The organism is Nevskia soli DSM 19509 (genome assembly GCF_000711955.1).
Lineage (GTDB): Bacteria > Pseudomonadota > Gammaproteobacteria > Nevskiales > Nevskiaceae > Nevskia > Nevskia soli.
Genome location: NZ_JONR01000016.1, coordinates 1 through 56,800, shown reverse-complemented (window position 1 = coordinate 56,800; position 56,800 = coordinate 1). Strand labels below are relative to the sequence as shown.

The window sequence follows — 56,800 nt, the reverse complement described above, 5'->3', positions numbered from 1 at the left end:
GGAGAACCGTCCGGTTCCATCCGCGTTTTCGCCCGATGTTCAAGGATTTTGCGCGTGCCGCATTGAAAGGCGCGCGCAAGGAATGAATGTCAGCGGCGGCGAAATTGCGCATGGACATGCCGGCAAGGCCGGTGGTGTTCCTAGAAAAAATACAAGGGGAGAAATGAAGTGTTCAGTCAAGTGATCACCAAGGTGGTAAACGCATCGGGATACGGCATGGGTATGACGGATCCGGCCCGCGTGAGGTACGGACAACGCCGGATGTCGATGATCATGGCGGCAGTGTTCGCGGCCATATCGTTGTCGGCCGGCGTCGCGCGCGCCAGCGAATCCGGTCAGAACCACTATCCGGTGGGCATCAACACGGTGCTGAATGGCGTACTCCCGGCACCGGGTACCTTGCAGTTCTACAGCTACTCCGAGTTCTACGCGGCAAACTCCTTCAAGGGGAGCGACGGCAACAACCTCATCCCGGGATTCAAGCTGGATGTCGCCGTGGAAGGGCCGCGCTTCGTCTATACCTATCCGATGAGTCTGGGGCCGTTCCATATTTCGTCGGGCATCGTTCCGGCGTTCGTGAACATCAGCCTGTCGGCCGAGGGTCACACCGGTCATGCCTTCGGGTTCGTGGATGTTGCCCTGGAGCCGCTCTACATCAGCTACAGCAGCCCGGCGCATACGTTTTTCGCCTACTTCGGACCGGAAATCTACCTGCCGAACGGCAGATACAAGTCCGACAAGATGGTCAACCTGGGTTTGAATTTCGTCACCGTCACACCCGGGCTGCATACCACTTGGTTCCCGTCCCCGCGCGTCGAAATTTCGACGTCCTTCGTTCCGGAATTCAACACGACCAATCCCGCCACTCACTACCATTCGGGCAGCGACATCACCGTGGATACCAGCGTTCATTACCGTCCATTCGCTTCACTGCCGAAGCTCCGCTTCGCGCTCCAGGGCTATTTTTACAAGCAATTCGAAGACGACACCGTTTCGGGTCAGCGGTATCTCGACGGGTTCCGCGGCCAGGCAGCCGCCCTTGGCCCCCAGATCGAATACGACATCGTTCCGCGAGGCGGTCTCCTGATCAAATACGACCAGGAGTTCGCCGTGGAAAACAGGCCCAAAGGAAAGCGCTTCTGGCTGGAGTTCGCGACTCCGCTTTTCTAAGAGCCTGTAACAGAATGAATCGCACCTGCGTTGCAGTCCAAAATCGCGTCAGGCAAGGCGGAGGCCCCAGCCATGGTGATTCCATGGCTGGGGCTGACAACGCAGTCTGGCGCGATTTTGGGCGCAACCCTTCGGGACGGGGCCATTTTTGCGCAGTGCTGCGCCGGCCAGAGCGCACCATGGAATCACCATGCCGCACTCTGTCCGACTTGCACTGCGCAAAAATGACCGCCGTCGCAGGCGCGATTCATTCTGTTACAGGCTCTAAGGCAGCTTCATCGCCGCCCCGCGTGATTGCGGCAAGGCGACAGCAGCAGTGAATGCAGTGGCGGGTCCACCCGGATCGCCGACCGGCAATCCCGATCTTTGCAAGACCAATGTGGCGAGGAATCATGTCTCAAACAATGTTCGATCCAGGCTCTGAAATTACCAGCCACGTCCGGGACCGGTTCTATATCAACGGCGAGTGGATCAGGGCACATTCAAGTGAGCGATCCGTCCTTGTCTCGCCGGATACGGAGCTGAAATTCATCGATGCGCCGCTGGCCGATCAAGTCGATGTCGATCGGGCAGTCGCGGCGGCGCGCAATGCATTCGACTCCGGCCCCTGGCCTGGCCTCGCCCCGGCTCAACGAGCAGTCCATCTTCGGGCCCTGGCGGTCGAGCTGAGGCGCAGGTTGCCGCTCTTTTCCAGGCTGTGGACCGCCCAGGTCGGTGCCCCCGTTTCCTTCGCCAACCTGTTCGTGGGCGTAGCTCCCGCGATGTTCGATTACTATGCGGACCTGCTGGAGACGTACGCTTTCGAAGACCGGCGCAAGACCGCTTATGGTCACGCGCAGGTCATCCGCGAGCCGGTCGGCGTCGCTGCCCTGATTGCGCCGTGGAACGCGACATTGCCCATCCTGTCCTACAAGCTGGCGGCGGCACTGGCGGCTGGATGCACCACCGTGGTGAAATCCTCGCCCGAGACTCCGCTTGATCTTCTGCTGCTGGCCGAATGCGCGGAGGCCGTAGGTATCCCTCCGGGCGTCGTCAACGTCATCACCGCCGATCGCGAGGCGGGTGCTTATCTCGTGGCGCAGCGCGGCATCGACAAGGTCAGCTTTACCGGAAGCACGGCGGCTGGCAAGCAGATCGCCAGGGTGTGTATCGACCGCATGGCCCGGTTCACGCTGGAACTCGGCGGGAAGTCGGCGGCGATCCTGCTGGACGATGTTGACCTGGCGACCATCCTGGGAGGGCTCGCCCCCTTCACCATGCCCTTTTCCGGCCAGATCTGCTTTGCGCAGACCCGCATCATTGCGCCGCGGAAGCGCCTGGATGAAATCGTGCAGGCCTACGCCGGCGCCATGAGCGGCCTGGTGGTGGGCGACCCGTGGAGCGAGGCAACCCATCTGGGACCGTTATCCAGCGCACGCCAGCTCGATCGAACTATCGGATATGTGGAAAGGGCAGTGGCGGAAGGCGCGCGCCTGGTTACCGGCGGCAAACGCAGTGGGCACCTGGATCGCGGTTATTACTTCCAGCCCACGGTATTCGCGGACGTCACGGCGGATATGACGATCGCACGGGAAGAGGTGTTCGGCCCGGTTGTCAGTGTCATCGCCTACGACGATGTCGAGGATGCCATCCGCTTGGCCAACGATTCGGATTTCGGTCTGAGCGGAACGGTGTTCTCCAGCGATCCCGAGCGCGGCTACCAGGTGGCACGACGCATCAAGACCGGAAATATCGGCGTGAATGGACTGGAGATGGCGCCCAATATTCCTTTCGGTGGATACAAGCAGTCCGGAGTCGGGCGCGAGGGCGGCCCCGAGGGTCTGGAGGCGTTCCTGGAGACCAAGGCGGTCTACCGGATCGGCGTTGCCTGAGCCCCTGGAGACTTCACATGACCACGTCTGCAAGTTACGACTTCATCATCGTCGGTGCCGGCAGCGCCGGTTGCGTCATCGCCAACCGCCTGATTCTGGACCATGGCGCCCGCGTGCTGCTGCTGGAGGCCGGTCCGCAGGACCGGAGCGCGCTGATCAAGATGCCGGCCGGCACGTTCAAGATGATTTCCGGCAAGAGCCCCTTCGTCAAGCACTACACCTCCACGCCGCAGGCTTTCCTGGGAGGACGCGCCATTTCCATTCCCCAGGGGAACGTCGTGGGTGGGGGCAGTTCCATCAATGTCATGGCCTACACGCGTGGATCGCGCAGCGACTATGCCAAGTGGAACGAGGCCTCCGGCCATGCCGGTTGGGGGTGGGATGATTTGGTCCCGTATTTCCGCAGGCAGGAAGGGAACCAGAGGCTCGAGAACGCCGCGCATGGCGGCGACGGCCCGCTCAAGGTCTCGGACCCGGGCTATATCGTCGATGCGGCAAATTTCTTCGTCCGCACCATGCAGAAGCTCGGCTTGCCGTTCACCTCGGATTTCACCGGGGGCGATCTTTCCGGGGTCGGCTATATGCAGTCGACCACCTTCAAGGGCCGCCGCTGCAGCGCGGCGGACGCATTCCTGACGCCGATCAGGAACGACACCAGGCTGACCTTCATTACGGGGGCCGCGGCCACGCGTGTCCTTTTCGAGGGCAGGCGCGCGGTCGGTGTGGAATACCGCATGAAGGGATCGACTCACCAGGCGCGGGCAACCAGGGAGGTGATCCTGGCCGCCGGAGCCTTCGTCTCGCCCAAGCTGCTCATGCTCTCCGGCATCGGTCCGGCTGCCCATTTGAAGAAGCATGGGATCGGCACCAGGGTGGATTTGCCCGGCGTGGGGCAGAACCTTCAGGATCACAACGTCGCGTTCCTGTCCGCGACCACCAATGGCGCTTTCGGCTATTTCGGGGAAGACAGCGGCTTGCGCATGCTGCGCAACGGCTTCCAGTATGTGGCGTTCAAAAGCGGGCCGGTTGCGTCAACAGGCGCGGAAAGCATGGCGTTCATCAATCTGGACGACCCCGGCACAGATCCCGACATCCAGCTGTATTGCCTGGGAGTGATGTGGCCGACCTTGTCCGCGGGAAAGCTCACCCACGGCATCACCCTGATGGCCAATCTGTTGAAGCCGAAATCCCGTGGGAGCGTCAGCTTGCGATCCGCCAACCCGGACGACGATGTCGACGTCGATCCCAACTGGATGAGCGATCCGGAAGACGGCCGCCGGCTGCTGCAGGCACTGAAGTATCTCCGCACGATCGCCGCGGAGGCGCCGCTGGCCACCGCCATCCGAGAGGAGATTGCCCCTGGTCGCGACGCGCAGTCCGACGAGGCGTTGTTGCGATACATCCAGCGGACGACCGAGAGCAACTATCACCCGGTCGGGACCTGCCGCATGGGCGTGGCTGAAGATCCGGCTGCAGTCCTGACTCCCGATCTGAAAGTCAAAGGTGTAGATGGCTTGCGTGTGTTCGACGCATCGATGATGCCATCAATCATCAGCGCCAACACGAATGCGACGGTGATGGCGGTTGCCGATCGAGGCGTTGACCTGATGATGCGCACGTGAAGTACGGTGAATACCTGGGGCAGGGATCGAATCGCCGTACCGACGTCCATCAGCTAGGCCGCACAAAACGTTGACGATCCCGGTTGCCAGGCATCGGTACTGTGGGATGCGTGTTCGTTCGGACGTGCGCGCTGAATGAATATTTCCCGTGCTGCGAGCACATTTTCATGATTGCCCTCGTAAGCAGGGTGCCTGGCCGATACAGTCACTACCTTTTTGGCGCAATCCAATCGGGACTCACGTGCTTTGTTGCGTCGGGCATTTCCAGCGCATCGCTCGTCGCCGAGGGGCACTTTCTTGGCCACTGGTTGCGATCATGGCTCCTTGCCTGGGGAACGATGTTGCCGATCGTAATCGTTGCGGCCCCTGCCATACGAAAAATTGTCGTATGGCTTTCAGCCGAAGAATGAAGGGGTTGGACTGGCCCGCTTCATATGTGGCGGGACGTCTGCTGAGGCATCCGCGTTGTGGCGTCCGCGATCATCGAGGTGGCTCCTCCCTTCGGGCGGCCGGACGCTGGTTTTATGGAATGAAGACCGCCCGCTCTCTCTTTGCGTGAGTGACGGGAAGCATTGAATGTGCGACATCGTCGGGTTGAATGCACCCGAACGAGAGGACTGTTCAATGCTCTGAAGTGGCGCCGATTCAGAGCGTGAGATGAAGAAACTGATTGAACGCGCTTTTGGTGTAATCGCCGAAAGCGCCGCCATCGACGAATCCGCGCCTGCGATAAAGCGCGAGCGCAGGATCGAACGCCGGCCCGCTGCCGGTTTCCAGGCTGAGGCGCCTCAACTTGCGGCTGCGCGCCTCGGCGATGATGTAGTCGAGCAGGGCGTTTGCGACGCCCCGGCGGAGGAAATCCGGATGCGTCCGCATCGACTTCACCTCGCCGACGGTGCCGTCGAGTTGCTTCAACGCACCCACCCCGGCCACGCTGCCATCTTCCCAGGCGGTCCAGACCGTCACTTCGGGAACTTGTAGCCCCGAGAGATCGAGCGCGAAGACGCTGCCGGGCGGCGAATTGGCGTGCATTCCGGAAAGGTGCAGCGCCAGCAGCGAGCGGGTCGGCGCGCCGGAGAGATCGTCCTTTCGTATTTCGAACATGCGCAGGCCGTCGGGAGAACAACAGGGCAGGTCAGACCTCAATCCTCTGACCGGTAATTTACTCCGTCCCCCTACCTCGCCAAAGCGAAATCGATCGCCGCACGCACCGCCGCAACCTGCGCCGCGTTGCACTGCTCGGCGCTCGCCCGGGGGCTGTCGGGATAGACCTCGGTGGTGGTCGTGTACGGGGCATTGGTGATGCCGGCGCAGAGCCCGAGCCGCTTGAACGCGTAACGGATGACGCCCGGCGCCATGACGGGCGAACCGATGATCTCGCCGTTGCGATCCGCCGGGGCGATGTGGGTGACTTGCGCCACCGCCGCGATCACCGCCTGCTGGAACTCGGGCTGCGGATTCTCGCTGTCGCCGACCACGTAGAAGCCATCGGGAATCTCGTCCGGCACATACGCCACGCCGTCGCGTGCGGCCAGGGCCGGGCGGAACTCGGACTCGTCGCTGTCGGTGGTTTCGTGCAGATCGATATGCACCAGCACGCGGTCGCGCAGCGGCGCCACCAGGCGCATGAGGGCGGCGGATTCCTGCGCCGGGCTGTTGTCGCGGAACGAGCGGTTCGGATCGATCGTCCGGGCGTTCCAGCGGTGGATTCTTTCGTAGGCCCAGGGGCTGACGCACGGCGCCACGAGCAGGTTGATCCGGCCCGCATAATCCGCCGCATGCCGCTCGACGAACTGCAGGGCGCCATGCACCCCGCTGGTCTCATACCCATGCACGCCCCCGGTCACCAGCGCACAGGGAAGCTCGTCCCGCCAGTCAAGGCTCCTGATCGCAAACAGGGGATAGCTGTCAGGGGAGTAATCCAGGCGCCCATACGGCACCACGTCGTACTGTGCGCGCAGACGCTCGATCGCACTCAGTACATCCGTCTCGTAGCTACGCTGGCGAATCTGTCGCGACAACCAGAGGGCGACTTCCCCGGCCCCCCAGGGCTGCCCCGGCGTGCCGATCGGATAGGGTGCAGGAGGCGTCGCCATGCCGCTCGCGCCGGGCTCTCAGGCCGGCTTCAGGAAGTACCCTTCGTCGCGCTCGCCACCGTCGTTGTGCGCTGGAGCTGCCTGGGCGGGCGCTGCTCGAGATGCTCACGCACCCGCTTGGCATCGGCGAACCGGGTCAGCGTGCCGACCGAATTCAGGAAGACCATCGACAGCGTGTGGTTCAGCGTGGTCGCCCGCATCACCAGGCAGCGCCCGGCTTCGTTGGTGAAGCCGGTCTTCTGCAACTCGATATCCCAGTCGCGGTTGTTGCGCACCATGCGGTTGGTATTGACGAAGGTCATCTGGTGGCGGCGCACCAGCACCGTCCCATCCGTCTGCGTCGAATCGTCCCGGATCACCGGCTGCGCGTCGGCGGCATTGACCAGGCGCATCAGGTCGCGGGCGGTGGAGGTCGTTTCGCTCGACAGCCCCGCGGGGTCGGCAAAGTGGCTCGAGTTCATGCCCAGCGCCCGCGCCTTCGCGTTCATTTTCGCGATGAAGGCCGTGCGTCCACCCGGATAGGACCGGCTCAGCGCCATCGCCGCCCGGTTCTCCGAGGACATCAGGGCGAGCAGCAACATGTCCGAACGGCTCAGGCGGGTTCCGACCACCAGGCGCGAGCGGGTGTGCTTCTCCCGGTCGACATCGTCGTTGCCGATTTCGAGGATCTCGTCCATCGGCTGGTGCGCATCGAGCACCACCAGCGCCGTCATCAGCTTGGTCAGCGAGGCAATCGGCACCACCACGTCCGCGTTCTTGGAGATCAGGGCCTCGCCGGTATCCTGGTCCACCACCAGCACGGCGAAGGACTTGAGGGACAGGTCGGCGGCGCGGGCCTCGGCCGGCGTCGGCGCCATCACCAGCAGCATCGAGAGCGCCAGGATCAGGCCGTACAGGTACGGCATGCGTGATTGCAGTGAACGCGGCGGGAATGTCACGTCGGTCATCGGCTGGTCGCCCGGAAGAATCTGGATGAAGAAGGAACTGTAACATCCTGAATACCCGCTTGTCCCGGGTGCGACAAGGCGGATGCGCCGGCCCGGAATTCCAGAAACCCACGCCCGGCTTCCCCAGCCCCCAAGCCACGGTCAATCGGCCACGGGCCCCCCGGGCCGGTTCCCATCCACGCCCGCGGATGGTTCCAGGTCGGCCGATCTGGCCCGTCGATCCCGGGGACGTCAAGGCGATGAGGCGATATGCAGCGAAGTCGATGGAATTTGCCTGCGGACATAGGCGCCCGCTAAGCTCCTTCCAAGGAGATGGCATGCCTCCTTGAACCGCCGGCTTCGCCGGCTGATGATGCCTACAGACCGCGCAACAGCGCGGCGGCATCGTCGTGTTGGTCCACAGTCGTGTTGGTCCACACCTGATCCGCCGCATCTGCGCGTACCATCGAAAGGTAAGGATCGACGCGCATGAAGATTTCCGCATTCGTCGCAGTAGGCGCCGGCTCGGTTCTGGGGGCCTGGCTGCGCTGGTGGCTGGGCCTGCGCCTCAATGCCCTGTTTCCCACGCTGCCGCTGGGCACGCTCGCCGCCAACCTGATCGGCGGCTACATCATCGGCGTGGCCCTGGGCCTGCTCACGCAGAATCTCGGCCTCTCGCCGCAGGCGCGCCTGTTCATCATGACCGGCTTTTGCGGCGGCCTCACCACTTTTTCCACCTTCTCCGCCGAAACCTATACGCTGCTGGCGCGCGGCCAGCTTGCCTGGGGACTTGGCGAAGTCGCCATCCACGTTTGCGGTTCGCTGGTGGCGACGGCTTTGGGTGTTCTCACCGTACAGGCCGGCAAGGCCTGGATTGGAGGTGCCGCATGACGCAACCCGGGCGGGACTGGAAGGCACACAGCATCGAAGGCGTATTCCTGCGCTTCATCGTCCACGAGAACCGCTGCTTCAAGGGGCAGGCCATCCATGACTGGCTGCTGGCCCAAGCGCGGCGCCTGGAAATACCCGGCGGCTGCGCGTTTCGCGGCATTGCCGGCTATGGCCGCCACGGCGTCTTGCTGGAAGAGCATTTCTTCGAGTTGGCCAGCGACCTGCCGCTGGAAGTGCGCTTCGTTTGCAGCGAGGAACAGGCCGGCCGCCTGCTCGACGCCGTGGAGTCAGCGGAGCTATCGTTGTTCTATGTGATTTCGCCGACGCGCTACGGCGTCGCCGGCGTCGAAAGGAGCGAGTGGTCGAAGGCGCTGCCGCCGATCTTCTGAGATGCGCGGTCCGGGCCGAAGCCGAACGCCGGAGGAGACTACATGATCAACAAGATACTCGTCGCCCACGACGGCTCGGAAACCGCCGACAAGGCCTTTCGCATGGCCCTGGATCTGGCCGGCAAATACGGCGCCGAACTGCACGCCGTCTCGGTGGTGCGCCTGCCCGAGTTCGGCGAAAGCGTGGAAACCGCCGCCATGATCGAAGCCGGCCGCGAACACTACGAAAAGCTCGGCCAGCGCCTGCGCGACGAGGCCCGCGGCCAACAGGCCGCGTTGCACTTCCGCACCCTGGTCGGCCACCCGGCCGAACAGGTGGTGGGCGAGGCCCAGAAACTAGGCGCCGACCTCATCGTCCTCGGCCACCGCGGCAAATCCCTGATCGAGCGCTGGCTGACCGGCTCCACCACCAAGCAGGTGATGGGTTACGCCCATTGCGCGGTGCTGGTGGTGCGCTGACCCGATTTTCCCCTCTCCCCATGAACATGGGGAGGGTCGGGGTGAGGGGCGTTTTCCTCCCGACCCAACACCAACCTCCGTTCGCCCCGAGTGCCCGCGAAGCGGGTGTGCTTTTCCGAATGTCCCGAGTGAATCGCGAAGCGATTTGTATCGAGGGAGGGGCCAGCACGGACCCATCCCCCAGTGTCATTCCCGCGAAGGCGGGAATCCAGTTTTAGCGACCTTTGCTCTCGGGTAAGGCCGTGGGTCGGATCAAGCGAAGCGGATCCGACAGCGCCCGGCCATCCCTGGCGAGACCTCGGCAGATTTCCCACCCCCGGCCCGGCCATCCGTGGCCGGGCGTTCAGGGCTGCGCGAATGACATTGAGTCATTCGCGCAGCCCTTCACCCGCATGCGTGCCAACAAAAACCCTTGGCACGCATGGCACGCATGATGTTTTTCACCCCCAAAACCGAAAGTACCCACCCCGAAAAGCAGGAAGGGCAGAGCCTTGGCACGCATGGCCTTTTGCCTCAAACCCGGCGCGGTTGGCGGCCCCCAAGCCCCCCTCGCTACAATGCGCCCCCGGACCGCCCGAAAAAGCCTCCCCCATGCTTGACCCCAAACTCCTGCGCACCCAGCCCGAAGCCGTCGCCGCCCAGCTGGCGCGCCGCGGCTTCACCTTCGACCTGGCCCGCTTCCAGGACCTGGAAGCGCGGCGCAAATCGCTGCAGACCGAAACCGAGGGCCTGCAGGCGGAGCGCAACGCCGGCTCCAAGCGCATCGGCCAGGCCAAGAGCAAAGGCGAGGACGTTTCCCCGATCCTGGCCGACATGGACCGGGTCAAGGCCCAGCTCGCCGCCAACGAGCAGGCCCTGGGCGCCTTGCAGGTCGAATTCGAGGACTTCAGCCTGGGCCTGCCCAACATCCCGCACGCCAGCGTGCCGCAGGGCAGGGACGAGCACGACAACGTCGAAATCCGCCGCTGGGGTACGCCGCGTCCCGCCGCCGGCGCCAAGGACCACGCCGACCTCGGCGAAGCCCTGGGCCAGATGGACTTCGCCGCCGCCGCCAAGCTCACCGGCGCCCGCTTCGTGGTGCTGCGCGGCCAACTGGCGCGGCTGCAGCGCGCCCTGACCCAGTTCATGCTCGACGTGCATACCCAGCAGCACGGCTACGAAGAGCTGTACGTACCGTTCATCGTCAACGCCGCCAGCCTGCGCGGCACCGGCCAGCTGCCCAAGTTCGGCGACGACCTGTTCGCCCTCAAGGCCGAACAGGACTGGCGCCTGATCCCCACCGCCGAAGTGCCGGTGACCAACCTCCTGCGCGACGAGATCCTGGCCCCGGAAAACCTGCCGCGCAAATGGGTGGCCCACACCCCCTGCTTCCGCGCCGAGGCCGGCGCCGCCGGCCGCGACACCAAGGGCATGATCCGCCAGCACCAGTTCGAGAAGGTCGAACTGGTCCAGGCCACCCTGCCGGAGAAGTCCTACGAGGCCCACGAGGAGCTGACCTCCCACGCCGAGGCCATCCTGAAGAAACTGGAGCTGCCGTACCGCGTGCTGACCCTGTGCACCGGCGACATGGGCGGCGCCTCGGCCAAGACCTATGACCTGGAAGTGTGGCTGCCCTCGCAGGACCGCTATCGCGAGATCAGCTCCTGCTCCAACTTCGAGGACTACCAGGCGCGGCGCATGATGGCCCGCTACCGCCACCCGGAAACCAAGAAGACCGAGCTGCTGCACACCCTCAACGGCTCCGGCCTCGCCGTCGGCCGCACCCTGGTGGCGATCCTGGAAAACTACCAGGACGAGGGCGGCTCGATCGCCATTCCGGACGCCCTGCAGCCCTACCTGCCGGGCCTCAAGCGCATCGAAAAAGCCTGAGAAAACGGCAAACCGTAGCCCGGGAAGCGCGCAGCGCTACCCGGGAACGAGGCGCCGCATCAATGCCGTTCCGCCGCCATCCCGGTGAATCAGCGCCGAAACGGGTAAAATGCGCGCGATATCTCGTCGCCGCGGTTCGTTGGCGTTCAGAGCCACCCGTTCCCTGCTGAGATCCCGATGTCCATTCCCCAGTCTACTGACGTAGCCGATGTTGCCGTTGTTGCCGGTCCGAGTTTCAGCGACCTGGCCCTGAGCCCCGAAGTCCTGCGCGCGCTCACCGACGTCGGCTACGAGTCGCCTTCACCGATCCAGGCGGCCACCATCCCGCATCTGCTCGCCGGCAGCGACGTGCTCGGCCAGGCCCAGACCGGCACCGGCAAGACCGCCGCCTTCGCCCTGCCGATCCTGTCCAAGATCGACCTCAACCGCAAGACGCCGCAGCCGCAGGCCCTGGTGCTGGCGCCGACGCGCGAACTGGCGATCCAGGTGGCCGAGGCCTTCCAGCGTTACGCCAAGCACCTGCCCGGCTTCCACGTCCTGCCGATTTACGGCGGCCAGGCCTACGGCCCGCAACTGTCCGCGCTGAAGCGCGGCGTGCACGTCGTCGTCGGTACTCCCGGCCGCGTCATGGACCACATGCAGCGCGGCACCCTCAAGCTCGACCGCATCGACTGCCTGGTGCTGGACGAAGCCGACGAAATGCTGCGCATGGGCTTCATCGACGACGTCGAAACCATCCTGCAGCAGACCCCGCCGACCCGCCAGGTGGCGCTGTTCTCGGCCACCATGCCCTCGGCCATCCGGCGCATCGCCCAGACGCACCTGAAGACGCCGGCCGAAGTCACCATCAAGAGCAAGACCAGCACGGCGACCAATATCCGCCAGCGCTACTGGCTGGTCAGCGGCACCAACAAGCTCGACGCCCTGACCCGCATCCTCGAGGCCGAGCAGTTCGACGGCATGCTGATCTTCGCCCGCACCAAGGCCGGCACGGTGGAGCTGGCCGAGCGCCTGGAAGCGCGCGGCTACAACGTCGCGGCGCTGAACGGCGACATGGAGCAGAAGCAGCGCGAGCGCACCGTGGCCCGTCTCAAGGACGGCCAGCTCGACATCGTCGTCGCCACCGACATCGCCGCGCGCGGCCTCGACGTCGAGCGCATCAGCCACGTCTTCAACTACGACGTGCCGACCGACACCGAGTCTTACGTCCACCGCATCGGCCGCACCGGCCGCGCCGGCCGCAGCGGCGAGGCGATCCTGTTCATCTCGCCGCGCGAGCGCCACCTGCTGCGCGCCATCGAGCGCGCCACGCGCCAGCCCATCACGCCGATGGAGCTGCCCAGCGCCGACGCCGTCAACGACCAGCGCGTGGTCCGCTTCAAGCAGAAGATCACCAGCGCCCTGGAAGCCAGCGACATCGGCCCATTCCGCGAGCTGATCGAGCAGTACGAGAAAGAACACAACGTCCCCGCCATCGAGATCGCCGCCGCCCTGGCGCGCCTGGTCCAGGGCGACCGCCCGCTGCTGCTCAAGACCAATGCCGGCGGCGGCGTGCCGGTGACCGAGAAGGCGCGGCAGGCCTTCAGCGAATCCGTCGCCGCCGCGCCGCGTTCGCCCTCTCCGCGCCACGCACCCGCCGCGCCGAGCAGGTCGGCCTACGAGCCCGCGCCGCGAACGGAAGAGGGCGCGGCCCCGTCATTCCGCCCCGCCGACGACAGCGAAGCGGAGCGTCCCCGTCCCAAGCGCAGCAAGTCCTCAGACGAGGAAGTGCCGAAGGAAACCTTCCGCATCGAAGTCGGCAGCACCCACGGTGTGAAACCGGGCAACATCGTCGGCGCCATCGCCAACGAAGCCGGCATCGACAGCGAATACATCGGCCGCATCGACATCCGCGAAGACCACAGCTTCATCGACCTGCCCACCGGCATGCCGAAAAAGATCTTCAAGGACCTGCAGAAGGTATGGGTCAGCGGCCGCCAGCTGCGCATCACGCGCAAGGACCAGTCGACTCCCTACAGCGAACCGCCGCCGAAGCACGGCAAGCCGAAGCACAAGCCGCGCTCCTGACGGAGTGCTTCGGCAAAAGCCAGCCGTCCGACTATTTCAATGCGCTGACTTTCGCCGCATCGCTACCAGGCGCGGCATCGGCATCCCGGGTATCTGAATCCGTGCCCTGGATGGCCGCCAGCTTGCGTGCCGGCGCCAGATCAAGTGCGGCGATGAAGGTTTGCAGCTGACGCATCAGATCGGCTTCCAACGCCGGATCGCGTTGATCCGCTGGCACGGTGAGCACGATTGAAACCGGGACTACGTCGCCGGTTGGATGGTCGAACAATTGAGGGATCAGTTTTTTGAAATCCGCGAATTGCCGCCACATTGGCAACGGTACTTCGCTGCAGCCGTGGGCGCGGCATTCCGATGCGGCGACCAGGCGCAGGGTTCCCTTGGTCTGCGCCAGGCCGAGGTCGAATTCGGCATTTCCGTTCAGCGTTGGCAGGTGCTGTATGCGCTCCCACAGCAGCGTCTCGCCGCTTCCCAGATAGCAGCCGAGACCGTTATGCGGCCCATGATTGTGGCGGAAAAAATCGAGCTGCACCGGAACTCCCGCTCCGTTGGAGTACACGGCCCCTTCTTCGATCGTTCCTCCGCGCATGGCGTTGTGCCAGGATTTCTCCGTTTGCCGGTATTCGCCGACTTGCGGTTGAAGCAGCTGGATTTCGCTTCCCGTATCCAGGACCGGCCCATGTCGCACCAGACCCAGGGCATTGAAACCGATTCCGGCCAATGCCAGCGCAGCGACGGCACCGAGACGGGCGTTCACGAGCCGACCTGCGGTTGCAGCAGGCGTGGTATGCCGAACAGGAACAATGCCGCGCAGAAAAACAGGACGCCGCCGATGGCGTAATCGACTTCAGCGCCAGAACCGCTGATGACCGGTACCCGCAGCGCCAGCCAGTAGTAGAGGATTACCCCGCACAGCCGCAGCAGGTTGAATACGTAAGCCAGCAACACGGCGCCCACCACAAACAACGTCCACGGCGCGGGTCTCATGCGTTTCAGATGGCCCACGATCAGCGCCAGGTAACCCAGGGCCACTGCGCCGCGCAAGCCGTCGCAGCCGGGAGCAACGAACATCCCCAGTTGAGGTGAAAACATCAGTTTGAGCTCGTCGCCATTCACCGGCACCGCCAGCCATTGGGCGAAGGCGCGGGCGGTTTGCGCGCCGATGGCCTGTAGCGGCAGGTCCGCCAGTGTGGTGAAGGCATGTGGCACAGGGTTGACGAACAACAGCAGGATCAGCGGAAAACGGTGCCTGTGCAACGCCGGGCGGCCGCCGAACAAAAGCACTGCACCGGCGAAATAAAGCCAAAGCAGTGCGCCCGCTGGGAGCAGGTGCAAGGGCAACAGGTGCCCGCCGAACAGGAAATTGAAGTGTGGCGTATGGATGGCGCTGTTTATTGCGAGTGCCACCGCCACCGCCATCGCGGCGAAACCCCACCAGCTGCCTTGGCCATTCCAGTCCCCGGACTTGAATTGCGTCGCGCCAAGGGAAATTGCGGCAAGCGGTAATAACAAGCCAAAAGACCGCAACGCATCGTTCGTCCACAGCGCCCAGAGGTCCACCAGTTGTTGCGCCAGTCCTCCCAAACCCAGCAATACGAGGATGACCGCAAGAACCGCCTTGCTTCGCGTACCCTTGAGTGTCGCGACGGCCTCAGCGGGTCTCTCGCTCTCGGCGGCCGTGACCGTGAATTGTGCGTTCAATCAAAATACCCCTATCGCCCTGCGGCTGAATCGCCTTTGCACTGCGCGGATCTTTGAGTCCGACCGGCAGATGGATTGGCTGCGCCGTGCAGCTCTGCCGCGCGCAACAATTCTTCTTGAGCGTGGCTGGATGACTCTAGGGGCGGCCCAAATGCAATGTCAATCGGCCATTCGTCTAGTCGCTCAAGGCTACGGCCTCTTCCGCTGGAAGTCCGACTTCCCACCTGTTTTCTTCAGCAGCAGTATCTCGCGAATCACCAGATCGGTTCCGGCATGCGGCTTGAGCATGTCGTACAAGGTCAGTGCGCAGATGCTGGCTGCGGTCAGCGCTTCCATCTCCACGCCGGTGCGCGCGTGGGTCGCCACTTCCACCTTCACGGTGACGCTGCTCTCGCCGAACTCGTAGCTCAGGTCGTGCCGCTCCACCGGCAGCGGATGGCATAGCGGCAGCAGCTCCCAGGTGCGCTTGGCGCCGAGGATGGCGGCGGCGCGGGCGATTTCCAGGGCATCGCCCTTGTCCAGGGTGCGGGCCTTGAGGCGCTCCAACACCGCCGGGGGTACTTCGACGATGGCCTGGGCCACGGCCACGCGCAGGGTGATGGCTTTCTCGCTGACGTCTCTCATGATTCCTTCACGGTTTTTATGGGGGTGCCTTCGAGGAAGCGCGCGGCCCCGTCGGCGTAGCGCTCTTCCTTCCAGATCGGCACGGTCTGTTTCAATGTATCGATGGCCCAGCGGCAGGCGGCGAAGGCCTCGGCGCGGTGGCCGGCGCGGACCACGATGACCACGCTGGCTTCGCCCACCTTCAGCTCGCCCACCGCATGCGCCACGCTGACCTCGGCGCCGAAGCGTTGCGCCGCTTCGGCTTCGATTTCAGCCAGGCGCCGCTCGGCCAAAGCGGTGTGCGCATGGTAATTGATGCCGGTGACGGCGCGGCCTTCATGGATATCGCGCACGGTACCGGCGAATACCGCCAGTCCCCCGCAATGGGAAGGCATCGGCCGGGTCAACCACTCGGCCACGTTCAGCGCACCCTGGCGCAAGCGGGAAGAAGCGCTCATGGAATGCCTAGCCGCCGCTGACCGGAGGGATCAGGGCGATCCGCTCATCCTCGGCCAGGGTCCGGCCGGATGCGACGATCTCGTCGCCGATGGCCACGGCCACGGTATCCCGGCGCAGGGCCAGTTCCGGATAGCGCTCGGCCAACCGGCCCAGGGCATCGGCGACCGTGGCGGTCTCGCCCAGGTCGAGACTCACCAGTTCGGCGCCGCACCAGCGCTGCGAGGCGCCGTAGCATTCGACGGTAATTCTCATAGTTCCTATGTAGCTCATTTTTGCCATCCTTGGCGAGATTTTAACTTTCTCGACAACCCCCGGCCCGGCCATCCGTGGCCGGGCGTTCGAGGGCACAGGCGATGACATTTAGTCATCGCCTAAGCGCGCCCTCTCACCCGCCCAGCGAGTTCATGGCGATCGGCCGCTCGGCATAGCCCGGCTGCGCGACGTAACCGGCATCCTTGTGCCACACCGTGTTGCGGATGATGTTGCCGAGTTTTTCGTCGTCGTCGCCGGCGCGCATCGGGTCGCGCAGCGAGGTGCCCTTGGGTGAGAACAGGCAGGGATAGAGCTTGCCGTCGGATGTCAGGCGCAGGCGGTCGCAGCTGGCGCAGAACGGGTTGGAGACGGTGGCGATGACTCCGATCTCCGCCGCAGCAGCGGCGCCCGCCTGGCCGGGACCGTGCAGGGAGTAATAGGCGGCCGGATCGTTGCCGCGCGGCAGGGCCGAAACCTCGAACTCCTCGCGCAGGCGCTGCAGGATCTCGGCTTCGCTGACCACCCGCTGGCGGGACCACTCGCCGCGGCCGTCCAGCGGCATGAATTCGATGAAGCGTAGCGGCAGCTTCTGCTGCGTCGCCCAGCGCGCCAGCGGCAGGATTTCATTCTCGTTGATGCCGCGCACGATCACCGTATTGAGCTTCAGCGGCAGCCCGGCGTCGCGCGCCGCGACGATGCCGTCCAGCACCGGCTGCACATCGCGGTTGCCGGACAGCTTGGCGAAGGTGGCCGGGGTCAGCGCATCGAGGCTGATATTGAGATCGTCGAGGCCGGCGGCCTTGAGTCCGGCCGCGCGCCGCGCCAGCAGGGCGGCGTTGGTCGACAGGGAGATGCGTTCCAGCCCCAGTGGGCGCAACTCGCCGCATTCGGCGATCACCGCTTCGAGGTCGCGCCGCAGCAGCGGCTCGCCACCGGTCAGGCGCAGGCGGCTGACGCCGAGTTCGCCGACGAACAGACGCAGCAGGCGTTGCAATTCCGGGCGGCTCAGCCGGTCCGCCCGGTCGAGGAATTCCGGGCTGTCCGGCATGCAGTACGGACAGCGGAAATTGCAGCGGTCGGTCAGCGACACCCGCAGCTTGCGCTTGACCCGGTCGAAACGGTCCCGCAGCGGGCCGGTGAGCAGCTCGGCCAGCGGGATCGACGTGACAGGTGGGCGGGTCAGGAGGGTCATGGGGTGTCGGCCATCTGCCCCCATTGTACGGCGAATCGGTGGTGAACCGACTTGTCCGTGGTCAAGCCAGCCGCATCAGGCGGCCAGACGGCGGCGCCGCTGCAGCACGGTCTCGATGCCGTCGGCGGCCTGCTGGTAAGCCAGGTCGAAGTCGGCAAAGGCGCGCAGGCAGTCCTGTGCGTCCTGGTCGGCGCGAAGTTCGAAGGCGTTGATGCCGCAGCGCGCCATGTTGAACAGCAGGTCGTGCATCACATCGCCCTGGGCGCGGATTTCGCCGCGGTAGGCATAACGCTCGCGCAGCACCCGGGCCTGCGAATAGGCGCGGCCGTCGGCCATCTTGGGGATTTCCACCGCGATCAGCGGCTGCCCAGCGAGTTCCCGGGCCAGGGTGGCGACATCCTCGGTATTGGGAATGCGCACGCCCACGGCCAATCCCGAGCCATCCAGTACCGCGCGCTCGGCACGGAAGCGCTTGAGACTGACGATGACCTTGCCGGAAGCGGGCAGGGCGGCGTCATCGGCCAGGCTTAGCCATTCGTTTTCGACGATGCGGCCGTCCACGATCACCGTTGCGGGGGTAGGGGCGCTCATGCCGCCACCTCGTCTTCGGCTACGACTTCGGCGCCGCCATAGAGCTTCTGCTTGAACGGCGCCATGCCGATGCGGCGGTAGGCGTCGAGGAAGGTCTCCTCGGGGCCCTCGCGATGCTCCAGGTAAACCTGGATCAGCTTTTCCACCGCGCCGGCGATGTCGGCGCGGGAGATCGACGGGCCGGTGCGGTCGCCCAGCGTGGCGTCGTTTTCGGCGGAGCCGCCCAGGGTCACCTGGTACCACTCCTCGCCGTGCTTGTCGACGCCGAGGATGCCGATGTGGCCGACGCTGTGGTGGCCGCAGCCGTTCATGCAGCCGGACATCTTGATCTTCAGCTCGCCGATGTCGTGCTGGTAGTCGAGATCCTCGAACAGGTCGAAGATGTCCTGCGACACACCGATCGAGCCGGCGTTGGCCAGCGAGCAGAAATCCAGGCCGGGGCAGCAGATCAGGTCGGTGAGCAGGCCGATGTTCGGCGTCGCCAGGTTCAGCTCGGACAGGCGCTGCCATACCGCGTAGACATCCTTCTTCGCCACCTCCGCCAGCACCATGTTCTGGTCATGGGTGTTGCGGACTTCGCCGAAGCTGTAGCGGTCGGCGAGGTCGGCCAGGGCGTCGAACTGCGCGTCGGTGACGTCGCCGGGGGCGACGCCTGAGGCTTTCAGCGAGACGAAGACGGCCGCGTAGCCCTGCTGCCGGTGGGCGCGCAGGTTGCGCTTGGCCCAGGCGGCGAAGCGGCTGTCGGTGGCCAGGCGGGCGTCGTAGCTGCCGTCATCGGCGGCGTCCGGCGTCAGGTAGCTGTGCTGGTCGAAACGGGCGCGGATGCGCTCGATGTCGCCCGGCTGCAGCTTCAGGTAGGAATCCTTCAGCTCGGCCCATTCAGCCTCGACCTGTTCGGTGAACTTGGCCGGGCCCAGGGACTTCACCAGTACCTTGATGCGGGCGCGGTGGATGTTGTCGCGGCGGCCGTGGCGGTTGTAGACGCGCAGAATCGCTTCCAGATAGGAGAACAGGTCCAGTTCCGGCAGGAATTCGCGGATCTTGTGCGCGATCATCGGCATGCGGCCGAGGCCGCCGCCGACGTAGATGGTGTAGCCCAGTTCGCCGGCCGCATTGCGCAGGAGGTGCACGCCGATGTCGTGCACCTTGGTGGCGGCACGGTCCAGGGTCGAGGAGGAGAAGGCGATCTTGAACTTGCGCGGCAGCCAGTTGAACTCGGGGTGGAACGTCGCCCACTGACGGGTGATCTCGCAGTAGGGGCGCGGATCCAGCAGTTCGTCGGCGGCGACACCGGCCAGGTGGTCGGCGGTGATGTTGCGGATGCAGTTGCCGCTGGTCTGGATGGCGTGCATCTGCACCGTGGCCAGGTCGGCCAGGATGTCCGGCACCTGCTCCAGCTTGGGCCAGTTGAACTGGATGTTCTGCCGCGTGCTGACGTGGCCGTAGCCCTTGTCGTAGGTGCGGGCGATATGCCCCAGCATGCGCAGTTGCTTGGAGGAGAGCAGGCCGTAGGGCACCGCGATGCGCAGCATGGGGGCAAAACGCTGGATGTAAAGCCCGTTGCGCAGGCGCAGGCTGCGGAATTCCTCGTCGGACAGCTTGCCGGCGAGGAAACGCCGCGTCTGGTCGCGGAACTGCGCGACACGTTCATCCACCAGGCGCTGATCCAGCTCGTCGTAACGGTACACGATTGATTCCCGGGAAATTTCCGGCTGTCAGGCCACCACGGCTGACAACGGGAGTGGGCGGTTCTTCAGGCCGCGCACTTTACTCCTATAAATGGGCATAAGGTAATAACTATTCGATCCAATAAACCCGATCGTTTCTGTCAGACAATCAGGCATCGATAGTTATTTCAGCTATAAGAGCCTTCGACCCTCAAATCATATGCAGCTTGGCGATCAGATCGTGCACCCGCTGGCTGCGCGCGGCGGGGTCCTGGATTTCGGCGACCTCGTCGATCAGCTCGCGCGTCAGGTGCGGGGCGAACTCGCCGATGAAGTCGTACATGTAGGCGCGCAGGAACATGCCCTGGCGGAAGCCGATGTGGGTGGTGCTGGGTTCGAACAGGTGGTCGGCCGACAGCCGCACCAGGTCGGCGTCCTGCTTGGCGTCGTAGGACATGCTGGCAACGATGCCCACGCCCAGCCCCAGGCGCACATAGGTCTTGATGACGTCGGCATCGACCGCGGTCAGCACCACGTCCGGCTTGAGGCCATGGGCGTGGAAGGCCTGGTCCAGTTTGGAGCGGCCGGTGAAGCCGAAGGTGTAGGTGATGATGGGGTATTCGGCGATGTCGGCCAGGGTCAGCTTGGCCTTGCCCTGGATTTTTATCGCCAACGGATGCTTCGGCGGCACCAGCACACTGCGGTTCCAGTGGTAGCAGGGCAGCATCACCAGCTGTTCGAAGTGCTCGATGGCCTCGGTGGCGATGGCGAAGTCGACGGCGCCCTCGGCGGCTTGCTTGGCGATCTGCGGCGGCGAGCCCTGGTGCAGGTGCATGCGCACCAGCGGGTATTTCTGCCGGAATTTCTGGATCACCGGGGGCAGGGCGTAGCGCGCCTGGGTGTGGGTGGTGGCGAGGCTGAGATCGCCCTTGTCGGTGTCGCGGAATTCCTCGGCGACGTTGCGGATGTTTTCAGACTCGCGCAGCAGGCGCCGGGTGTAGTCGAGGATGCGCAGGCCGGCAGGGGTCACTTCGGACAGCTGCTTGCCGTTGCGCAGAAAGATGTCCACGCCCAGCTCCTCTTCCAGCAGGCGGATCTGCTTGCTGACGCCGGGCTGGGAAGTGAACAGCGCCTCCGCGGCGGCGGTGACGTTGAGGCCGCGGTTGGCCACTTCATGGATGTAATGCAGCTGCCGCAACTTCATCGCGAGACTCCCTGTTATTCGATCTGATGCTGGAAATAATACGGGATTATTACTTTTTTATCACATAAAAGACTAAAACAAGTCTTGTCTTAGCTCTCGGGGTTATATGAGTGTCGTCGGAGCGGGTTTGAGCGGCGGTATCGGCTTTTCAGCGGCGGGCCTGCTGGTTGGCGCGGCCGTGGGTGCCACCGGCGTGGGCGGCGGCTCGCTGATGACGCCGGTGCTGATCCTGTTCTATGGCATCTCGCCGACCCTGGCCGTGGGCACCGACCTGCTCTACGCCTCGCTGAGCAAATCCTTCGGCGTCATGCTCTACCGCAACCACGGTTCGGTGGACTGGCGCATCGTCGGCTGGCAGGCGTTGGGCAGCGTGCCGGCCGCGCTGGCCACCGTGGCCTGGTTGCAGCACCAGGGCGACGCCGCCGCGCTCGATCGCCTGATCAAGCTGGTCCTGTCGGTGGCGATCATGGTCACCGCCACCTTCACCCTGTTCCAGGGTGCCATCGCCGCGCGCCTGCGCCCGGCCTCACGCCTGGCGCAGGGCGGCCCGCATCCCGGCATCGACGTGCGCCTGCAACGGATGCTGACGCTGCTCGCCGGCGCCCTGATCGGCAGCGTGGTGACGGTGTCCTCGGTCGGCGCCGGTGCCATCGGTATGATGTTGCTGCTGCTGCTCTATCCCAAGCACCCGCCGGTGAAGATCGTCGGCAGCGATCTCGCGCACGCGGTACTGATCACCGCTATTGCCGGTCTCGGCCATGCGCGCCTCGGCTCGGTCGACTATCCCTTGCTGGGATGGCTGCTGCTGGGCGCTTTGCCCGGTATCTGGATCGGCAGCCGGGTCGGCTTCCGCCTGGACGGCCGGGCGCTCAAGCGCACCGTGGCTTGCCTGCTTCTGGTGGTCGGCGGCATGACCCTGTACAAAGCCGTCCAATCGCCGCCGGCACCACACCCGGTGAGCGCGGTGGCGCAATCACTTAAATAGAGTCGCCGTTTTTTGCCTGCACCGAGGTCTGGTCTCACAATGGCGCCGATGAGCGCACCCACAAACGACTCCGCCTCCAGTTATTTCCCGGTTTTCCTGCGCCTGCGCGGCAGCCGTGTGCTGGTGGTTGGCGGCGGCGAAGTGGCGGCGCGCAAGATCCGCCTGATGTTACGCGCCGCGCCACGCATCGAAGTGGTGGCTCAGCTGCTCAATGCCGAACTGGAAACGCTGGTCGATGCCAAGAGCATCAAGCACGTGGCCAAGGAATTCACTCCGCAGCGCGTGGCCGGCTGCCGCCTGGTGATCGCCGCCACCGACGACCGCCTGCTCAACCGCGCCGTGGCCGCGGCCGCCGATGCGGCGCAGGTGCCGGTCAACGTGGTCGACGACGGGGAGCACTCCTCTTTCATCACGCCCTCGATCATCGATCGCGCGCCGCTCCAGGTAGCGATCTCCTCCGGCGGCGCTGCGCCGGTGCTGGCGCGGCGCCTGCGCGAAAAGATCGAGGCCTGGCTGCCTGCCGGCTACGGCAGTCTCGCCGGCTTCATGCACAGCCACAGGCCAAGTGTTGCTGCGGGTGCCGACCTGCCGCAGCGCCGTTCGATCTGGGAGCGCTTTCTCGATGGGCCGGGCGCCGAGGCGGCCCTGCGCGGAGATGACCCGGCGGCCGAGGCCGAACTCGAGCGGTTGCTCTCCGGCGCGTCGCCGCGCGGCGAGGTTTACCTGGTCGGCGCCGGTCCCGGCGATCCGGACCTTTTGACCTTCCGCGCCCTGCGCCTGATGCAGCAGGCCGACGTGGTGTTGTACGACCGTCTCTTGCCCCAAGCGATCCTGGACCTGGTGCGCCGCGACGCCGAGCGCATCTTCGTCGGCAAGCGGCGCAACCAGCACACCGTGCCGCAGGACGAGATCAACGCCGAACTGGTGCGCCTGGCCAAGGAAGGCAAGCGGGTGCTGCGCCTCAAGGGCGGCGACCCCTTCGTCTTCGGCCGCGGCGGCGAGGAAATCGAAACCCTGGCCGCCGCCGGCATCCCATTCCAGGTAGTGCCCGGCATCACCGCCGCCAGCGGTTGTGCTGCCTACGCGGGCATCCCGCTGACGCATCGCGACTACGCCCAGTCCTGCGTCTTCGTCACCGGCCATGCCCGGCAGGACGGCCAGCTGCAACTGAACTGGGACCAGCTGGCACAGCGCGGCCAGACGGTGGTGATCTACATGGGGCTGCACACCCTGTCGCAGTTGTGCGAGCAGTTCATCGCCCATGGCTTGCCGGCTGACTGGCCGGCCGCGCTGGTGGAGGATGGCACTTCGCCGCAGCAGCGGGTGATCAGCGGTACACTTAGTGATCTGCCGCGACGGGTGGAAGCAGCCGGCGTCCACGGCGCCAGCTTGGTGATCGTGGGCGAGGTGGTGCGCCTACGGGAAAAGCTCGGGTGGTTTGGGGATGCCGGTTGAACTTCCCTGCAACCCTCGTCTACGGCGTAAATGACCTTTAGCCGTGCTTACGCAAACGACCGCCATCATCGAAATGGGTATGCCGACCGCCGCTCCCGACACCGGCGTGGAGGCCATTCAGCAAACTCGCGGTCCGCAACTTCTGGTCGCGGACATGGATGGCTCACTGCTGCTGACGGACGCCCTGCACGAATCCCTGGTTCTGCTGCTATTCCGTCAACCCTGGAAATTGCCTGGACTGCTGCTGCATCTGTTCCGTGGCAGGGCATTCTTCAAGCGGGCGCTGGCCAATGTGATTTCGCCGGACATTGACAGCCTGCCCGTCAACGAGCCGCTCCTGGCATGGCTGCGCGCGCGGCGCGCGGACGGCCATCGGATCCTGCTCTATTCCGCCTCTGATCAGTTGCTGGTGGACAAGGTGGGCAAGCGCTTCGGAATATTTGAAGAGGTCCTGGGCAGCGATGGATCAACCAATCTTTCCGGCGTGAACAAATATCATGCGATTGCCGGGAAGCATGGTGCCGAGTTTACTTACATCGGCGACAGTGTGGCGGATCTTGCCGTCTGGTCGCGCTGTGGCTCCGCGGTTCTTGTCGGCGGCGTGGCAGGGCTGCGTTCCCGTTTGGCGCCGGAAGTCGAAGTGCTTGCTGAGTTTGCGAGCAAGCCGACGAGCTTGGGCACTTGGCGGCGCGCATTGCGCTTGCACCAGTGGGCGAAGAACGCCCTGATCTTCGTGCCCCTGCTGCTGTCCGGGCTTTTGTTCGACCTGGGCAGCGTGCTGCATGCGTTGCAGGCTTTTGTCGCGTTCGGCTTGACTGCTTCGGCTACCTATCTTGCAAACGATCTCTACGATCTGCCAAGTGACCGTCGTCACCAGAACAAGCGGCGCCGGCCTTTGGCGTCGGGTGAGCTGGCATTGCGTGACGGGCTTGTCGCCATACCGGTGTTGCTGCTCGCTTCCCTTGCCGTGATGTCGACGCTGCCATGGCTGTTCGGTGAGGTGGTACTCCTTTACATGGCGGTGACGCTGGCTTATTCGATCGCTCTCAAACGCAAGCCGATCCTGGATGTTATCGTCCTTGCCGGTCTCTTCACGCTGCGCCTGGTGGCTGGCATCGTGCTCCTGGGAACGGCGCTGTCGCCATGGCTGCTGGCATTTTCCATGTTCTTTTTCGGGGCGCTGGCCACCATCAAGCGCTATACCGAATGCCAAGCCCTGCTCAAGGAGGGGCATAAAAACATTCACGGCCGCGGCTATCGCCCCGAGGATGCGAGTTGGTTGATGAGCATGGGCACCGCTTGTGGCTTCGCCTCGATTCTGGTGTTTTTCATCTACCTGGTGGACGCTTTGACGCAGAACGGCCAGTTCCCCCATCCTGGCTGGATGTGGGCGATCTGTCCGATCCTGGCTTATTGGATCGGGCGGATATGGCTGCTCGCGGTGCGCGGCGAGATGCGCGAGGACCCGATTGAATTCGCCATCAAGGATCGCCTGTCGCTGGCGCTCGGCTTGCTGATCGTGTGTCTCGTCGCGCTCGCGGTTTTTTGATCCGGACCCGGTCTCATGCAAGTGCCGAGCATGCTACGGGATGATCTCCTCACATGGGGGCGGAGCCATCGCTTCCGGCATCACCTGCGCAGCCTGCATTTCTCCGACGAGGCGGTGGCCGCAATGGGCTTGGCGGAATCCGGCCGGACCATGCTGGCCCGCGGCCTGGGACGTTCCTACGGCGACAGCGCCCTCAACGCCGACCAGATTCTGCTGGACGTGAACGGTCTCGACCGGTTCATCCATTTCGATGCGGCCAGCGGTATTGTCGAATGCGAAGCCGGCGTGACCTTGGCCGCGATTCTGCAACTTCTCGAAACACGGGATTCGGATCAACGCTGGTTTCTGCCGGTCACTCCGGGCACGAAATTCGTAACCGTCGGCGGCGCTATCGCCAACGACGTGCATGGCAAGAACCATCATCGGGCTGGGTGCTTCGGCAATCATGTGCTGTCCTTTCAGCTGCTGCGCTCGAATGGAGAAATCCTGAATTGCTCTCCGAACTCCAACCCTGCTCTGTTCCAAGCCACCATTGGCGGCTTGGGCCTGACCGGGCTGATTCTGTCGGCGCGTGTTGCCCTGCAGGCCGTTGCGGGGCTATGGCTGGAGGCTGAGAGCTTCCGCTACGAGAATCTCGATCGGTTTCATCAGATCAGCAGCGCTTCTCTGACCGATTGGGAATACAGCGTCGCATGGATCGACTGCCTGGCAGCGGGCGCCAATCTCGGACGCGGTGTGTTCACCCGGGCCCGTCACGTAGCGCCTGCACCTGGTATGGATCAGCTCCGGTTTGATTCGCATGGGCAGCCGCGTCTGTCGCTGCCGTTCGATCTGCCCAGCTTCGCCATGAACCGGACCTCCATTGGCATTTTCAATACGATGCTATGGCACAAGGCGTCTGCCAGGCCCAGAAGGCAGATCACGCACTACGATCCTGTGTTCTATCCTCTGGATGCGATCGGCGGATGGAATCGCCTGTATGGCGCATCCGGGTTCTATCAATATCAATGCGTAGTGCCGACCAGCACCGCGCGGGATGCGATCCGGGAACTGCTCGGCCTGATTTCGCAATCCGGCCAGGCTTCGTTCCTGGCTGTGCTGAAGACCTTCGGCACAGTTGTATCGCCCGGCATGTTGTCGTTCCCGATGCCCGGCGTGACCCTTGCGCTGGATTTTCCTAACCGCGGCTTCGGTACGCTGGCCTTGCTGGATCAGCTTGACCGGGTCACTCAGTCAGCAGGAGGGCGTATCTATCCGGCCAAGGACGGGCGGGTCTCAGCCGCGGCTTTTCAGCAGGGTTATCCCGGCTGGCGCCAGTTTTCGACCATGATTGATCCCGGATTCTCCTCCAGCTTCTGGCGCCGCGTCAGCGCTGAGGCGCCGCTAACCAGATTCCGTCCTTTATGAAGCGAGTTGTCATTTTCGGGGCTACTTCAGCCATCGCACAGGCTGTGGCGAGGCGCTATGCGGTCGACGGCGCCAGGTTTTTCCTGGCAGCCCGTAATGCCGGAAGACTCGATGCCGTCGCCGCAGACCTGCGTACGCGCGGCGCCTCTGCGGTGGAGGTGTGGGTCGGCGATCTGGCCGATTGCCCGGGTCATGCGGCTCTGGTCGATCTGGCAGGTAGGGCGCTGCAGGGCGTAGATTGCGCGCTGCTGGCCTACGGCACTCTTCCCGACCAGAAAACCTGCGAAGAGGATGCTGCGGAGGCGCTGCGACATATCGGCACCAACTACTCCAGCGCAGTATCGTTGCTGACGCAGCTTGCCACGCTGATGTGCGCTCAGGCATATGGGACCATCGGTGTCATCGGCTCCGTGGCAGGGGATCGTGGCCGGCAGAGCAATTACCTGTACGGCAGCGCCAAGGCGGGGCTCGCGGTCTTTGTCCAGGGTCTGCGTCACCGGCTCTGGTCGCGGGGCGTGCGGGTGGTGCTGATCAAGCCGGGTTTCGTCGATACGCCGATGACCGCCGCCTTCCCCAAGCACGGTCCGCTATGGGCTTCGCCCGACCGTGTCGCTGGTGATATCGTGCGCGCGCTCGGCAGCGGCCAGGCGACGCTTTATACCCCGTGGTTCTGGCGCGGTATCATGCTGGTGATCCGCTTGATACCCGATTTTATCTTTCGGCGCATCAGGCTCTGACCTGTCTGCCTTGCCGCAAACCCGACAATGAGCCCGATGCCCGGCCCCGAAGACAAGATCGTGCTGTTCGGCGGTGCCGGCCTGGTCGGGCAGAACCTGGTGGTGCTGCTCAAGGAACGGGGCTACACGCGTCTGGTGGTAGTCGATAAGCATGCAGCCAATGTCGCCGTGCTGCGCCGCCTGCATCCGGACGTGACCGCGGTCGAGGCGGATATGGCGGAGGCGGGTGCCTGGCAAGACGTCGTACAGGACGCAGCCGCGGCGGTGATGCTGCAGGCGCAGATCGGAGGTGAAATCAAGAATGAATTCCAGCGCAACAATATCGATGCGACACGGCATGCCTTGGACGCCTGTCTGCGGCACCGGTTGCCTTACCTGGTGCATGTCAGTTCTTCGGTGGTGAACTCGATGGCGCGCGACTGGTATACCGAATCTAAGAAGGCCCAGGAGGCAATGGTGGCGCAGAGCGGCATCGCGCACTGTGTACTGCGTCCGACGCTGATGTTCGGCTGGTTCGACCGCAAGCACCTGGGCTGGCTCGCGCGCTTCATGCTGCGTATCCCGGTCTTTCCCATCCCCGGCAGCGGTCATTACATGCGGCAGCCGCTGTTTGCGATGGATTTCTGCCGCATCATCCTGAGTTGCCTGGTCAACCGGCCGCGAGGCGAGGCTTACGATATCTCCGGCTGCGAGAGGATCGATTACATCGATATCATCCGCAAGATCCGGCAGGTCAGCGGCGCACGCGCTCTGATCCTGAAGATCCCCTATGGACTGTTCTGGCTGCTGCTTAAGATCTTTGCGCTGTTCAACCACAATCCTCCTTTCACTACCAGCCAGCTTGCGGCGTTGATCCTGCCTGACGAGTTCGTGCTGATTCCCTGGTGGGACATCTTCCAGATACAGCCGACGCCGTTTGAGGCCGCTTTGCGGGAGACGTTCTGCCATCCGATCTACTCCAGTGTCGTTCTGGATTTCTAGGCCCAAGGGTCAACACTAAATGAGCCGGGTCGCGGTAGTTGGTGCGGGAACCATGGGGCTTACGGCTGCCTATCATCTGTTGAAGGCGGGGCACCAGGTCGAGGTATTCGAGGCTGACCAGATTGCCGGGGGCATGGCGGCGCACTTCGACTTCGACGGCATTTCTCTGGAGCGCTACTACCATTTTGTGTGCAAGGCGGACCGGCCCACCTTCGAGTTGCTGGCCGAATTGGGCATGGAAGGGGCGATGCGCTGGCGTCCCACCTCCATGGGTTACTTCTATCAGGGCGAGCACCACGCCTGGGGTGATCCGCTGGCGTTGCTGCGCTTCCCGCACCTGGACCTGATCTCGAAGATCCGCTACGGCCTGCTGATGTTCCTTTCCACCAAGCGCCGCGACTGGTCCGGACTGGACAAGCTGCGCGCACACCAATGGATCAAGGTCTGGTGCGGCGAGCGGGCGTGGAAGGTGCTGTGGGAAAAACTCTTCACCCTCAAGTTCTTTGAATTCGCGGACGATATTTCTGCTGCCTGGATCTGGACGCGTTTCAAGCGCATTGGCACCTCGCGGCGCAGCCTGATGCAAGAAGAACTGGGTTATATCGAAGGTGGCACCGAAGTGCTCGTGCAGCGACTGGTAGAGCGCATCGGGGAGTTGGGCGGGAAGATCCATCTCGCTATGCCGGTCAGCGAGGTGCATATCGACAACGGCGCCGTCACGGGCCTTACCGCCGCGGGTCTGCGCCATGCGTTCGACGCGGTCATCGCCACGGTGCCGCTGCAGTTCATTCCGCGCATGATTCCCGCATTGCCGCAGGATATGCGCGATCAGTACGCGGCGCTGAAGAACATCGGCGTGGTGTGCGTGGTGCACAAGCTTAAAAAATCCGTCACGCGCCATTTCTGGCTCAATGTCAACGACGACCGCATCGAGGTGCCGGGAATCGTCGAATTCTCCAACCTGCGTCGGTTTGGCGACGATCATATCGTCTACTTTCCCTACTACATGCCGACCACACATCCGAAATTTTCCCAGTCCGATGAGTCGATCGCTCAGGAATCCTTCGCCTATCTCAAGTTGTTGAATCCGGCTCTGAGCGACGATGATCGGCTCGCCACCCGCGTCAGCCGGCTGCGCTATGCCCAGCCAGTGTGCCCGCCACGATACCCGGAGAGTGTTCCGCCGGTGGCAACACACATCAAGGGGCTGCAGATCGCCGATACCTCGTCCTATTACCCAGAGGACCGTGGCATTGCGGAGGGGGCGCGTCTGGCCAAGGAAATGGCGGCACGCGTCCGGTGATCGATCGCCTGCGCAGTTTTGCCGAAAGCCGCTTCGCCCGCTTCGTCCTGACCGGCGGAATTGCTGCGCTGGTCAACATCACCAGCCGCTATTTTCTATCCGAGTGGATGTCGTTCGGCCGGGCGGTTGCCACTGCCTACCTGTTCGGCATGGCCTGCGCCTGGATTCTGGCCCGTACCCTCGTGTTCGAGTCCTCAGGGCGTCATTGGAGCAGCGAGCTTCTACGCTTCGGGCTGGTTAATGTAGTCGCCGCTGCCCAGGTCTGGCTGATATCGGTGGGGCTGGCGGAGTGGCTGTTTCCGCGCACAGGATATCGATTCCATCCGGACGATACGGCGCACATCATCGGTGTCCTGATGCCGGTTTACACCAGCTACCTTGGCCATCGGTATTTCAGTTTTGCCAAGCGCTCCGGCACCTGATCCGCGCGGCTTGAAATTCTAGCTCGCCCCACTTGTATGCCGCATCGATTCTTCTACACCTTTGGTTCGTAGCCGCTTCTGGATCGCGCGCAGGATGCCGGCGCTATCCAGGCCGCATTCGGCCAGTTGCTCCGAGCGGCTGGCATGCTCGATGAAATGATCCGGCAGGCCCAGGTTCAGGATGGCCACCTTGCATTGCTGCGCCGCCAGTACTTCGTTGACGCCGCTGCCCGCGCCGCCGAGACGCGCGTTGTCTTCCACGGTGACCAGCAGTTCATGGTTGTGGGCGAGTTGCAGGATCAGCGCCTCGTCCAGCGGCTTGACGAAGCGCATGTCGGCGACGCTGGCGTCGAGGATTTCCGCGGCTTCCAGCGCTGCTTGCAGCACGGCGCCGAAGGCGAGGATGGCGACGCGCGGCTGGCGTCGGCCCTGGGTTTCGCGCAGCAGCCGTCCTTTGCCGACCGGTAGCGGCAGCGCCTCCGCTTCGATTGCCGCGCCAGTCCCGCCGCCGCGCGGATAACGCACCGCGCTGGGGCCGTCATGCCGCAGGCCGGTGGCGAGCATGCGCCGGCATTCGTTCTCGTCGCTCGGCGTCATGACGAGCAGATGCGGCACGCAGCGCAGGTAACTGAGGTCGAAGGCCCCGTGGTGGGTAGCGCCGTCGGCGCCGACCAGGCCGGCGCGATCGATGGCGAACAGCACCGGCAGCTGCTGGATGGCGACGTCGTGGATCAGCTGGTCGTAGGCACGTTGCAAGAAGGTCGAATAGATCGCCACCACCGGCCGCAGGCCCTCGCAGGCAAGGCCGGCGGCCAGCGTCACCGCATGCTGCTCGGCGATGGCGACGTCGTAATAGCGCTGCGGAAAGCGTTGCGCGAATTCCACCAGGCCGGAGCCTTCGCGCATCGCTGGTGTGATTGCCACGATGCGGGAATCTTCCTCGGCCGACTGGCACAGCCACTCGCCGAACACCTGGCTGTAGGTGGGCGCAGCCGAAGCGGCAGCGAAAGCGCCGGTCACCGGATCGAAGCGGGTCACGCCGTGATACTTGATCGGGTCGGCCTCGGCCGGTTCGAAGCCCTTGCCCTTGACCGTGACGACATGCAGGAACTGCGGCCCCCCGGCGTCCTTGAGACGGTCGAAGGCATTAGTCAGTGCATCAAGGTCATGGCCGTCGACCGGGCCGTGGTAGCTGAAACCCAGGGTTTCGAAGAGGGCGCCCGGCGGCGGTTCCTGCGGCACCGGATTGGCCGGGCGCCGGGCGTGCGGCGCGTCAATGCCTCCGGCAGCCAGCAGCCGCGCCGCGTGATCGCGCAGGGCGCCGACGTTTTCCGAGATCGACATGTCGTTGTCGTTGAGCACCACCAGCAGGTCCAGGCCGAGGGCGCCGGCGTGGTTCAGGGCCTCGTAGGCCATGCCGGAGGTGATGCCGCCGTCGCCGATCACGGCGACGACGCGGCGCCGCTCCTGCTTCAACCGCACCGCCGCCGCCATGCCGGCGGCGGCCGAGATGGCGGTGCCGGCGTGGCCGTTGCCGAAGGCGTCGTATTCGCTTTCGGCGCGGCTGTTGAAGGGCGCCAGGCCGCCCTGCCGGCGAATCCCCTCCAGGCCGGCACGGCGGCCGGTGAGCATCTTGTGCGGATAGGCCTGGTGGCCCACATCCCACACCAGGCGGTCATGCGGGGTATCGAAGCAGCGATGCAGGGCCAGGGTCAACTCCACCGCGCCCAGGTTGGCGGCGAAGTGGCCGCCGGCGCGCCCAAGGGTCTCGATCAGGCAGCGCCGCATCTCGGCCGCCAGCAGCGGCAGCTCGGCGCGCGGCAGGGCGCGCAGGTCGGCTGGCGAGCCGATGCGGCCGAGCAGTGAATAGCCGGAAGTGTCCGTCATGGCGCCATTATGCGCCGCGAGGCGCAGGGCTCTAGTTCTTGCGGCCTTCGATGAAGTCCGCCAGCCAGCACAGCGGCGCGGCGCCGCCGGGCAGGGCGCCTACCACCGTACGGGCTTCCTCGAACAGGCGGGTGGCGCGCTCGCGGGCGCCGTCCAGGCCGAGCAGGGAGGGGTAGGTGGATTTGTGCTGCGCCAGGTCCTTGCCGGCGGTCTTGCCCAGGGTTTCGGTGCTGGCGGTCTCGTCCAGCACGTCGTCCTGGATCTGGAAGGCCAGGCCGATGTGGCGGCCGTAGGTTTCCAGCGCCTGTTCCGTCGCTGGCGCGGCGTCCGCGGCGGCGGCGGCCATCTGCAACGAGGCCAGGATCAGGGCGCCGGTCTTGCGGGCGTGCAGGGACTGCAGTTCTTCCAGCGAGATCCTGCGGCCTTCCGAGGCGATATCCACCGCCTGGCCGCCGACCATGCCGAGCGAGCCGGAGGCCCGCGCCAGGATCGACACCATGCGCAGGCGCTGCGCCGCGCCCAGCGAGGGTTCGTCGGCCAGCACGCTGAAGGCCTGGGTCTGCAGGCCGTCGCCGACCAGGATGCCGATGGCCTCGTCGTAGGCCTTGTGAACGGTGGGGCGGCCGCGGCGCAGATCGTCGTCGTCCATCGCCGGCAGGTCGTCGTGGACCAGGGAGTAGGCGTGGATCAGTTCCACCGCGCAGGCCGGGGCGTCGAGCTTGTCCACCGGCACGGCGAGGGCCTCGCCCGCGGCGTAGACCAGCAGGGCGCGCAGGCGCTTGCCGCCGTCGCAGGCATAGCGCATCGCCTCGTGCAGGCGGGCGGGATCTTCTGTGGCGGGCGGCAGGCGGCGGTCGAGGGCTTGCGCGAGGCGATCGAGGTAGGCCGGGACACGGGTCCCGAAATCGGTGCTTTGCAGGGTCATCGGGGGAATCGGTATTCGAATCGGTATTTCAGGGGGCGTCGTCGGCATCGCTGCCGGGTTGGGCGTCGGCCTGGAGCAGGTTCCGCACGCGCAGTTCTGCGCTTTCCAGGGAGCCGCGACATTCACGGGTCAGTGTGACGCCGCGCTCGAACAGCTTGAGGGATTCTTCCAGCGGCAGATCGCCCCGCTCCATCCGCGCCACGATCTCTTCCAGCTCCTTCAGCGAGGCTTCGAAGCGGGAGACGGGATCGGCGCCGTCGGCAGACGGACTGGCGGTAGGGGTGGCTTTCTTGCTCACTGGAGGCCGGGGCTCGGAATGGCGTAGTTTACCAATTCGGCGGGGGGCGCAAATCCAAAACCGCAGCTGGGCGCATCCAAAGCCCTGTAAGCCTTCCGCTGGCCGCAACCGGCCGGGGAATTCACGAAGGAGCCGTAAACATGTTGCCGATTCTCGATGTCGATTCCGCCGTAGACGGCCTGGACAAGCTGGGGCACGCCTCCCATGGCATGTCCGGCGAGCATTTCATGGGGCTGCTGATCGGCCTGGTCGCCGTCATCCTGATCTTCGGCATGCCGGTCTTCATCGTGGTGGCTGTGCTGCGCCACCGCCTCGAAAAACAGCGCATGGTCAATGACCTGGCCCTGCGGCTGGCCGACAAGGGACAGCCTATTCCGCCGGAACTTTTCGTGGAGGCGGTGCGGCAGAAATCCGATCTGCGGCGGGGCATCATCTGGGCCATGGTGGGCCTGGGCATCCTGTTGTTCGGCGCCTTCGACGGCGACAGCGACATCATGGGCATCGGCTTCATTCCGATGATGATCGGCATCGGCTTCACCGCCGCGGCCCTGCTCGAGAAGAAACAGAAAGAACGCGAACTCTAGGCCCGGACGGAACGGATTCCGACGATGTCCACGGCTGTCCCGCCGGACGCAGCGCTGGTCGCGCGCGTCCTCGCCGGCCAGGACCGTCACGCCTTCGGCGAGCTGGTGCGCCGGCATCAGGGACAGACGCGCGCGCTGCTGCGCCGCCTGTGCAAGGAAGACCATGCCCTGGCCGACGACCTGGCGCAGGAAGCCTTCCTGCAGGCCTTCCGCAAGCTGTCCCAATTCCGCGCCGATGCCGCTTTCGGCACCTGGCTGTACCGCATCGCCTACAATGTATTCCTGATGCATGTCCGGTCGCGCCGGGAGGAAGTCTCCCTGGACGATGCGATGCCGCCCGATGACGAGGAGGCGAGCGGCAAGCCCGGGCCCGAGGCGGCCGGCGGAGTGGAAGCCGACAGCGTGCGGGAACTCGATGTGCGGCGGGCGTTGTCCAAGTTGTCAGACGAGGAACGCGCCGCCATCGTGCAATGCTACTATCTGGATCGCAGCCATGAAGAGGCCGCTTACGTGCTGGGTTGTCCGGTGGGCACGGTGAAGTCGTATATTTTCCGGGCGAAGAAGAAGTTGCAGGTCCTGTTGCCGGCCTGGGAGCCGAGGAGTACCCCATGAACACCCAAGTTCACCCAGGAATGCCTGATTTCGATCTGGACGATGCGCGTCTGGAGATCCTGTTGCGCGCCGATGCCGCGCGGGATGCTTATATCGAGGATGCCGGCTTTACCATGCGGGTGATGTCGAGCCTGCCTTTGCCGCAACACCGGCGCAGCTACAGCTGGCTGGGGCCGGCGCTCGGTGGCTTGGCGGTAGCGGGTGTGGCCTGCTTCTCGCCGATGACGGCCGAATTGCTGGCGCCGTTCAAGGCGGTTCTGAGCGGGCACTGGCTGCCCTTGCAGAGCCTGGTGGTGTTCGTTCCCCTGGTGGCGCTGACCTACGGCGCGGCCTGGTTCGCGGCGACGGATTCCGTCTGAGGCGGTTTCATACCCACCTCCGCCGGTCAATTCCGAGCTAATTCAAGCCGGTTCGAGCGCCCCGGTTGTTAGCTGTACTTACGTACAGTAATCTGCTGGTGCAGACGCGTTGCGGTGCGGAAGGGCTCCTTTGAAAGCTCCGGTTTTTCCGCGCCCGCCGCGCGTTTTCAGGGCAATTCACCCGCCCGCACCCTGACGTGACGTGGCTTGCTTGCGCCCCTCCGGCGCATTCGCTAACTTCGCGCGTCTTTGAAAAAGTCCAAGTAAAAAACAGCCGATGGCAGCCAGCAACTATTCAGCGGAACAGATCGAGGTCCTGAGCGGCCTGGACCCGGTGCGCAAGCGCCCCGGTATGTACACCGACACCAGCCGTCCGAACCATCTGGCCCAGGAAGTCATCGACAACAGCGTCGACGAGGCCCTGGCGGGGTATGCCAAGCGCATCGACGTCATCATGTTCGCCGACGGTTCCTGCCAGGTCAGCGACGACGGGCGCGGTATGCCGGTCGACATCCATCCGGAACACAAGGTTTCCGGTGTCGAGCTGATCCTGACGCGGCTGCATTCGGGCGCCAAGTTCTCCAACAACGCTTACGGCTTTTCCGGCGGTCTGCACGGCGTCGGTGTGTCGGTGGTCAATGCGTTGTCGAAGAAGCTGGAAGTGCGGGTATGCCGCGGCGGCACCGAATACGGCATCGGCTTTGCCGACGGCGAGCTGGCCTCGAAGCTGAAGGAAATCGGCAGTGTGCCGAAGAATCGCAGCGGCACCACGGTGCATTTCTGGCCGGACGAGAAGTATTTCGATTCGCCCAAGATTTCCATGCCGCGCCTGAAGCAGGTGCTGCGGGCCAAGGCGGTGCTGTGCCCGAACCTGCGCGTCAGCCTGGATGACCAGATCAACAACGAGCAGCTGGTGTGGCAGTACGAGAACGGCCTTACCGACTACCTCAAGGACACGCTCGATGGCGCCGAAACGGTGCCGGCCGACCCCTTCGTCGGCAAGTTCACCGCAAAGCGGGAGGAAGCCGAATGGGCCTTGGTGTGGCTCACCGGCGGCGGCGAGGCGGTGGCCGAGTCCTACGTCAACCTGATTCCCACGGCGCAGGGCGGTACCCACGTCAACGGCTTGCGCACCGGCCTGACTGAGGCGATCCGCGAGTTCTGCGAGTTCCGCAACTTGCTGCCGCGCGGCCTCAAACTGACGCCGGAAGACGTGTGGCAGGGTTGCAGCTACGTACTATCGGTGAAGATGCTGGACCCGCAATTCGCCGGCCAGACCAAGGAGCGCCTGTCTTCCCGCGAGACGGCCACCTTCGTGCAGGGCGTGGTGCACGACAGCTTCGGCCTGTGGCTGAACCAGCATCCGGAAGCCGGCGAACAGGTCGCCGCCCTGGTCATCTCCAACGCCAATGCGCGGATGAAGCAGGCCAAGCAGGTGGTGCGCAAGAAGATCACCAGCGGGCCGGCGTTGCCGGGCAAGCTGGCCGACTGCGTCTCCAGCGATCCGGCCATCACCGAACTGTTCCTGGTGGAAGGAGACTCCGCGGGTGGCTCTGCCAAGCAGGCGCGCGACCGCGAGACCCAGGCGGTGATGCCGCTGCGCGGCAAGATCCTGAATACCTGGGAAGCCGACTCGGGTGACGCCCTGCGCTCGGATGAAATCCACAATATTTCCGTGGCCATCGGCGTCGACCTGGGCAGCGCCGACCTGTCGGGCCTGCGCTACGGCAAGATCTGCATGCTGGCCGATGCCGACTCGGACGGCCTGCACATCGCCACCCTGTTCTGCGCCCTGTTCCTCAGGCACTTCAGGCCGCTGATCGAGGCCGGCAACGTCTACATTGCGATGCCGCCGCTGTTCCGTATCGACGCCGGCAAGCAGGTGTTCTACGCGCTCGACGCGGCGGAGCGCGACGGTGTCATGGATCGCCTCAGCGCCGAGGGCAACCGCGCCAAGGTCAACGTCACCCGGTTCAAGGGCCTGGGCGAAATGAACCCGATGCAGTTGCGTGAAACCACCATGGCGCGCGACACGCGCCGGCTGGTGCAGCTGACGCTCGACGCCGAACCGGCGGAGATCGTGATGGACATGATGCTGGCGAAGAAGCGCGCCGGCGACCGCAAGGCCTGGCTGGAAGAGAACGGCGACAAGGCCGAGGTTTGAGATTTAGAAGATGACCAACGAACTGACTGAAACCGAACGCCTGCCGCTGCGCCTGTTCGCGGAAAAGGCCTATCTCGACTATTCGATGTACGTGGTGCTGGACCGCGCCCTGCCGCATGTGGCGGACGGGCTCAAGCCGGTGCAGCGCCGCATCGTCTACGCCATGTCCGAACTGGGCATCCTCGCCACCGCCAAGCACCGCAAGTCGGCGCTGACGGTGGGCGACGTCATCGGCAAGTTCCACCCGCACGGCGACACCGCCTGCTATGAGGCGATGGTGACCATGGCGCAGCCTTTCGCCTATCGCTACCCGCTGGTGGACGGGCAGGGCAACTGGGGCTCGCCGGACGACCCCAAGTCCTTCGCTGCCTACCGCTACACCGAATCGCGCCTGACGCCCTATGCACAGGCCCTGTTGTCCGAGCTGGGTCAGGGCACGGTGGACTGGCTGCCGACCTTCGACGGTAGCCGCGAAGAGCCGCGCATGCTGCCGGCGCGCACGCCCAATATCCTGGTCAACGGCACCACCGGCATCGCGGTGGGCATGGCCACGGACATTCCGCCGCACAACCTGCGCGAGTTGATGGCTGCCTGCGTGCATCTGCTCAAGCATCCCAAGGCCACGGTCGAAGAGTTGATGGAGTTCGTGCCGGGCCCGGACTATCCGACCGGCAGCGAGATCGTCAGCGACCCCGCCGAGCTGAAGAAGATCTACGAAACCGGCTATGGCCAGGTGCGCGCCCGCGCGCGCTGGGAGCGCGACGAGGACGGCAATATCGTCGTCACTCATGTGCCGCACCAGGTGTCGCCGACCGACCTGCAGAAAGTCATTGCCGATCAGATCATCTCGAAGAAGCTGCCGCTGCTGACGGACATCCGCGACGAATCGGACCACGAGAATCCGACGCGCGTGGTGCTGATCGTGCGCTCCAACCGCGTCGATGCAGACGCGCTGATGGCGCACCTGTTCGCCACCACCGACCTGGAAAAGAGCCACCGCGTCAATCTCAACATGATCGGCCTGGACGGCCGGCCGCGGGTGAAGAACCTGCGCGAGATCCTGGTGGAGTGGCTGCAGTTCCGCGTCGCCACCGTGCGCCGCCGCCTCGAGCACCGGCTGGCCAAGGTCAATGAGCGCCTGCACATCCTCGATGCCCTGCTGATCGCCTTCCTCAACATCGATGAGGTGATCCGCATCATCCGCTACGAGGAAAACCCGAAAGCCGAGTTGATGCGGCGCTTCGAGCTTTCCGAGATCCAGGCGGATGCGATCCTCGACCTGCGCCTGCGCCACCTGCAGAAGCTGGAGGAGATGAAGATCCGTGGCGAGCAGGCCGAGCTTGCCGCCGAGCGCAGCAACCTGGAAGAGCTGCTGGCATCGGAGCCCAAGCTGAAGAAGCTGGTCGGCCAGGAACTGAGCGAGGATGCCAAGAAATACGGCGATGCGCGGCGCTGCCCGATCGTCGCGCGCCCTGCCGCGCAGGCCCTGGAAGCCGCCGAATTGCTGCCGTCCGAGCCGATCACCGTGGTTCTGTCCAAGGCCGGCTGGATCCGTTCGGCCAAAGGCCATGGCATCGACGCCGCCGGGCTCAGTTATAAGGCCGGCGACGAATTCCTGTGTGCGGTGGAAGGGCGCAGCAGCCAGTTGCTGATATTGCTCGACAACCGCGGCCGAGCCTATTCAATGAATCCGCGCGAACTGCCGTCCGCCCGCTCGCAGGGCGAGCCGGTCACGACGAAGCTCGACCTGCAGGACGGCGCCTCGGTGATCGGTCTGATGCTGGGCGAGGCCGGCGACAAGTTCGTGCTCGGCGGCGGCGACGGCTACGGCTTCGTCGCCAAGCTCGACGACCTGCAGGCGCGTAATCGCGCCGGCAAGGCGGCGATCAACCTGGAGCTGCCGCCGTTTACCCCCCTCGCCACACGCGATCTCGCCGGAGACCGCCTGGCGCTGGCCACCGCCGAAGGGCGCTTGCTGGTGTTCCCGGTGAGCGAACTGCCGGAGATGGCCAAGGGTAAGGGCAACAAGCTGATCGCTCTGAAGGGCGAGGATCGCATCGTGGCAGCGGCGGTATTGCCCGCCGGTTCGCCACTGGAGGTGCTCAGCCGCAAGCGCATCCTGACCCTGAAGCGCGCCGACCTGGAGCACTACGTCGGTACCCGTGCCAGCCGCGGCAATCACTTGCCGCGCGGTTACATGCAGGTCGATGGCTTGCAGGCGCTCAAGACGGCCGAGCCCAAGGCGGATGGCGGCACTTGAGTTTGGCGCGGAAATCTCCAGAATTGAATGACGGAATCTTCTCCGGCTTCTTTTAATCCATGAAACGTATACTGCTGTTTTTGCTTACGAATATCGCTATCGTCCTGGTGCTGGGGGTGGTTTGCAGCGTACTCGGCGTCGATCGTTTCCTGACCCGGCAGGGCCTCAATCTGCCGATGCTGCTGGCATTCTCGGCGGTGCTCGGCATGGGTGGTTCGTTCATTTCCCTGGCCATTTCCAAGTGGATGGCCAAGATGAGCACCGGCGCGCAGGTGATCACCGAGCCGCGCAGCGCCCAGGAGGCGTGGCTGCTCGCGACGGTGGAGCGGGAAGCGCGTGCCGCCGGCATCAGTACGCCGGAAGTGGCGGTTTACGAGGCGCCGGAGCCCAATGCCTTCGCCACCGGCGCCAGCAAGAATCACGCACTGGTCGCAGTCAGCACCGGCCTGCTGCAGTCGATGACACAGGAGGAGATCGAAGCGGTGCTGGGGCATGAGATCAGCCACGCCGCCAACGGCGACATGGTGACCCTGACCCTGATCCAGGGCGTGCTCAACACCTTCGTGATTTTCCTTTCACGCGTGGTCGGCTATTTCGTCGACGGCGCGCTGCGCCGCGACGACGACCGCGGCGGCGTCGGCATGGGCTACTACATCACCTCGATGGTGATGCAGGTCCTGCTCGGGTTCCTGGCGACGATGATCGTTTGCGCCTTCTCGCGCTGGCGTGAATTCCACGCCGATGCCGGTGGCGCCCACCTGGCCGGCAAGCGCAAGATGATCGCCGCGCTGCAGCGCCTGAAGTCCCTGCATGAGCCGTCGACCCTGCCGCAGAACATGGCGGCGTTCGGTATCGCCGGTGGTGTAGCGCAGTTGTTTGCGACGCATCCGCCGCTGGAAGAGCGCATTGCACGCTTGCAGGCCAGCAACGGCTGAGCGGTTTGCTTCGAACGACAAAAAGGGCGGCCGAGGCCGCCCTTTTTTATGGCACTTCGCCGCATGCGCGTTTCAGCCGCGTCCCCCGGCAATATCGCTGGCCAGCAGCACCACTTCCGGTTCCTGCACGTGGTAGCCCTGGATGAAGTTCACGCCCATCTGCCACAGGCGCGCCATGACGTGGGCGTCCTCGACATGGGAGACGATGGTCTTGAGGCCGTGCTGCTTGGCTGCTTCGACCAGGTCGCCGAGACGCTTCTGGGTATCCTTCTCGCTGAACTTCTGCGTGAAGGAGGGGTGGAATTTGATGAAGTTGGCCGGGATGTGGTCCATCAGCTGGGCCGAATTGGCGCCGACGCCGAAGTGCTCGACGGCCAATCCGGCGCCCATTTCACGCAGCGCCTGGGTCAGGGCCTTGGCCTTGCGCACATGGTTCTGGATGACCACTTCCTGGATCTCGAAGACGATCTCGTCGCTCTTCAGCGGCTGCTCCTGCACCAGGGCCTTGAGCCAGGTGATGAAGCCGTCGTTGTCCTTGAGCGTGTCCTCGGACAGCTTGACGAACAGCACGGACGCTTCCTTGGAGGCGGCGCGCTTGGCGATGACGCCGAGCGCGCGCGCGACCACCCAGCGATCGATGGTGCGCATCAGGTTGAATTTCTGCGCCGCCGGCAGGAACTCGGCCGCATGCAGCTCCTTGCCCGACTCGTCCAGCATGCGCACCAGCACATCGAAATGGCTGCGTGATTCGCCTTCGAGGCTGGCGATGGACTGGTAGGCCAGCTTGAGGCGGTTGTCCTCGATGGCCTTCTTTACCTGGGCGGCGCGGCGTGCTTCCTCGCGCTCCACCTGGTTGGCCTTGGCCGTGGCTCCCAGGGCCACGATCTGGTTGCCGCCCCGGGCCGAGATCTTGCGTGCCTCGTCGGCCAACTGGCGGATCACCTGCTCCGGCGCTTCCTGGCCGCCGAGCGGGAACACGGTGATGGTGAGGCTGATATGCGCCTCGTGCTGCCGGGCGGCGAAGATGTGGCCGGAAATTTCCTTGCGCAGGAACTCGGCGAATTGCTCGGCCTCGTTGTAATTAGGGCGCTGCACCAGCAGGGCCAGTTCGTCGGTGGAAAAGACGAAGGACTGGTCCTGCGGCCCAAGGCGGGTGTGGACCGTCTCCGCCAGCAGGGAAGTGACCTCCTGGGCGTCGGCGTGGCCGATGCGCTGTTCCAGCGCGTCGAAGGAGTCGATGTGCAGCAGCATGGCGGTGCGCATGCTCTTGCCGTCGGCGGGAGCTGCTTCGGCCAGTGCGTCGCTGAACATACCGCGGCCGTGGAAAGCGGCTTGCGCCGAAGCCGGGCGGCCCTTGCCGCCTTCGGCCCGGATCAGCAGTTCGATCACGCTCTCGCCGTCCTGGGTGCCCAGGATCAGCTGCGCCTTGACGTGGACCTGTCCCTTGCGGCCAACCAGCACCAGTTCCAGGGGCTCGCCGTTGTGCTTGCCCTTCTGTACCGCGCGCAGGCGTTCCTTGATCTTGCTCTGCTGGTCCGGCGCCACCAGGTCGATCAATGGCTGGCCGGCAAGCTCGGCCGGCTCGTCGTAGCCGATCAGGTGGGTGAAGGCCAGGTTGGCGTTGGCCAGGATGCCTTCCTGCACGTGCGCCACGGCGTCCGCGGTGCCTTCGGTGAGCTGCTGGTGGCGCGATTCGAAATCGGCCAGGCGCTGCTGCGTCAGCCGCAGGTTGCGCATGTGGTGATGCTTGACGAACTCGCGCACCACCACCAGTTCCAGGTGGCGCAGTTGGCGCAGATCGCTGTAGGAGACGAAATCCTGGGCGCCGGCGGCGAGCGCGGCGACGGCATCCTCGACCGAATGGTCGTTGCTGATCACCACCACCGGCAGGTCGGGGCGCATCTGGTTGGCCAGCGCGATGACCTTCTCGGCCGGGGCCTTGCGCGCGTTTTCATCGCACAACACCAAGTCGGGCGGATTGCGCTGCAGCACGTCCTGCAGGTCTTCCAGGTCGGTGATCCAGGCCACCCGTAAGGGGTGCCCCGCATTGCGCAGGTGGCTTTCGATGCGCTTGGCCACTTCCTCGGCGGTGGTGATGACGAGCAGCACCCCCGAGGCTTCGCTCAACAGCGCTGACGGCAATTGGGTCATCGGCTTGCTCGTTACCATGGCAGCAGCGTCTTCGCCGGCGCCCCCGGCTCTTCGCGCGCGAGGCGCGGCACCAGATAGCCCGGCAGCCTGGCCGCCAGTTCCCCCATCAATTTGACCGCTTTATTTTCGTTCACCTCGAAATGTCCCGCTCCCTGGACGCGATCGAGTAGATGCAGATAGTAGGGCAAAACGCCGCAGGCAAACAGCCGCTCCGACAAAGTGGCCAAAATATCCGCCGAATCGTTGACCTTGCGCAGCAGCACAGACTGGTTGAGGAGGGTGGCGCCGGTCCCGCGCAGTCGGGTGATGGCCGCTTCCAGCGCCTGGTCGATTTCGTTGGGATGGTTGACATGCAATACGATCACTTTCTGCAACCGGGTGCGGCCCAGCCAGTCCAGCAGATGGGCGTCCACCCGCTCCGGTAAAACCACGGCGGTGCGGGTATGCAGGCGCAGCCGTCGCACGTGGGGGATGCTCTCCAGTTCCCTGACGAGGGCGGATAGCTTGTCGTCGTTCAGCGATAGCGGATCGCCCCCGGACAAAATCACTTCTTCGATGCTGGGATCGGCCGCGACCTGCTCCAGGGCCTCCTGCCAGTTGCCGCGAGAGGCCAGGCTGTCTCCATAGGGGAAGTGCCGGCGGAAGCAGTAACGGCAGTTGACCGCGCAGGCACCGGTGGCGATGAGCAGGGCGCGGCCCTTATACTTGTGAATCACTCCCCCCGATGTGAGCTTGGCCAGGTCGCCTACTGCGTCTTCGGAAAATCCAGGCGTGTCGATCCCTTCGGCCATTCCGGGCCACACCTGCAGAAACAGCGGGTCTTCAGGGTCTCCGCGGTGCATGCGGGCGACGAAGGCCTCCGGTACACGTAGCGGAAAATGCCGCAGGCGCTCGTAATCGAGGGCAGGGAGTGCCGGATCTAGGCCAAGTCGCAGAAGCAATTCTCCGGGCCGCCCGATCAATGCCGCCCGTTGCCAGGATGGGGACAGTGAGAAGAGGGCTTCCGGCTTTGATTTTGCGGCGGAAGTCATGGCGAGATTTGGTGACGCATTCGTCATGTAATTAAGGAACTTATCAGGGCATTTGAGGGGTAGACGAACCAGGTCAAGGTGCGTATAAACGGCTTTGACAGGCTTTACTGCCCGGGATACCAAAAAACGGCAGGGAACTTGCACTGGCTTAAGATCAGGTTAGTGACTGTAGTCACATTTCGGCAATCGCGCCTCGGCTATGGTTAGCATGTGGCTTGTGCTCAAGGACCTAAAGGTTCCAAGTGGGCAATGATGATGGCCGGCGGTTTTTGCATAATCTTTATATTTCAGTATGTTATCGGTTATTTTGTCTTGATTGGTTTGTTGAGCCGGTATTGTGAAATCTGCAAAATAAGAGATGAACGTAGCAAAACCGTTAGAGAGTTCCCTATTATTTCGGGCGCCGTCAAGCAAACAGCGGAAATGCCTTCAGAAATGTAAGGGGTGCTAGGATGATTCAAGGGTTGACATGGAATGTCATCAATGCCCGGGTTGTTCAGGGCGCCAAACTTTAAAATTTAGTTATGGAAGATAGCGTTAAGGCCTACAGAATGTCTGCCCAGGAATTTGCGCCGTCGGCTAATGACGGTGTCATGTTACATGGAGCGGGAGAACAGCAGGCGGCAATTGCGACGTTACCTTCGAACGGGATGGTGGCGGGCGAGGTATTGCGTCGCATCGACCACACGCTGCTCCGCCCGAAGAGTTATGAGCGGGTGAAGAGGCTGCATGATGTTATTTTCTCGCTCAGCTTCATGCTGGTTTGCGGAATCTGGTTGTTTCCCATCATTGCAGTTGCCATCAAGCTGGATTCACGGGGGCCGGTGTTCTTCAATCAGGCGCGCGTGGGCTGGAAGGGGCGCAAGTTTTTCTGCCTCAAATTCCGCACGATGTCGCATGATCCGGACGCCTGTTTCATCCAGGCCCAGAAGGACGATCCACGCGTAACCCGGGTCGGCAAGTTCCTTCGTAAAACCAATCTGGACGAACTCCCGCAGTTCATCAATGTGCTAAAAGGCGAGATGTCCGTGGTTGGTCCCCGGCCGCATGTCGGCGAACTGGACCTGTTGCATTGTGACGAAGTTCCGGGCTACAAGCTCCGTCATCTGGTACGTCCGGGCGTGACCGGCTTGGCACAGGTTTCCGGTTGTCGTGGGGCCACCCAAAGTCTTCGCGACATGGAGCATCGCATCCGGTTTGACCTTTTCTATGTCCGGAACATGAATTTCATGCTGGATATAAAAATCATCGCTCTGACTGTATTGCGGGTGCTTCAGGGCGACAGCAACGCTTATTGAAAGATAAGCGGCGCGATTCCCAATTGCAGAAAGGGTTGCGCGGCTCCCGCTTTGGACAAGCGAGAGAGCTTCTTGTCGAGGCCGGTTTTTCCAATCCAGGGTAAGTAATGCGTGTTCTCGTTGTTGGCGGCGCGGGGTACATCGGTGCACATATGTGCAAGATGCTCGCTGAATCCGGCCATGAAATCGTAGTCCTGGATAATTTCTCGACGGGGCACAAGGCGGCGGTTCAGTGGGGGCGGCTCGAAGAGATGGCACTGGCCGATGTCGGCCGACTCGATGCGGTTTTCGAAAAATATCAATTCGATGCGGTGATGCACTTCGCGGCTGCGTCCATTGTGGGCGAATCTGTTCGCGATCCGCTGAAGTATTACGAAAACAATGTTTCGGACGTGATCTCGCTCTTGCGCGCCATGCAGCGCCATCGGGTCATGCGGTTCGTTTTTTCATCTACCGCAGCCGTCTTTGGGGAGCCGCAGAGCGACTTCATCGACGAACAGCACCCTCGCGCGCCAATCAATCCATATGGCGCAAGCAAGCTGACTGTCGAACGAATGTTGATGGATTGTGTATCTGCCTATGGCCTCAGTTCTGTCGCCCTGAGATATTTCAATGCTGCCGGTGCCGATCCGTCGTCCCTGATCGGCGAATCGCATCAGCCCGAAACCCACCTGATACCAAAGCTGTTGCGACGGGTGGCCGGTGAGGATATCGAAGTCCGAATCTTCGGAGGTGATTACCCGACGCCGGATGGCACCTGTATTCGCGATTACGTCCACGTCAATGATCTATGCAGTGCCCATCTTCTGGCGCTGAACCGGTTGCGCGAAATGGGCTCCCCGACTTTCGAGGCGTTCAATCTAGGGAACGGCCAGGGTTATTCGGTCAAGGAAATCATCACGGCGGTCGCCCGCACTACGGGCAAGAAGCTGGATCTCTCTGTTGATCCGCCTCGCCACGGCGACCCGGCCCGATTGGTGGCGGATGGATCCCTGGCAAAAGCCGCTCTTGGCTGGATGCCGAAGTACACGGAGATAGCAGACATCATCGATACGGCCTGGAGATGGCATCGCCAGCCACGGTATTAATTTAAGGAAAGCGGAATACTGGCCCAATTCGGCATTTAAGCTGCTTGTGGATAGCGTGGTTCCTCGAGTTTTTCCGTGATGGATGGGGCAGAATATCCGCGCGGGAATATTGCATTCGCCTGAATGTCTGGGGAATGGTGCCGAAACCACCATTGCCTGGTTAACGGTGGTATTTGTCTCATTTTCTTCCATCCCCTACCTGGGCGATGATGGAAATTGTCTGCAACAATGCTTCATCCTCGACGTAGGGAGTGTTAGTGCGTTTTCTTTTGGTATCGCCGAATTTTGCTCCGGAGATGGTCGGCATAGGCCGTTACAATGCAGAACTCACCGAGTATCTATCCGGGCAGGGATCCGAGGTGATCGTCGTCGCCCCTCCCCCGCACTATCCAGGCTGGAATGTTTTCTCTGGTTACCGTGCGTTTGATTCCCGCAGTGAAGAAATCGCCGGCGCTGTGGTGTTGCGCTGTCCCACCCTGATTGCCGGCAATGGCCGGGGTATCGGCCGTATCGCTTTCATGCTGAGCTTTGCGTTATCGGGTTTTTTTCGCCTGCTCGCGCTGAACTTCCAGCGCCGTGCCGACTGGATATTCGTCACGGTTCCGAATTCATTCGCTGCCTGGGGCGCGATTACGACCGGGCGCATGTTCGGCGTCAAAACCTGGGTACATGTTCAGGACTTCGAACTGGATATCGCGACGAAGATGGGATTGCTCGGCGGAGCGGGTTTTCTTTTGCGCGGGGCGGAAGCGATCGATGCCTGGTTCCTGAGGCGGGCCGACATCGTGTCTTCGATCTCGGGCAAAATGCATGAAAAAGTCCTGCAGCGCGGTGTGCCGCCTGAATGCACCTTTTTGCTGCCCAACTGGGCATCGATCAGCCCGGTACCGGATCCTGAACTAGTTGCCCGCCTTAGAGATGAGTTGCGCATTTCCCCGCACCAGCGGGTGGCCCTGTACTCGGGCACCATGGCCAGAAAACAGGGTATTCCGCTGTTGGGTGAGTGCGCCAAGAGACTTGAGGCGAGGGGCGATCTGGTGTTCGTCTTTTGCGGTGAGGGCGTGGCGCGCAAGGAACTCGAGCAGCAATGCGCTGGGTTGAACAACGTGAGGATTCGGGATTTCGTGCCCAATGAGCAACTGGGCAGTCTTTTGGCGATGGCCGATGTGCATTTGCTGCCCCAGCGTGCGGCCGCCAGCGACCTGGTGATGCCTTCGAAGCTGGGAGGTATGCTGTCCAGCGGCAAGCCGGTGGTGGCGACTGCCGAGGCGGGATCCGAAGTGGCCACCGTTTTGAATGGACGCGGGATAGCGGTGCCACCGGACGACGGGGCTGCACTGTGTGAGGCGATTGGCTGTTTGCTTGATAACAGCGAATTCGCGGCGAGCCTGGGACGGGCCGGCCAGGAATATGCGCGCGATAATCTGCTACGCGACAAGATTCTGGCAAGGTTTTTGAGCAAATTGACGTCTGAAGTGAAATAACGCGTTCGATGTTTTTTTCTTAGCAAGGATTACCATGAAAGTTGCGCTGATTACGGGTGTAACGGGGCAGGACGGTGCGTATCTCGCCGAGCTGCTCCTGAGCAAGGGCTATGAAGTTCACGGGATCAAGCGGCGTGCTTCGCTGTTCAACACGGATCGCATCGATCACCTGTATCAGGGGCCGCAGGAGCAAGGGCGCCGCTTCGTTTTGCACTACGGTGATCTCACGGACTCGACCAACCTGATCCGCATCATTCAACAGGTGCAGCCGGACGAGATTTATAACCTGGGTGCGCAGAGCCACGTCGCGGTCTCGTTCGAAAGCCCTGAATACACGGCCAACAGCGATGCCATGGGCCCCTTGCGCATACTGGAAGCGATCAGGATTCTGGGCCTGGAAAAGAAGACCCGTTTCTACCAGGCCTCCACCTCCGAGCTGTATGGCAAGGTTCAGGAAATCCCCCAGAAAGAAACCACGCCGTTTTATCCGCGCTCGCCTTATGCGGTCGCCAAGCTTTATGCCTACTGGATCGTGGTCAACTACCGCGAGGCCTATGGCATCTTTGCCTGCAATGGCATTCTGTTCAATCATGAATCTCCTATTCGCGGCGAGACTTTCGTAACCCGCAAGATCACGCGCGCCATCAGCCGCATCCATCTTGGTCTGCAGGATTGTCTTTTTCTCGGAAACTTCAATTCGCTGCGCGATTGGGGGCATGCCCGCGACTACGTCGAGATGCAGTGGCTGATGCTGCAGCAGGAGCAGCCGGAGGATTACGTCATCGCTACCGGCGTTCAGTATTCGGTACGCCAGTTCGTATCGCAGGCGGCCCAGGAACTGGATATCTCCATCGAATGGTCCGGGGAGGGGGTTGATGAGGTCGGCATCGTTTCCGCGGCGCCCTCGGATTCGAAAGTGAAGCCCGGCCAGAAGATCGTGGCGGTCGACCCGCGTTACTTCCGCCCGACCGAAGTGGAAACACTGCTGGGTGATCCGTCGAAGGCCAAGCAGAAGCTTGGTTGGGTGCCCAAAACGAGTTTCGCCGAACTCGTCCGCGAGATGGTGGCTGAGGACCTGAAGATTGCTCAACGGGACACGTTGATCAAGGATGCAGGGTTTCGCGCCTATAGTTACAACGAGTAGGCGCATGGAAAAGCACTCCCGGATTTTCGTTGCCGGCCACGGAGGTTTAGCGGGAGGAGCCATCCTGCGGCGCCTGCAGGCACAAGGATTCGACAATCTGCTGTTGCGTCGGCATCAGGATCTGGATCTGATCGACCAAGTTGCAGTGGATCGCTTCTTCGAGACCGAAAAGCCGGAATACGTATTCCTGGCGGCGGCAAAAGTGGGAGGCATCCACGCCAACAACATTTATCCGGCGGAGTTCCTTCGCGACAATCTGGTCATCCAGACCAATGTGATCCATTCAGCGTGGAAACACGGCGCCAGCAAGTTGGCTTTCCTGGGCTCTTCCTGCATCTACCCGAAGCATGCGGCTCAGCCGATGGCGGAAACCGAGTTGTTGACGGGGCCGCTGGAACCGACCAATGAATGGTATGCCATAGCAAAAATCGCCGGCATCAAACAGTGCCAGGCCTACCGGCGGCAATATGGATTCAACGCCATCTCTCTGATGCCGACCAATCTATACGGCCCGGGAGACAACTTCCATCTTGAAAACTCACACGTCCTGCCAGCGCTGATACGCAAATTCCACGAAGCCAAAATTTCGGGTTCGCCGGAAGTGGTGATGTGGGGGACGGGTACGCCCAAGAGGGAGTTCCTGCACGTGGACGATCTTGCGGATGCGGTCGTCTATCTGATGCAGAACTACGACGCAGAAGAGATCATCAACATCGGTGTCGGTGAAGACGTCTCGATTCGCGACTTGGCGCATATCGTGGCGGATACCGTGGGCTACAGCGGCAGGATCGTGAACGATCTCACCAAGCCCGACGGCACACCGCGCAAGCTTATGGAAGTGAGCCGGCTCCATGCCCTGGGCTGGAAGGCGTGCATTCCCTTGCGCGAGGGGATTGCCAGTACGTATCAGTGGTTCCTCCAGCACCAGGATCGATTCAGGGCCTGAACCGGATTTTCCCTCCCTTCAGGGGAAGGCTGCGCCGTGTTTCACGGAAAGCTTTAGCGAGGCTGTCGTCTGCGTTTGGCGGCGGACGTCGCCGTGGACTGACCCGGTGAGTTGTTCTTGCTGTCTTTTTTGAGATCGACGGGCCGCCCACGCAAGCGCGATGCGGGTTCCGGCACGGCTTCGGCGACCGGGGTTTTGTCCTTGTAGCGGCACAGGCTGGAAATGACGCAGCGCCAGCATTCGGGCGTCCTTGCCTTGCAGACATAGCGGCCGTGCAGAATCAGCCAGTGGTGGGCATGAAGGCGATAGGGTTCGGGAGTGATCTTTTCCAGTTTTTCCGAAATCTTGTCGGGATTGGTGCCCGGCGCCAGTCCGGTGCGGTTGGCGATGCGGAAGATGTGCGTATCCACGGCGATGGTCGGTTCGCCGAAAGCCACGTTCAGCACCACGTTGGCGGTCTTCCGGCCGACGCCCGGCAGGGCCTCCAGGGCGGCGCGGTCGTGCGGTACGTGGCCACCGTGAAGCTCAAGCAACTGCCGGCACAGGGCGATGACGTTCTTCGCCTTGGTCTGGTACAGGCCGATGGTCTTGATGTAGCCGCGCAGCTTCTCTTCGCCCAGGGCGAGCAGCTTTTCCGGCGTGTTGGCCACCGGGTAGAGCAGGGCGGTGGCCTTGTTGACGCTGACGTCGGTGGCCTGGGCGGACAGCACCACCGCCACCAGCAGTTCGAACGGACTGCTGTATTCCAGCTCGCTGCGCGGATTGGGATTGCGGATGGCGAGGCGGCGGTACAGTTCGGCGATATCGGCGGGTTTCATGACTGGTTGGGGCTATTGCGCCTGGCCCGCGAGCGGGCGATGGCGGCGGCGATGTCGATGGCGCCGGCCTTGTCCCGCAGGCTCGGCGCGGCGCGCCGGCGCGCGGCCGCCCTTGCCTGCTGCTCGCGGCCCAGCCGCGCCTTGCGGGCGGCGTGGCGCTGGCGCCAGGGGGCCGCCATGGCCTCCGGCGCGGGCAACTCCATGGGGCGCGGGGCCATCACGATGCAGTCGACCGGGCAGGGCGGAATGCACAGTTCGCAGCCGCTGCATTCCGCCGCGATTACCGTGTGCATCAGCTTGGCCGCGCCGACGATGGCATCCACCGGGCAGGCCAGCACGCATTTGAAGCAGCCGATGCAGCGGGTCTCGTCGATCACCGCGATGGCGGCGATTTCCGTTTCCAGGCCGTTTTCGGGGTTCAGCGGCTTGGGCGGCACGCCGAGCAGCCGCGCCAACGCGCTGATGGTGGCGGCACCGCCGGGCGGGCACTGGTTGATGTTGGCGGCGCCCGCGGCCACGGCTTCAGCGTACGGTTTGCACCCGTCGTAGCCGCAGCGCGTGCACTGGGTCTGGGGCAGCAGGGCGTCGATGCGGTCGGGCAGGGCGTCGATCATGGCCCGCTCAAAACTGGAGCCCCGCCTTCGCGGGGATGACCATGCTGCGGACTGCTCCAGGCGGCTTGCGCCGCTCCTGGATCCCGGCCTGCGCCGGGATGACCATGCTGCGCATGGTCACTTTACCCGCATGCCCGGCTCGGCGCCCGAGTCCGGCGACAGCAGGAAGGGCTTGCCGTCGCCGTGGCTGGCGGCCAGCACCATGCCTTCGGACAGGCCGAAGCGCATTTTGCGCGGCGCGAGGTTGGCGACGACAACGGTCAGGCGGCCGATCAGGGTTTCCGGGGCGTACTGCGACTTGATGCCGGCGAATACCTGCCGTTTGCCCAGGTCACCCAGATCCAGCGTCAGCCGGAGCAGCTTGTCGGCGCCTTCCACCGGCTCGGCATTGTCGATCCGCGCGATGCGCAGCTCGACCTTGCTGAAGTCTTCGATGGAGATAGGTGCGCCGGGAGCCTGGGCGCCCGGGACTACCCCCTCCCCAACCCCTCCCCGCGAGGGGGAGGGGCTTTTGGCCTCACCTCCCCTTGCGGGAGGGGATTGAGGGGAGGGGTTGGTCGTTGGCGCCGAAGCCTTGGCAGTCGGCGCCAGATCTTCTTTCGATGCTTCGGTCATGGCCTTGATCTGCGCCGGATCGATACGGGTGATGAGCGGCTGATAGGGCTTGATGTCGTGACCCAGCAGCGGGCTCGCCGCATCCGGCCACGCCAGGGGTGAAACATTGAGGAACGACTCGGCCTGTGCGGCAAGCCTGGGCAGCAGCGGCTTCAGGTACAGCGTAAGCAGGCGGAACACATTCAGGTAGGTGGTGCAGACCTGGTGCAGCTGCGCGCGCGCAGTTTCGTCCTTGGCCATCAGCCACGGCGCGGCGCGCTGGATCGCTTCGTTCGCTTCGTCGGCCAATGCCATGATGCTGCGCACGGCTTCGGCGAAGTCGCGCTTCTCGTAGGATTCGGCGATGCGCGGCGCCGCATCGGCGATGCGGGCGTAGCCCTGCGCGTCATGCAACTTCGCCGCCAGCTTGCCGCCGAACAGCTTCTCGACGAATCCCGCGCAGCGGCTGGCGATGTTGACGTACTTGCCGACCAGGTCGCTGTTCACCCGGGCGACGAAGTCTTCCAGGTTGAGGTCGATGTCCACCACGCCGGGCCCGAGCTTGGTGGCGAAGTAATAGCGCAGGTATTCCGGGTTGAGGCCGGCATCGAGGTAGGTGCGCGCCTTGATGAAGGTGCCGCGCGACTTGCTCATCTTGGCGCCGTCCACGGTGAGGTAGCCGTTCACCGACAGGCCGTTCGGTTCGCGCATGCCGGCGCCGCGCAGCATCCCCGGCCAGAACAGGCCGTGGAAGTTGATGATGTCCTTGCCGATGAAATGCCACATCTCGACCGTGGAATCGGCGCCGATGACGGCTTCGAGTTTGGCCTGGTCACCCCCCAGATAGGCCAGCAGGCTGGCGAAGTAGCCGATCGGCGCGTCCAGCCAGACGTAGAAATACTTGCCGGGCTTGCCCGGGATCTCGAAACCGAAATAAGGTGCATCGCGCGAGATGTCCCAGTCCTTCAGTCCATCGTCGAGCCATTCGCCCAGCTTGGCCTTGACGCTGTCGTGTACCTGCGCACCCTTGAGCCAGCGGCTGATCTCGTCCTGCATTTTCGACAGGGCGAAGAAGTAATGCTCCGAGGGCCGCCACTCCGGCGCCGCGCCGGAGAGTACCGAGAACGGGTTTTTCAGCTCGCGCGCCGAGTAGGTGGCGCTACAGTTCTCGCAGTTGTCGCCGTACTGGTCGGGGGTGCCGCAGTTGGGGCAGATGCCCTTGATGTAGCGGTCGGGCAGGAACATGCCCTTGACCGGGTCGTAGGCTTGTTCGATCTCGCGCGCGACGATGTAGCCACCGCGTTCCAGCGCGGCATAGATGCGCTCGGACAGCACCCGGTTTTCTTCCGAATGGGTCGAGTGATAATGGTTGAAGTCGATGTGGAAGGCGGCGAAATCCTGCTCGTGCCCGGTCTTGATCCCGGCGATATAGGTTTCCGGCGATAGCCCGGCCTTCTCGGCGGCGAGCATGATCGGCGTGCCGTGCGCATCGTCGGCGCAGACGTAGGTGACTTCGTTGCCCTGCATGCGCTGGAAGCGCACCCAGACATCGCCCTGGACATAGCCCACCAGGTGACCCAGGTGCAGCGGGCCGTTGGCATAGGGCAAGGCATTGGTGACAAACAGTTTTCTGGTGGCCGGCAAGGTCATTTCGGGCGCCGCGTGGGTAATCGGTGGATTATCGCATAGCGCCCCCGGGGCTTCGCCCGGGGAAGGCGGGGACGGGTGCTAGACTTCGCGCCTGAAATTCCCCTCCTTACATGGTTCCCCCGATGTCCGAACTAGCACTTCTTGAAACGGCGCTCGGCCGCTATGTCGATCCCCTGCTGGGCCGCGACCTCCAGTCCGCCGGCGTGGAACGCCGCATCGAGCTGAACGGCTCCCGCGCCCGCGTCCACATCGAGCTGGGTTTCCCGGCGGCCGGCTATCGCGAGACGCTGTCGGCGGCCCTGCAACAGCACCTGGCGGCCGCGCGGCCCGGATTGGAGGTCGAGGTGCTGCTCGACTGGCGCATCGCCCCGCACGCGGTGCAGAAGGGTTTGCAGCCCCTGCCGGGGGTCAAGAACGTCATTGCCGTGGCCTCCGGCAAGGGCGGCGTGGGCAAGTCCACCGTGGCGGTGAATTTCGCCCTGTCGCTGCTGGCCGAGGGCGCGCGGGTTGGTATCCTCGACGCCGACCTCTACGGCCCCAGCCAGCCGCTGATGCTGGGCAGCCGCGAGCGCCCGGCCTCGCCGGACGGCCGCCGCATGCATCCCATCATCGCCCACGGCCTGCAGGCGATGTCGATCGGCTTCCTGCTGGATTCAGATGCCCAGCCGACCATCTGGCGCGGCCCGATGGCGACCCAGGCGCTATGGCAGCTGCTTACCGAAACGGCCTGGGACGACCTGGATTACCTGGTGGTGGATATGCCCCCTGGCACCGGCGACATTCAGTTGTCCCTGTCGCAGAAAGTGCCGGTGGCCGGTAGCGTGGTGGTGACCACGCCGCAGGATGTGGCCCTGCTCGATGCCCGCAAGGGCCTGGAGATGTTCCGCAAAGTCGGCATCCCGGTGCTGGGCATCGTCGAGAACATGAGCACCCACGTGTGCAGCAACTGCGGCCACGAGGAGGCGATCTTCGGCGCCGGCGGCGGCGAGAGGCTGGCGCGGGAGGCCGGCTCGGAACTGCTGGGCCAGTTGCCGCTGGATATCCGCATCCGCCAGCAGGCGGACAGCGGCAATCCCACCGTCGCCGCCGACCCGGAAAGCGCGCTGGCGCATCGTTATCGCGACATCGCCCGCCTGGCGGTGGCGCGCCTGGCCTATGGCGAGGCCGCGGATGCGGGATTCCCCAGCATCGCCGTCGTCGAAGACTGATCAGGATTTGCCGTGTTCGAGCGGCGCGGGCTGCTGCTGGGCTTGGTCATTGCACTTTGCATCTACGGCGGGTGGAATGCCTGGACCCATCGCGCTATCGATCGGCCTCCGGGGATTCTGGCGCAGGACGAACCGTCGCAGCAGAACTACGACCCGCTGCCGGCCGCTTTCGACCATGACGGCTATGCGATCCAGCCCTTGGCCCGTTTTTCCCTGCTGGCGAGGGTGCTGTCGCGCAGCGACTATCACTTCGACCGCCTCGCAGGGCTGATCCCGACCGATCTGGCGCTCGGCTGGGGGCCGATGTCGGATAGTGCCGTGCTGCGCCTGCTGAAGATCGAACAGAACGATCGCTTCTACTTCTGGTCGGCGCGGGATTTCCCGATTCCGCGCCGGGACATCGAAACGCACAGCGCCAATATGCACCTGATTCCGGCGGATGCCGGCGTGCAGCGAACGCTCCGCCGGATACGTCCCGGCGCGCTAATCCAGCTCAGCGGCGAGTTGGTGGAAGTGCATGCCGCCAAAGGCTGGAGCATTCGCAGTTCCATGACCCGCGACGATACCGGCGCAGGCGCCTGCGAAGTCGTATGGGTGGAAACCCTGGAGCAGCATTGACGCGCCATGCCTGACGACTGGTGGGCGACCTGCAATAATCCCTGTATCAATTGGAGACGCAGCACCCGATGAGCATCAAAGCCGACAAATGGATTCGCCGCATGGCGGAACAGCAGGGCATGATCGAGCCGTTCGAGCCGGGCCAGGTCCGCACCAACGGCCAGGGCAAGATCGTCAGCTACGGCGTTTCCAGCTACGGCTACGACGTGCGCTGCGCCGACGAGTTCAAGATCTTCACCAACATCAACTCGACCATCGTCGACCCCAAGGCCTTCGATCCGAAGAGCTTCGTCGATTTCCAGGGCGAGTGCTGCGTCATTCCGCCGAATTCGTTCGCCCTGGCGCGCACCGTGGAGTACTTCCGCATCCCGCGCAATGTGCTGGTGATCTGCCTGGGCAAGAGCACCTATGCACGCTGCGGCATCATCGTCAACGTCACGCCGCTGGAGCCGGAATGGGAAGGGCATGTGACGCTGGAGTTCTCCAACACCACCACGCTGCCGGCGAAGATTTACGCCAACGAGGGGGTGGCGCAGATGCTGTTCCTGGAATCCGACGAGGTCTGCGAGACCAGCTACCGTGACCGTGGCGGCAAATACCAAGGCCAGCGTGGGGTGACGTTGCCGAAGACCTGAATTCCCATTGGTCCCTCCAAATCCCAGCGTGGGGCAGGGAATGAGAACGCGCTTGCAATAAATCGGCAGCTCTACAAGGCACGCTGCTTGCAAGGATTTGATTCAATAAGTTGGCTTTTCAGGGAATCGTGTCCGATCAAGCGCAGTTTGCTGGCTCGACAGAAATGGCAATATGGTTGCTGCGGCCGGCATTGAATCGCTTACCAGAACGACGGGTGGTCCTTCCTGTTTCGATTTTCAGATCATCGCGGAAACCGGGGAAACAGCCGCACACTTCGTTGAGACTCAAGAGCAAATTCCCTGCCTGGGATTATCACTAGAGCATTTTCGATTCAGATGCGGACATATCATGAGCCGCTCAAAAGCGGCTCATCGCCTCTCCCTCCGCGACCGAAGGGAGTCCCCTTCTCGGGAGGAGAGGCCGCGCCGTGAGGCGCGGGTGAGGGACGCACTTTCCAGCTATGGCATCGCAATCGGAAAGTGCATCCCTCACCCCCACCCCTCTCCCGGAGGGAGAGGGGACAACTTGTAGGCAACTAAACGAAAAATGCTCTAGGGAAGGTCTGAACAAGCCTCATAATAGCGGCGGACAGCAGGGGAGCATGGCTGGATGAGCCAACTGAGCTTCGGGGACGCCGAATACGCCGGCAAGCGCAAGCAGACGCGGCGCGAGATTTTTCTGGCCGAGATGGAGCGGGTAGTGCCATGGGCTTCGCTGCTCGGACTGATCGAGCCGTTCTACCCTGAAGCCGGACGCGGGCGGCACCCTTATCCGCTGGCGGCGATGCTGCGCATCCACCTGATGCAGAACTGGTTTGGCCTGAGCGATCCGGCCATGGAAGAGGCTTTGTACGAAGTGGCCTCGATGCGCCAGTTCGCCGGGCTGTCGCTGAACCGGCCGATCCCCGACGAAACCACCATCCTGAATTTCCGGCATTTGCTGGAAGCCAATGAGCTGGCCCCGCTCGACCAAGAATGCCGATGGCGAACGCGACCCCGAGATGCACCAGACCAAGAAGGGGAACCAGTGGCACTTCGGCATGAAAGCCCACATCGGTGCGGATGTCGATTCCGGGCTGGTGCATACCGTCGTCACCACCCCGGCCAACGAAGCGGATGTCGAGGTGGTCGACGAGCTGCTGCATGGCAAAGAGCAGGTCGCCTACGCTGATGCCGGCTACGCCGGCGCCCAGAACCGCGTCACCCGCCCGGGCCTGCGCTGGGAGATCGCGGCCCGTCGCGGGCGGATCAAGGCCCTGCCCGAGGGCCGCGCCCGGCATGCATTGGAGAAGGCCGAGCGGCGCAAGGCCAGCATTCGCGCCCGGGTCGAGCATCCCTTCCGGGTCATCAAGCGGCAGTTCGGCTACGTGAAGGTGCGCTTCAAGGGGCTGGCGAAAAACACCGCCCAGGTAATCACCCTGTTTGCCCTGTCGAATCTGTGGATGGCCCGCAAACGACTATTGGCGATTGCAGGAGGATTGCGTCCGCTGCAGGCAGTTACGGGGTAAAAAGCCGGGTGAAGGGCCCTGATTGGTCGAATTGTGACAATACCAAATAGTACGATTACTGTCTTGCGCTCAACGTACTTTAGAACGCCCCAGCAAGGCCGCTTTCGACCGACTTATTCAGACC

The 56,800-nt window shown here is 63.6% G+C and carries 52 protein-coding genes, 2 pseudogenes and 1 riboswitch (1 of these 55 cut by a window edge); of the genes and pseudogenes, 33 read left to right on the top strand and 21 right to left on the bottom strand.

Annotation, left to right across the window (positions count from 1 at the left end; all coding sequences use genetic code 11):
• From BP26_RS29390 to BP26_RS31065, 5 genes are all read left to right on the top strand, one after another.
• Positions 1-184: the 3' portion of a hypothetical protein gene (locus tag BP26_RS29390; RefSeq protein WP_157572446.1), read on the top strand. The gene continues 140 nt to the left of window position 1, outside the view; only the last 184 of its 324 coding nucleotides appear in the window; its start codon lies off the left edge, out of view; it ends in the stop codon at positions 182-184.
• Entirely contained in the window at positions 169-1,170 is a 1,002-nt protein-coding gene (locus BP26_RS0109565) for a SphA family protein (protein ID WP_169740676.1), read from the top strand. The genes BP26_RS29390 and BP26_RS0109565 overlap by 16 nt, the downstream gene beginning before the upstream one ends.
• A gap of 404 nt (positions 1,171-1,574) precedes the next feature.
• Positions 1,575-3,041 carry an aldehyde dehydrogenase gene (locus tag BP26_RS0109560; protein ID WP_036516464.1) on the top strand — a complete coding sequence of 489 codons (1,467 nt, stop codon included), beginning with the start codon at positions 1,575-1,577 and terminating at the stop codon, positions 3,039-3,041.
• Between the two features lie 17 nt (positions 3,042-3,058).
• Positions 3,059-4,663: a GMC family oxidoreductase gene (locus BP26_RS0109555; protein WP_029920353.1), complete on the top strand. Its 1,605-nt coding sequence runs from the start codon at positions 3,059-3,061 to the stop codon at positions 4,661-4,663.
• A gap of 167 nt (positions 4,664-4,830) precedes the next feature.
• Positions 4,831-5,073 carry a DUF2798 domain-containing protein gene (locus tag BP26_RS31065; RefSeq protein WP_084182954.1) on the top strand — a complete coding sequence of 81 codons (243 nt, stop codon included), beginning with the start codon at positions 4,831-4,833 and terminating at the stop codon, positions 5,071-5,073.
• A gap of 235 nt (positions 5,074-5,308) precedes the next feature.
• On the opposite strand, the gene BP26_RS0109550 is transcribed toward BP26_RS31065, so the two are convergent.
• From BP26_RS0109550 to BP26_RS0109540, 3 genes are all read right to left on the bottom strand, one after another.
• The gene (locus BP26_RS0109550) at positions 5,309-5,767 is read right to left on the bottom strand and encodes a GNAT family N-acetyltransferase (protein ID WP_029920352.1); all 459 of its coding nucleotides are present in this window, start codon (positions 5,765-5,767) and stop codon (positions 5,309-5,311) included.
• A 71-nt stretch (positions 5,768-5,838) separates the two neighbouring features.
• Entirely contained in the window at positions 5,839-6,759 is a 921-nt protein-coding gene (locus tag BP26_RS0109545) for a M14 family metallopeptidase (RefSeq protein WP_029920351.1), read from the bottom strand.
• Between the two features lie 29 nt (positions 6,760-6,788).
• Positions 6,789-7,706 carry a serine hydrolase gene (locus BP26_RS0109540; protein WP_157572445.1) on the bottom strand — a complete coding sequence of 306 codons (918 nt, stop codon included), beginning with the start codon at positions 7,704-7,706 and terminating at the stop codon, positions 6,789-6,791.
• A gap of 299 nt (positions 7,707-8,005) precedes the next feature.
• Positions 8,006-8,072, top strand: a riboswitch (Fluoride riboswitch).
• Positions 8,073-8,174: 102 nt separating this feature from the next.
• On the opposite strand from BP26_RS0109540, the gene crcB reads away from it, so the two are divergent.
• The 5 genes from crcB (at position 8,175) to BP26_RS0109510 (ending at position 13,360) form a co-directional block, all read left to right on the top strand.
• A complete protein-coding gene (gene crcB, locus BP26_RS0109530; RefSeq protein ID WP_029920349.1) occupies positions 8,175-8,576 on the top strand; it encodes a fluoride efflux transporter CrcB in 402 nt (133 codons plus the stop codon).
• Complete coding sequence (locus BP26_RS0109525) at positions 8,573-8,965, top strand: DUF190 domain-containing protein (RefSeq protein WP_051748762.1); 393 nt, start codon at positions 8,573-8,575, stop codon at positions 8,963-8,965. Before crcB ends, BP26_RS0109525 begins: the two co-directional genes overlap by 4 nt.
• A gap of 42 nt (positions 8,966-9,007) precedes the next feature.
• Positions 9,008-9,424 (top strand): universal stress protein, encoded by a 417-nt coding sequence (locus BP26_RS0109520; RefSeq protein WP_029920347.1) that lies wholly within the window; start codon positions 9,008-9,010, stop codon positions 9,422-9,424.
• A 591-nt stretch (positions 9,425-10,015) separates the two neighbouring features.
• Positions 10,016-11,293 carry a serine--tRNA ligase gene (gene serS, locus BP26_RS0109515; RefSeq protein ID WP_029920346.1) on the top strand — a complete coding sequence of 426 codons (1,278 nt, stop codon included), beginning with the start codon at positions 10,016-10,018 and terminating at the stop codon, positions 11,291-11,293.
• Positions 11,294-11,470: 177 nt separating this feature from the next.
• The gene (locus BP26_RS0109510; RefSeq protein ID WP_051748760.1) at positions 11,471-13,360 is read left to right on the top strand and encodes a DEAD/DEAH box helicase; all 1,890 of its coding nucleotides are present in this window, start codon (positions 11,471-11,473) and stop codon (positions 13,358-13,360) included.
• Positions 13,361-13,391: 31 nt separating this feature from the next.
• On the opposite strand, the gene BP26_RS0109505 is transcribed toward BP26_RS0109510, so the two are convergent.
• The 9 genes from BP26_RS0109505 to cysB all read right to left on the bottom strand — a co-directional run bounded on the left by BP26_RS0109505 (position 13,392) and on the right by cysB (position 21,026).
• Positions 13,392-14,114 carry a hypothetical protein gene (locus BP26_RS0109505; RefSeq protein ID WP_029920344.1) on the bottom strand — a complete coding sequence of 241 codons (723 nt, stop codon included), beginning with the start codon at positions 14,112-14,114 and terminating at the stop codon, positions 13,392-13,394.
• Positions 14,111-15,058, bottom strand: a complete 948-nt coding sequence (xrtJ, locus tag BP26_RS0109500) for an exosortase J (protein WP_084182953.1) — start codon at positions 15,056-15,058, stop codon at positions 14,111-14,113. Before xrtJ ends, BP26_RS0109505 begins: the two co-directional genes overlap by 4 nt.
• Positions 15,059-15,247: 189 nt before the next feature.
• The gene (gene moaC / locus BP26_RS0109495; RefSeq protein WP_029920342.1) at positions 15,248-15,682 is read right to left on the bottom strand and encodes a cyclic pyranopterin monophosphate synthase MoaC; all 435 of its coding nucleotides are present in this window, start codon (positions 15,680-15,682) and stop codon (positions 15,248-15,250) included.
• Entirely contained in the window at positions 15,679-16,119 is a 441-nt protein-coding gene (locus tag BP26_RS0109490) for a molybdenum cofactor biosynthesis protein MoaE (protein WP_029920341.1), read from the bottom strand. Before BP26_RS0109490 ends, moaC begins: the two co-directional genes overlap by 4 nt.
• A 7-nt stretch (positions 16,120-16,126) precedes the next feature.
• A complete protein-coding gene (locus BP26_RS0109485; RefSeq protein WP_211254880.1) occupies positions 16,127-16,390 on the bottom strand; it encodes a MoaD/ThiS family protein in 264 nt (87 codons plus the stop codon).
• A 115-nt stretch (positions 16,391-16,505) separates the two neighbouring features.
• Positions 16,506-17,564, bottom strand: coding sequence for a GTP 3',8-cyclase MoaA (gene moaA / locus BP26_RS0109480; protein WP_051748757.1), 1,059 nt, complete (start codon positions 17,562-17,564; stop codon positions 16,506-16,508).
• 75 nt (positions 17,565-17,639) lie between these two features.
• Positions 17,640-18,155: a DUF934 domain-containing protein gene (locus BP26_RS0109475; protein WP_036516462.1), complete on the bottom strand. Its 516-nt coding sequence runs from the start codon at positions 18,153-18,155 to the stop codon at positions 17,640-17,642.
• Positions 18,152-19,843 carry a nitrite/sulfite reductase gene (locus tag BP26_RS0109470; RefSeq protein WP_036516460.1) on the bottom strand — a complete coding sequence of 564 codons (1,692 nt, stop codon included), beginning with the start codon at positions 19,841-19,843 and terminating at the stop codon, positions 18,152-18,154. The genes BP26_RS0109475 and BP26_RS0109470 overlap by 4 nt, the downstream gene beginning before the upstream one ends.
• Before the next feature lie 190 nt (positions 19,844-20,033).
• Entirely contained in the window at positions 20,034-21,026 is a 993-nt protein-coding gene (cysB, locus tag BP26_RS0109465) for an HTH-type transcriptional regulator CysB (protein ID WP_029920336.1), read from the bottom strand.
• 127 nt (positions 21,027-21,153) lie between these two features.
• Here cysB and BP26_RS0109460 point away from each other — a divergent pair, with 127 nt between their 5' ends.
• From BP26_RS0109460 to BP26_RS0109425, 8 genes are read left to right on the top strand one after another with little or no spacing between them, the layout of a single operon-like run.
• On the top strand, positions 21,154-22,011 hold the full coding sequence (locus BP26_RS0109460; protein WP_245611762.1) for a sulfite exporter TauE/SafE family protein: 858 nt from the start codon (positions 21,154-21,156) through the stop codon (positions 22,009-22,011).
• Between the two features lie 48 nt (positions 22,012-22,059).
• Positions 22,060-23,466 carry a siroheme synthase CysG gene (cysG, locus tag BP26_RS0109455; protein ID WP_029920334.1) on the top strand — a complete coding sequence of 469 codons (1,407 nt, stop codon included), beginning with the start codon at positions 22,060-22,062 and terminating at the stop codon, positions 23,464-23,466.
• A gap of 43 nt (positions 23,467-23,509) precedes the next feature.
• Entirely contained in the window at positions 23,510-25,015 is a 1,506-nt protein-coding gene (locus BP26_RS0109450) for a UbiA family prenyltransferase (RefSeq protein WP_157572444.1), read from the top strand.
• Positions 25,016-25,030: 15 nt separating this feature from the next.
• Positions 25,031-26,422, top strand: a complete 1,392-nt coding sequence (locus BP26_RS0109445) for an FAD-binding oxidoreductase (RefSeq protein ID WP_157572443.1) — start codon at positions 25,031-25,033, stop codon at positions 26,420-26,422.
• The gene (locus BP26_RS0109440) at positions 26,419-27,159 is read left to right on the top strand and encodes an SDR family oxidoreductase (protein WP_029920331.1); all 741 of its coding nucleotides are present in this window, start codon (positions 26,419-26,421) and stop codon (positions 27,157-27,159) included. Before BP26_RS0109445 ends, BP26_RS0109440 begins: the two co-directional genes overlap by 4 nt.
• Positions 27,160-27,195: 36 nt before the next feature.
• A complete protein-coding gene (locus BP26_RS0109435; RefSeq protein ID WP_029920330.1) occupies positions 27,196-28,140 on the top strand; it encodes an NAD-dependent epimerase/dehydratase family protein in 945 nt (314 codons plus the stop codon).
• A gap of 19 nt (positions 28,141-28,159) precedes the next feature.
• Positions 28,160-29,443: an NAD(P)/FAD-dependent oxidoreductase gene (locus BP26_RS0109430; RefSeq protein WP_029920329.1), complete on the top strand. Its 1,284-nt coding sequence runs from the start codon at positions 28,160-28,162 to the stop codon at positions 29,441-29,443.
• Entirely contained in the window at positions 29,440-29,865 is a 426-nt protein-coding gene (locus tag BP26_RS0109425) for a GtrA family protein (RefSeq protein ID WP_029920328.1), read from the top strand. The genes BP26_RS0109430 and BP26_RS0109425 overlap by 4 nt, the downstream gene beginning before the upstream one ends.
• An 18-nt stretch (positions 29,866-29,883) precedes the next feature.
• Here BP26_RS0109425 and dxs read toward each other — a convergent pair whose 3' ends face one another.
• The 3 genes from dxs to BP26_RS26560 are packed head-to-tail and all read right to left on the bottom strand — an operon-like array spanning position 29,884 to position 32,975.
• Positions 29,884-31,752, bottom strand: a complete 1,869-nt coding sequence (dxs, locus tag BP26_RS0109420; RefSeq protein ID WP_029920327.1) for a 1-deoxy-D-xylulose-5-phosphate synthase — start codon at positions 31,750-31,752, stop codon at positions 29,884-29,886.
• A 31-nt stretch (positions 31,753-31,783) separates the two neighbouring features.
• Complete coding sequence (locus BP26_RS0109415; protein ID WP_029920326.1) at positions 31,784-32,677, bottom strand: polyprenyl synthetase family protein; 894 nt, start codon at positions 32,675-32,677, stop codon at positions 31,784-31,786.
• A 28-nt stretch (positions 32,678-32,705) separates the two neighbouring features.
• Positions 32,706-32,975 (bottom strand): exodeoxyribonuclease VII small subunit, encoded by a 270-nt coding sequence (locus BP26_RS26560; protein ID WP_029920325.1) that lies wholly within the window; start codon positions 32,973-32,975, stop codon positions 32,706-32,708.
• Between the two features lie 140 nt (positions 32,976-33,115).
• Here BP26_RS26560 and BP26_RS0109405 point away from each other — a divergent pair, with 140 nt between their 5' ends.
• The 6 genes from BP26_RS0109405 (at position 33,116) to htpX (ending at position 39,889) form a co-directional block, all read left to right on the top strand.
• Positions 33,116-33,559: a DUF6249 domain-containing protein gene (locus BP26_RS0109405; RefSeq protein ID WP_029920324.1), complete on the top strand. Its 444-nt coding sequence runs from the start codon at positions 33,116-33,118 to the stop codon at positions 33,557-33,559.
• A 24-nt stretch (positions 33,560-33,583) separates the two neighbouring features.
• The gene (locus BP26_RS0109400; RefSeq protein WP_029920323.1) at positions 33,584-34,171 is read left to right on the top strand and encodes an RNA polymerase sigma factor; all 588 of its coding nucleotides are present in this window, start codon (positions 33,584-33,586) and stop codon (positions 34,169-34,171) included.
• Positions 34,168-34,530 carry a hypothetical protein gene (locus BP26_RS0109395; protein ID WP_157572442.1) on the top strand — a complete coding sequence of 121 codons (363 nt, stop codon included), beginning with the start codon at positions 34,168-34,170 and terminating at the stop codon, positions 34,528-34,530. Before BP26_RS0109400 ends, BP26_RS0109395 begins: the two co-directional genes overlap by 4 nt.
• A 277-nt stretch (positions 34,531-34,807) precedes the next feature.
• Positions 34,808-36,694, top strand: coding sequence for a DNA topoisomerase IV subunit B (parE, locus tag BP26_RS0109390; RefSeq protein WP_029920321.1), 1,887 nt, complete (start codon positions 34,808-34,810; stop codon positions 36,692-36,694).
• A gap of 10 nt (positions 36,695-36,704) precedes the next feature.
• Positions 36,705-38,954 (top strand): DNA topoisomerase IV subunit A, encoded by a 2,250-nt coding sequence (parC, locus tag BP26_RS0109385; protein ID WP_029920320.1) that lies wholly within the window; start codon positions 36,705-36,707, stop codon positions 38,952-38,954.
• Positions 38,955-39,013: 59 nt separating this feature from the next.
• Positions 39,014-39,889 carry a protease HtpX gene (gene htpX, locus BP26_RS0109380; protein ID WP_029920319.1) on the top strand — a complete coding sequence of 292 codons (876 nt, stop codon included), beginning with the start codon at positions 39,014-39,016 and terminating at the stop codon, positions 39,887-39,889.
• A gap of 72 nt (positions 39,890-39,961) precedes the next feature.
• On the opposite strand, the gene BP26_RS0109375 is transcribed toward htpX, so the two are convergent.
• Both BP26_RS0109375 and epmB read right to left on the bottom strand, forming a co-directional pair.
• Positions 39,962-42,040, bottom strand: a complete 2,079-nt coding sequence (locus tag BP26_RS0109375) for an EAL domain-containing response regulator (RefSeq protein WP_029920318.1) — start codon at positions 42,038-42,040, stop codon at positions 39,962-39,964.
• Between the two features lie 11 nt (positions 42,041-42,051).
• Complete coding sequence (gene epmB / locus BP26_RS0109370) at positions 42,052-43,098, bottom strand: EF-P beta-lysylation protein EpmB (RefSeq protein ID WP_029920317.1); 1,047 nt, start codon at positions 43,096-43,098, stop codon at positions 42,052-42,054.
• A 524-nt stretch (positions 43,099-43,622) separates the two neighbouring features.
• Between epmB and BP26_RS0109365 the strand changes: the two genes are divergently transcribed.
• The 5 genes from BP26_RS0109365 to fcl all read left to right on the top strand — a co-directional run bounded on the left by BP26_RS0109365 (position 43,623) and on the right by fcl (position 49,031).
• Positions 43,623-44,369 (top strand): sugar transferase, encoded by a 747-nt coding sequence (locus tag BP26_RS0109365; protein WP_169740675.1) that lies wholly within the window; start codon positions 43,623-43,625, stop codon positions 44,367-44,369.
• Between the two features lie 107 nt (positions 44,370-44,476).
• Positions 44,477-45,457: a UDP-glucose 4-epimerase GalE gene (gene galE / locus BP26_RS0109360; RefSeq protein WP_029920315.1), complete on the top strand. Its 981-nt coding sequence runs from the start codon at positions 44,477-44,479 to the stop codon at positions 45,455-45,457.
• Positions 45,458-45,714: 257 nt separating this feature from the next.
• Complete coding sequence (locus BP26_RS0109355) at positions 45,715-46,941, top strand: WcaI family glycosyltransferase (protein WP_029920314.1); 1,227 nt, start codon at positions 45,715-45,717, stop codon at positions 46,939-46,941.
• 34 nt (positions 46,942-46,975) lie between these two features.
• Entirely contained in the window at positions 46,976-48,085 is a 1,110-nt protein-coding gene (gene gmd, locus BP26_RS0109350; RefSeq protein ID WP_029920313.1) for a GDP-mannose 4,6-dehydratase, read from the top strand.
• Between the two features lie 4 nt (positions 48,086-48,089).
• Entirely contained in the window at positions 48,090-49,031 is a 942-nt protein-coding gene (gene fcl, locus BP26_RS0109345) for a GDP-L-fucose synthase (protein WP_029920312.1), read from the top strand.
• Positions 49,032-49,219: 188 nt separating this feature from the next.
• Here the strand turns inward: fcl and nth are convergent.
• From nth to metG, 3 genes and pseudogenes are all read right to left on the bottom strand, one after another.
• Positions 49,220-49,849: pseudogene (nth, locus tag BP26_RS0109340) on the bottom strand (endonuclease III); the annotation flags it as partial.
• A complete protein-coding gene (locus tag BP26_RS0109335; protein ID WP_036516457.1) occupies positions 49,846-50,463 on the bottom strand; it encodes an RnfABCDGE type electron transport complex subunit B in 618 nt (205 codons plus the stop codon). The gene BP26_RS0109335 and the pseudogene nth, both read right to left, overlap by 4 nt.
• Before the next feature lie 117 nt (positions 50,464-50,580).
• Positions 50,581-52,707: a methionine--tRNA ligase gene (metG, locus tag BP26_RS0109325; RefSeq protein ID WP_029920309.1), complete on the bottom strand. Its 2,127-nt coding sequence runs from the start codon at positions 52,705-52,707 to the stop codon at positions 50,581-50,583.
• A 122-nt stretch (positions 52,708-52,829) separates the two neighbouring features.
• Here metG and apbC point away from each other — a divergent pair, with 122 nt between their 5' ends.
• From apbC to dcd, 3 genes are all read left to right on the top strand, one after another.
• On the top strand, positions 52,830-53,915 hold the full coding sequence (gene apbC, locus BP26_RS0109320) for an iron-sulfur cluster carrier protein ApbC (RefSeq protein WP_029920308.1): 1,086 nt from the start codon (positions 52,830-52,832) through the stop codon (positions 53,913-53,915).
• A 12-nt stretch (positions 53,916-53,927) separates the two neighbouring features.
• Entirely contained in the window at positions 53,928-54,533 is a 606-nt protein-coding gene (locus tag BP26_RS0109315) for a hypothetical protein (protein ID WP_211254877.1), read from the top strand.
• Positions 54,534-54,601: 68 nt separating this feature from the next.
• Positions 54,602-55,168 (top strand): dCTP deaminase, encoded by a 567-nt coding sequence (gene dcd, locus BP26_RS0109310; protein WP_029920306.1) that lies wholly within the window; start codon positions 54,602-54,604, stop codon positions 55,166-55,168.
• Positions 55,169-55,304: 136 nt separating this feature from the next.
• Here the strand turns inward: dcd and BP26_RS29385 are convergent, their stop codons facing one another.
• Positions 55,305-55,457: a hypothetical protein gene (locus BP26_RS29385; RefSeq protein ID WP_157572441.1), complete on the bottom strand. Its 153-nt coding sequence runs from the start codon at positions 55,455-55,457 to the stop codon at positions 55,305-55,307.
• Between the two features lie 321 nt (positions 55,458-55,778).
• On the opposite strand from BP26_RS29385, the pseudogene BP26_RS26555 reads away from it, so the two are divergent.
• A pseudogene (locus tag BP26_RS26555) lies at positions 55,779-56,676 on the top strand (IS5 family transposase).
• Positions 56,677-56,800: the final 124 nt, after the last annotated feature.

What these genes read in the sequence shown, in the direction of transcription:
- epmB (WP_029920317.1), bottom strand. Translation starts at nt 43,098, where the DNA reads ATGACGAATGCGTCACCAAATCTCGCCATGACTTCCGCCGCAAAATCA.
- BP26_RS0109545 (WP_029920351.1), bottom strand. Translation starts at nt 6,759, where the DNA reads ATGGCGACGCCTCCTGCACCCTATCCGATCGGCACGCCGGGGCAGCCC.
- BP26_RS0109540 (WP_157572445.1), bottom strand. Translation starts at nt 7,706, where the DNA reads ATGACCGACGTGACATTCCCGCCGCGTTCACTGCAATCACGCATGCCG.
- metG (WP_029920309.1), bottom strand. Translation starts at nt 52,707, where the DNA reads ATGACCTTGCCGGCCACCAGAAAACTGTTTGTCACCAATGCCTTGCCC.
- BP26_RS0109525 (WP_051748762.1), top strand. Translation starts at nt 8,573, where the DNA reads ATGACGCAACCCGGGCGGGACTGGAAGGCACACAGCATCGAAGGCGTA.
- BP26_RS0109510 (WP_051748760.1), top strand. Translation starts at nt 11,471, where the DNA reads ATGTCCATTCCCCAGTCTACTGACGTAGCCGATGTTGCCGTTGTTGCC.
- crcB (WP_029920349.1), top strand. Translation starts at nt 8,175, where the DNA reads ATGAAGATTTCCGCATTCGTCGCAGTAGGCGCCGGCTCGGTTCTGGGG.
- galE (WP_029920315.1), top strand. Translation starts at nt 44,477, where the DNA reads ATGCGTGTTCTCGTTGTTGGCGGCGCGGGGTACATCGGTGCACATATG.
- BP26_RS0109365 (WP_169740675.1), top strand. Translation starts at nt 43,623, where the DNA reads ATGTCTGCCCAGGAATTTGCGCCGTCGGCTAATGACGGTGTCATGTTA.
- BP26_RS0109430 (WP_029920329.1), top strand. Translation starts at nt 28,160, where the DNA reads ATGAGCCGGGTCGCGGTAGTTGGTGCGGGAACCATGGGGCTTACGGCT.
- BP26_RS0109415 (WP_029920326.1), bottom strand. Translation starts at nt 32,677, where the DNA reads ATGACCCTGCAAAGCACCGATTTCGGGACCCGTGTCCCGGCCTACCTC.
- parE (WP_029920321.1), top strand. Translation starts at nt 34,808, where the DNA reads ATGGCAGCCAGCAACTATTCAGCGGAACAGATCGAGGTCCTGAGCGGC.
- moaC (WP_029920342.1), bottom strand. Translation starts at nt 15,682, where the DNA reads ATGAGAGACGTCAGCGAGAAAGCCATCACCCTGCGCGTGGCCGTGGCC.
- dxs (WP_029920327.1), bottom strand. Translation starts at nt 31,752, where the DNA reads ATGACGGACACTTCCGGCTATTCACTGCTCGGCCGCATCGGCTCGCCA.
- cysB (WP_029920336.1), bottom strand. Translation starts at nt 21,026, where the DNA reads ATGAAGTTGCGGCAGCTGCATTACATCCATGAAGTGGCCAACCGCGGC.
- parC (WP_029920320.1), top strand. Translation starts at nt 36,705, where the DNA reads ATGACCAACGAACTGACTGAAACCGAACGCCTGCCGCTGCGCCTGTTC.
- BP26_RS0109520 (WP_029920347.1), top strand. Translation starts at nt 9,008, where the DNA reads ATGATCAACAAGATACTCGTCGCCCACGACGGCTCGGAAACCGCCGAC.
- BP26_RS0109560 (WP_036516464.1), top strand. Translation starts at nt 1,575, where the DNA reads ATGTTCGATCCAGGCTCTGAAATTACCAGCCACGTCCGGGACCGGTTC.
- BP26_RS0109395 (WP_157572442.1), top strand. Translation starts at nt 34,168, where the DNA reads ATGAACACCCAAGTTCACCCAGGAATGCCTGATTTCGATCTGGACGAT.
- apbC (WP_029920308.1), top strand. Translation starts at nt 52,830, where the DNA reads ATGTCCGAACTAGCACTTCTTGAAACGGCGCTCGGCCGCTATGTCGAT.
- BP26_RS0109335 (WP_036516457.1), bottom strand. Translation starts at nt 50,463, where the DNA reads ATGATCGACGCCCTGCCCGACCGCATCGACGCCCTGCTGCCCCAGACC.
- dcd (WP_029920306.1), top strand. Translation starts at nt 54,602, where the DNA reads ATGAGCATCAAAGCCGACAAATGGATTCGCCGCATGGCGGAACAGCAG.
- BP26_RS0109405 (WP_029920324.1), top strand. Translation starts at nt 33,116, where the DNA reads ATGTTGCCGATTCTCGATGTCGATTCCGCCGTAGACGGCCTGGACAAG.
- fcl (WP_029920312.1), top strand. Translation starts at nt 48,090, where the DNA reads ATGGAAAAGCACTCCCGGATTTTCGTTGCCGGCCACGGAGGTTTAGCG.
- BP26_RS0109435 (WP_029920330.1), top strand. Translation starts at nt 27,196, where the DNA reads ATGCCCGGCCCCGAAGACAAGATCGTGCTGTTCGGCGGTGCCGGCCTG.
- cysG (WP_029920334.1), top strand. Translation starts at nt 22,060, where the DNA reads ATGAGCGCACCCACAAACGACTCCGCCTCCAGTTATTTCCCGGTTTTC.
- BP26_RS0109440 (WP_029920331.1), top strand. Translation starts at nt 26,419, where the DNA reads ATGAAGCGAGTTGTCATTTTCGGGGCTACTTCAGCCATCGCACAGGCT.
- BP26_RS0109445 (WP_157572443.1), top strand. Translation starts at nt 25,031, where the DNA reads ATGCAAGTGCCGAGCATGCTACGGGATGATCTCCTCACATGGGGGCGG.
- htpX (WP_029920319.1), top strand. Translation starts at nt 39,014, where the DNA reads ATGAAACGTATACTGCTGTTTTTGCTTACGAATATCGCTATCGTCCTG.
- BP26_RS31065 (WP_084182954.1), top strand. Translation starts at nt 4,831, where the DNA reads ATGATTGCCCTCGTAAGCAGGGTGCCTGGCCGATACAGTCACTACCTT.
- BP26_RS0109375 (WP_029920318.1), bottom strand. Translation starts at nt 42,040, where the DNA reads ATGACCCAATTGCCGTCAGCGCTGTTGAGCGAAGCCTCGGGGGTGCTG.
- BP26_RS0109550 (WP_029920352.1), bottom strand. Translation starts at nt 5,767, where the DNA reads ATGTTCGAAATACGAAAGGACGATCTCTCCGGCGCGCCGACCCGCTCG.
- moaA (WP_051748757.1), bottom strand. Translation starts at nt 17,564, where the DNA reads ATGACCCTCCTGACCCGCCCACCTGTCACGTCGATCCCGCTGGCCGAG.
- serS (WP_029920346.1), top strand. Translation starts at nt 10,016, where the DNA reads ATGCTTGACCCCAAACTCCTGCGCACCCAGCCCGAAGCCGTCGCCGCC.
- BP26_RS0109475 (WP_036516462.1), bottom strand. Translation starts at nt 18,155, where the DNA reads ATGAGCGCCCCTACCCCCGCAACGGTGATCGTGGACGGCCGCATCGTC.
- BP26_RS0109485 (WP_211254880.1), bottom strand. Translation starts at nt 16,390, where the DNA reads ATGAGCTACATAGGAACTATGAGAATTACCGTCGAATGCTACGGCGCC.
- BP26_RS0109490 (WP_029920341.1), bottom strand. Translation starts at nt 16,119, where the DNA reads ATGAGCGCTTCTTCCCGCTTGCGCCAGGGTGCGCTGAACGTGGCCGAG.
- BP26_RS0109400 (WP_029920323.1), top strand. Translation starts at nt 33,584, where the DNA reads ATGTCCACGGCTGTCCCGCCGGACGCAGCGCTGGTCGCGCGCGTCCTC.
- BP26_RS0109555 (WP_029920353.1), top strand. Translation starts at nt 3,059, where the DNA reads ATGACCACGTCTGCAAGTTACGACTTCATCATCGTCGGTGCCGGCAGC.
- gmd (WP_029920313.1), top strand. Translation starts at nt 46,976, where the DNA reads ATGAAAGTTGCGCTGATTACGGGTGTAACGGGGCAGGACGGTGCGTAT.